Genomic DNA, 42,671 nt, shown 5'->3' on the forward strand with positions numbered 1-42,671 from the left:
ATGTACAGAGGGTGCTTGTTTTTTGCAAAGCTGAATAATTAGCATCTACAGGAATGCTATGCATGCACGATCTCGTGGAAAGTAGGATAGAGTTGTATTACAATAGTTGCATGTGCAATTATTCATATCTTCGTTAACGGAATGGAAGGGTGATCTTGGCTTGAGGTATTCGAGATTCGGTAAATCCGGTTATAACGTATCGTCACTGGGCTTTGGGGCAATGAATCTTCCCAATGTACCCTTGGAACAGGCTAGAGAGGCGCTGAACTATGCCCTGGATCACGGCATTAATTATATCGACACCGCAGCCGCCTATCGCAACAGCGAAGAGATCATCGGCGAATGCATTTCGCATCGCAGGGACGAGTATTTTTTGGCGACGAAGACAGGAGCGCGTGATTACGAAACGGCGAAGGCGGAGATCGAGCGAAGCCTGGTGCGTATGAAAACGGACCATGTCGATTTGCTGCAAATTCACTATGTGAACTACGTAACTGAATTTAAAAAGGCTATGGATATCGAAGGCGCTTACAAAGCCGCGCTGGAAGCTCAGCGAGCAGGCAAAGTCCGCTTCATCGGAATTTCCGGACATCGGCCGGATTTGCTGACGAAATGGATTGCAAAAGGGCAATTCGATCAAATTTTGTTTCATTTGAATTTAGCGCAGCCTTTTGCCTTAGAGGAGCTTATTCCCAAAGCAACAGAGATGGATTTGATGAAGGTTGCGATGAAGCCGCTATCCGGCGGATTCATTCAACCCGTTGACCGGGCCATCCGGTACCCGTACAGCCAGAACGTTCATGTAACTATTTCGGGGATGGTCAGTGTGAAGGAAGTGCAGGAAAACCTGGATGCACAAGAGCAAGAGGTTGGCACGGAAGAGCGTCAAGAGCTCGAACAATTGGCAATTGAACTCGGTCAGCACGATTGCAGACGGTGCAACTACTGTTCCTGCCCACTTGAAATCGCTATTCCGGATGTGATGATTTCGAGCAAGTTTAGAGAAAAATTTGGTTTGCTGCCGAAGGGCGAGGGATTTTTCCAAAGACAAAAGGATAGAATAGTAGGCTGTGCTGACCATGATCCATGCAAAGAGAAGCCGATTTGCGAAGAGAAATGCCCGTATCACCTGCCTATGCAGTCCGTTATTCAGAAGGCAGCATCTTTTTATTAAGCTAACAGGGAGAATGACACGATGTTTGCAAAAACAACAGCAATTACGACGGGCGTGTTCACGTCATTCACGCATAACGAGCAAGGGGCAGACGCCATCGTCGTCTGCCTAAGTGAAGCCGAGCTGCGCGAGGACGTGGTCCTCGGCGAGCCGCAGCTCGATCAAGCCCTTCAGCGCCTTCGCGCGAAGGGCATCTTCACGGGCGCCTCAGGCGAGCTCGAGGCGCTGCCCACCTACGGGCTGCTGCCGTACGCGTACGTGCTCGTTGCGGGGCTCGGCCCCGCAACCTCGCGCGATACGCTGCGAGCAGCCGCTGTGCATGCAGCGCGCGAGGCACTCGCGCTGAAGCTCGAAAGCTTGGCGCTGAAGCTGCCAAGCGGCTTCGACAGCCGGTCCGCCGTCACGGCGCTGACCGAAGGGCTGCTTCTCGGTACATACCGCATCGCGGTGTACCGCAAAAACGAGCCGGCGCGCGCAGAGCTGCGCCGGGCGGTACTGCTTACAGAAGCGGCTGCGGATGCAGCGCTTCTGGCGTCCGCGATCGCAGCCGCTGAGGCGGTTGCGGAGGGCACGAACTATGCCCGGGATCTCACGAACCTCCCGGCCAATAAGCTCCTTCCGGCTACCCTCGCAGAGGAAGCCATGAAGCTTGCCCAGCACTACGGCTTCGGCTGCGAAGTGCTGGATGAGCACGAGATCGCCGCCCGCGGAATGGGCGGCCTGATCGCGGTTGGCGCAGGCAGCGCCAACCCGCCACGGATGATCACCCTGCAATACAAGGGTGATCCGGGCTCAGCCGACGTGCTGGGCCTCGTCGGCAAAGGCGTGACCTTCGATACCGGCGGCATCTCGATGAAAAGCCCCGACGGCATGGAAGAGATGATCAGCGATATGGGCGGAGCCGCCACGCTGCTTGGAGCTCTTCACATCGTCGGGCAGCTGAAACCGAAGATGAACTTGGTCGTCGTCATTCCATCAGCGGAAAACATGACGTCCGGCTCGGCTTATCGTCCAGGCGATATCGTGAAGATGCTGAGCGGACACTCCGTGGAAGTGCTGAATACGGACGCAGAGGGCCGTATCATCTTGGCGGAGGGGATCACCTACGCGAAGAAGCTCGGAGCAAATCGCCTGATCGATGTCGCTACTTTGACGGGCGCTATCTTGATCTCCTTCGCCGATGTTGCGACGGGAGCTGTGACGAACGATGATGAGTTCCTCAAGCCGTTGCTTCAAGCGGCTGGCGAAGCGGGCGAGAAGCTCTGGCAGCTGCCTAATTATCCGGAGTATCGTGAGATGCTGAAAAGCGATGTGGCGGATATTAAAAACCAAGCCTCCTCAGATCGCTGGGCGGGGGCCATTACTGGAGGGCTTTTCATCGGATACTTCGCCGAAGAAACGCCTTGGATTCATCTCGATACCGGCGGCACAGCATGGTTATGGTCAGCCAAAGGCATTGAGCCCAAGGGAGCAACAGGTGTTATGGTGCGGACATTAGCTGCTTATTTATGCGGCGATCAATTAAGATAAATGCTTTTCTAATAAAATGAGGCTGTCCCAAAAGTCATCGATTGACCGAGGGAGAGCCTTTTTTTCGATTTTTTTGGTATGAAAAAAGTGGGAACTTTTACCTTTTATGTGCGTAAATAAAGCTTGATAAATAAAGAGGGAGGGGATTGTAATGTTAGGCATTATCGTGATTTTACTGTTGTCGTGGCTTTTGCTTCGCTTCACGATTAGGCAGCAATTGTCCGTACTAGGGTACAATCCCATTGGTCTGCGCCTACGGCAGTTTGGAATTGCTTTACTGATTGGACTGTTTGTTTGTGTGGTTGTCAAATGGACAGAGTCTATGGTTACGTCAGCGGGCTGGGAAATACATTCAGGCTATCAATGGTCAGAATTTTTCTCCGCCAGTTGGTGGAGTTTGAAGTCTGTTTGGTTTGAAGAGCTGCTATTTCGAGGTGCATTGCTTGTCATACTGATCCGCTGGCTGGGTGTTCGATTGGGAATTGTTCTTTCGGCAGCCGCGTTTGGGGCTTATCACTGGTTCTCGTATGGTTTGTTCGGCAATATTCCTGTCATGATCTTGATGTTTGCAGCTACTTTTGTGATGGGACTTGTATGGGCGTATGCGTACTCAAAATCAGGTTCCATGGCCATCGCAGTAGGCAGCCATCTTGGTTGGAATGCAGCATCGGCAATTATTTTCTCTGACGGTCCTATTGGTGATCAATTGTTAATTCCGCTTAAAGGTGCTGAGTATGTGCCGCTCACGGGCCTGCCGTCGTTATTATTTTTTATCGCTTCGAATTCAGCGTTACCATTCATACTTTTTTTCTGGATCAAGTACAAGAAATCGGCTTAAAAATTCTGCTCCATAAAAAAGAGGCTGCCCCAAGTCATCCAATGACCGTAGGACAGCCTCGTTTGTCGCTTAAGCACCGACACTTCTTCCGGCTGCGGCAGGCTGCGAAACTGTTTTTTGCAGCAGCTCATTCACATCGGATAATTGAATAACGATTCTGTTGATTTCATTCGTCGTATAAGAGAGCTGGCTCATACGCTGCTGAAGCTGCGGCAAGGAGATGCCGACCCAGCCCTTCTTGCTGCGATGCAGGGATAAGTCATATTTGAGCACCGTCATAGTGGCGGCAAATGGATCTGGTTTGACATAGACATCTCTCATGACATCATCCAGATTGAAATAGAGCTGCCCACGGTCCCATTTAACAAAACCTTGCTCGAACAAGATCACTAGGAAATCGGAACCTGACTTGTCTTTGTTCTCCATCGTAATAAGTCGGACAGCGCCTTTGGCCTGATTCGGCTTGATGTACTGGCCTGAACGAATATCAGGAAGGAAAGGAACAATGAGAAGCGGGCCTACACTGGCGATATACAAATAAGTTGTTGACTGAAACACAAGAGAGAGTACAATAAAGGTCAAAAAGAGAATTGAGCTTGCGATAAGACCAAAATAGTTTGGTTTCATAATATGTCGATGATCCCGCCTGACATGATAGATTAGGTAGTCAGTCCCATTTTACCATAAGCGCCCTATATCTTGTAAACTATTAGATCAGTCAATAGGTTTTACCCTTACAAAATGGAGGCGAGCATGCTTATGAAAATGCTGGACACCTTGTGGAATCCCCGAAAAAAACGCTCCTACTACCGAAAAAGTCTCCTCATCGCTACGCTGGAAGGATTCCCGGCTGTTGTGATTTTTCAGCTATTGGGCGGTCCTTTCTTAACCGGTTATTTATTGTACCTTGGTGCGACATCGACGGAGATCGGGTTTGTACTAGCCATCACGACCGTGGTGAATATCATCCAAATCGGTATGGCTGTAGCGATGCAGAAATTCAGGAACCGCAAGCGGATGCTCCTCATTTTCGGCTCCTCTCACAGGTTGTTATGGGCTTCCGTGGGTTTGATCCCGTTTCTGTTCCCGCAAGATTGGTGGGTCGTGATGTATATCATTCTGTATACAGTGGCTCATTTGGGCAATGCCGCAGGCGGTGTCGTGTGGACCTCACTCATTAGCGATGCGGTTCCGGGTCCGGTTCGCGGGCGATATTTTGGAATTCGTAATACAATTCTAGGCGGAGTAAGTTCCCTTGCCCTTTTTATAGGCGGGCAGATTCTGGATAAATATCCTGGCGGACAGGGTTTTACCTATTTATTTATGATTGTCGGTGTTTGCGCGCTCCTCAATATACTGGCGTATTGCTTATATCCGAATCCGCCTTTTGAGCCGTCCAAGGAATCGAATCCGATTGGAATGATTGGGAAGCCATTGAAGGACAGCGCTTTTATAAAAGCAATTATTTTCTTAGCTGTGTTTTTATTTGTGCAAAGTTTGACCGTGCCGCTATTTTCCTATGTGATGCTAAAGCTCATGGATATTAACTATGAAACAGTCTCCTACATCACCGTCGTCCATACGTTGGTCATGATGGCGAGTTACTATGTTTGGGGTAACCTGAACGCACGTTATTCAGCGCAGACCTTGTTGTTATGGTCTTTACCGATCATTGCCCTCGCTTGTCTGTTGTGGGGGGCGATTGCCTTCATTCCGGCGATTGTCGTGCTTTATGCGGTTCATATCGTGCTAGGTGTAGGACTCGGCGGGTTTAACCAGATGGTCTTCACATTTACAATTGGCGATACACCGAAAAGTGAACGGCCCATGTACATTGCAACGTACTCGGCGATTACGGGTTTTGCCGCCTTTTTAGGACCGATTGTTGGGGGAAAAGTATATGAACTCATTGCGGAGGCCCCGATGTGGATGCAGATTTATGGCGTTTCGACACTTGTGGGCTTTGTGCTTATGATACTTGGATTCGTGGTAGGACGCCTAGTACTCGGGAAACAAATAAGGAGCTGACTTTTCAAAATGACAAGAAAAAGAATCGGAATCATCGGGCTTGGGGATATCGCGCAAAAAGTATATCTTCCATTGCTATCCGTTAATGAACAAGTAGACATCGCTGGCATTATGAGCTCCACACTGGCAACCGTTGAACGAATGAAGACAAAGTATCGAATTCCGTTCGGGACAACGAGGCTCGAAGAGCTGCTTGCGCTTGATTTGGATGCTGTCTTCGTGCACAGCCCGACTCCGACCCATTATGAAATTGCTATGAAAAGCATGGAGCAGGGTGTGGCGGTTTATGTAGATAAGCCATTGTCCTACGATTGGGAGCAGTCGGTAGAGATGGCTTCTTATGCGGAACGAAAAGGCGTGCTCCTCGCAGCGGGCTTTAACCGCAGGTTTGCTCCGCTCTATCTCGAAGCGCGTGACTGGCTGAAGGAAGCAGGCGGCTTCGATTGGTGTTCAGCGATTAAGCATCGGATTAAGCAGCAGGGTCATGGCGCCAAAGAAACGTTGTATGATGATTTGATCCATATGCTGGATCTTTTGCTCTGGCTGGGGGAGAGCCCCTATGAAGTGGTTTCGTCTCATCAACAAGTGGATGAAGTTGGAAAGCTGCTTCACGCGTCAGGTACATTGTCTTTCGGCTCCTCGCAGGGCACTTATAGCATGGTGAGGCTAGCTGGCGTGGATCTGGAAAAAGTCGAGCTGCACGGCAGCGGCCGTTCGGTCGAGGTGACGAATCTGGAGTCAGCGGTCTTCTATGAAAAAGGCGCCGCGCCGCGCGTACGTTCCTTCGGAAGTTGGGACACCGTGCTGGAGAGAAGGGGATTTGCCAGCGTCGTCCAACATTTTCTGGACAGCCTGGCTGACCCGAATGCTTGCACGATCCGCGGCGACCTTGTGCTTGCGTCTCATCAGCTGGTTGAGCGGCTGTCTGTTTAGAAATGTTGCTAGGGGCTGTCTTTGAGTAGAGTGTAGTGTTCTACTTGAGGGTGGCCTTTTTTTGTTATGCTGGGTTGGGGGGCTACGTATCAAGGGTGCTTGTATGTGCCTGCGAGTGCTTGCTGCTGTACGGGAGCGGGGAGCGGAACTACAGGGTGCTATTTGAGCGGAATGAGCTGATTATGGGTCTCTGGGGGAACTACAGGGTCTTAATTGACAGGAAAACTGCTATTTGAGCTGAAAATGGCGGAATAGAGGACCACAGTTCCCTTGGCAGACTAAAGTAGCTCTTTATTGCAAAATAGGGGATTGTAGTTCCCTAATTATGAGGATTCGTGTGGGATAGCGGCTAATTTTACTCAGCAGGCACTTATGAGGCACTTTGGTTTGATGGAAGATTGATATGTAGATCTGGTTATAACGTTTAGTTGGAGTAAATCCAACGAGCAGGTTCGTCTGGGCAGACTATTTGTGTAGTTCATTGGATCATTTCCAACGAAATAGCTAGAAGTGACTTGATTATGGCTCATTTCAGAGGCTTTATTGGAAATCATCCAATTGAAAGCTGATTTACGAGCCTAAAATAACCTTCTCAATGGAATTCTTCCAATGTAACTTGAAAATGAACCGTATGGCCAGCCACTTAGGACTTAGGCAAATGCGCTTGCTAATCGAATCTTGAAGAGTTACCTCAGTTCCAAGCAGAATAAGAGACCGGAACATGCTATGATAAAACCACATGGAAACTATCCCCTAGGAGGACTAGCCCCGAATGTCAAAAGCGGATCAAATGCTAGCCATTCTATGGCTCATCAAATCACATAAACAAATAACGGCAAAGCAATTAGCCGAAAAGCTGGAGATTCACATCCGCACGGTGTACCGGTACATCGATGCGCTGTGTGCGAGCGGTGTTCCGATCATATCGGATTCCGGGCATCATGGCGGTTACCGCTTGCTCGGGCAGTTTAACGAGGCGCCGCTCGTTTTTGATCTGGATGAGCAGAAGGCGCTCATCCACGCGGCCTCCTTTGCCTTGGAGACAGGATATCCCTATGGAGAAAAGCTGAATCAGGCTGTTGCCAAGCTTAAGTTATACACCAATCGGGAGCAATTGGAGCAGATCCATCTTCATGAGCAGGGGCTGGACGTCATTTCGCCGCAGGCGGATGCTGCCGAGTCTTACTTGCTGCAAGAAGTGGAGATGGCTGTTGCCAAACGAGTCACGCTGCGCATGCATTATCAAAAAGGCTACGGTACGGCAGCAGAAACCCGCAATCTGGATCCATATGGACTCGTTTGCTGGAAAAACAAATGGTATGTCGTTGGGCACTGTCATCTGCGGAACGAAATTCGCAGCTTTCGGGTGGACCGCATCCGGGAGTTGTCCAAGATGGACACGACATTTGAGAGGCCGATCGATTTCTCGGCTGGCCAATTCCTCCTTACAGGCGTCCTGCCTGACGCAGATAAACCGGAAGAACTGATTTCCGTTAAAATTACAGGTAGCGAGCAAGCGCTGGACGACCTGTGCGGCCATTGGTTCCTGGCCCATGCGCTAGTTGAGCGCTCGCGGTATGAAGCCCATTTTCAAGTCCAGGAGAAAGTCATCCACACTCATCTTCCCTATCAAATCCTCAGTTATGGAGACATGATTCAAGTTAAGGAACCTCAAATGCTTATCCAGATGCTGCGGGAAATTACGCTGAATTTACATCAATATTATTCGTCCCTGCCGATTGACTGACCGTTTTTGTCAGTGAAGCCGAGGTACAATGAGCTCATGTTTAACACAGCGTTGCATTCTGGGGAGGATGATGAAGCATGAGAGAACAAACAATCAAAACCTATGATTATCACGTTTGGGCCAATAATAAAGTATTTGAACGGCTGGCGGAATTGCCGAATGAAGTACTGCATCAAGAGCTTGGCAACGTGTTTCCGACGATTTACAACGGGTTGGTGCACATTTATCTGGTGGATGCTGTTTGGTTGTCAGGCATGAAGGGGAACAGCTATGAGCAGATTATAGAGCTGTTAGGCACGATTGAAGCTAAAACAGCGGGTAAAAGTTTGGAGGAGCTGCAAGCTGTGTATTGGGAAAAAGCCGAGGATTATCGCGTTTTCCTGAATAGTGTAGACGATTTGCAAGCGAAAAAGCAGTTTCCGCATCCAACCTTTGGTGTGCTGAATGCCAACATTCAAGAATTAATTCAGCATATCGTGAATCACGGCACCTACCACCGAGGCAATATTTCCTCGATGCTCCGTCAGCTGGGACATGCGGGGGCTTCAAGCGACTGGGTCTTCTATTTATATGAGGTCAATAAGTAAGAAAAAGGGCTGCCCTAAAAGTCTATGGATCATAAGACTTCTAGGGTAGCCCCATCTTTTTATCCGCAGCTGCAGTTCAGGACAGGCTTGCGGGCGGCAAGCGCTTCGTCCATGCGGCTGACCACGGTGGTGTATGGTGCATTTTTAACGATATCGGGATTTTCTTCCGCCTCTTTGGCGATGGCGATCATCGTGTCGATAAATTCGTCCAGCGTTTGCTTGCTTTCCGTCTCGGTCGGCTCGATCATGATGCATTCTTCGACGCTAAGCGGGAAATAGATTGTCGGCGGATGATAGCCGAAGTCAAGCAATCGTTTGGCAATATCGAGAGTGCGCACGCCAAGCTTCTTCTGACGGTTGCCCGATAGCACGAACTCGTGCTTACAGAAGCGCGGATGCGGTACGTCGAAGTAAGGCGTCAGCCTAGCCAGCATGTAGTTGGCGTTGAGCACGGCAAACTCGGATACTTTGCGCAGGCCTTCCGGACCGAGCGTCCGGATATAGGTATAGGCGCGAACGAGGATGCCGAAGTTGCCGTAGTAGCCTTTCACGCGGCCGATCGATTGCGGGTAGTTGTAGTCAAAATAAAAGCTGCCGTCCTCCTTCTGAGCCACAAGCGGCGTAGGCAGGAACGGAATGAGCTTTTCTTTGACGCCGACAGGGCCGGCGCCTGGACCGCCGCCGCCATGCGGGGTGCTCATCGTTTTGTGCAGGTTGAGATGGACGACGTCGAAGCCCATGTCGCCGGGGCGGGTAATGCCCATAATGGCATTCGCATTAGCGCCGTCGTAATAGAGCAATCCGCCCGCAGCATGAACGATCTCGGCGATCTCGACGATCTGCTCCTCGAACAGGCCGAGTGTGTTTGGATTGGTGAGCATCAGAGCGGCCGTGTCCGGCCCAACGGCTTTGCGAAGCTCATCGAGATTCACGAGACCACGTTCGTTGGACTTGATCGTGATGGTCTCAAAGCCTGCGACTGTAGCGCTGGCTGGATTCGTGCCGTGTGCGGAGTCCGGGCAAATGACTTTGGTCCGCTTCTCGCCGCGGCTTTCATGGTAGGAGCGAATCATCATGAGTCCGGTCCACTCGCCATGTGCGCCAGCTGCGGGCTGAAGAGTGACGCGATCCATGCCGGTGATGGCTTCAAGGTCCTTTTGGAGGTTATAGAGCAGCTCCAGGGCGCCTTGCAGCGATTCTTCCGGCTGGTACGGATGTATTTTGGCGAAGCCTGGGAAGCGGGCGACGTCTTCGTTGATTTTGGGATTGTATTTCATGGTACACGAGCCAAGCGGGTAAAAGCCGTTGTCCACGCCAAAATTGCGGCGAGAGAGGGCTGTATAGTGGCGGATGACATCTACCTCATATACTTCCGGCAGCTCTGCGGCGCTTTTGCGTTGGAACTTGGAAGGCAAGACTTCATTCAGATCCAGCTCCGGCACATCAGATTCCGGCAAGGAATAAGCGACACGGCCTGGATGGCTCATTTCGAAAATGAGGGCTTTGCCGTCATTTTTTACGGTAATGTTGCTTTCATTCGTACTTGTTGTCATACGAGTTCCTCCAGTGCATCAGCGAAGGCATCGATTTCTTCGCGCGTTCTTTGCTCGGTGACGGCGATTAGCATATGACCGGCGAGCTCGGGATAATCGCGGCCAAGGTCGTAGCCGCCGATGATGTTACGCTGCAGGAGCTTGCTGCTCAGCTCCTGCACATTCGCGCCGTCTGGAAGCTTGACGGCGAATTCATTGAAGAAGCTGCCAGCGAATGGCAGCGAGAGCTTGCCGGACGCGGTGAGGCGTTTCGCCGCGTAGTGTGCTTTTTGGACGTTGAGCTTGCCAACGTCCTGAATGCCCTGCTTGCCCATCGTGGACAAGTACACGGATGCGCAAAGCGCGAGAAGCGCTTGGTTGGAGCAGATGTTCGACGTGGCTTTCTCACGGCGAATGTGCTGCTCCCGCGCTTGGAGCGTCAAGACGAAGCCGCGCTTGCCGGCGCGGTCGACGGTTTGGCCCACGATGCGCCCCGGCATGCGGCGCATCCAGCTTTCGGCGACGGCGAAGTAGCCGCACGTCGGCCCGCCAAGCGCAGCTGGGATGCCGAGCGGCTGGCAGTCGCCGACCACGATGTCAGCGCCGAGCTTGCCCGGCGCTTCGAGCAGCCCGAGCGTGAGCGGATTGGCGCTCACGACAAGCAGGGCGCCCGCGCCGTGCGCGATCGGCTCCGCCGCGCCGATATCCTCCATGCAGCCGAAGAAATTCGGCGATTGGAGGATGACGGCGGCGGCGCCTTCGGCCTTGGAAGCGAGGTCGTGGAGGTCCGTCACACCCTCGGGTGTGAGGCCGATCTCGACCACTTCCAAGTTCAGCCCGCGGGCGGTGGTGCGCAAGATGGCGCGCGCTTCCGGGTGCACCGCGCGGGAGACGAGCAGACGGCTGCGCTTCGTCGCTCCGCTGGCAAGGGCGCCGGCTTCGGCCAGCGCCGTGGCGCCGTCGTACATCGAGGCGTTCGCTACGGCCATGCCGGTGAGCTCGCAAATGTACGACTGAAATTCAAAAATCGCCTGCAGCTCCCCTTGGGAGATCTCCGGCTGATAAGGCGTATACGCGGTGTAGAACTCCGAACGCGAGATGACATGATTGATCACCACGGGAAGGTGATGATCGTAGATGCCAGCACCGAGGAAGCTGGCGTAGCGGTCGAAGTCGGCGTTGCGGCTGGATAGGCCGCGCATGTAGCGCAGCAATCCCTGCTCATCCAGCGCCTTCGATACGTTCAGTTCGCCTTGAAAGCGAACCTTTTGCGGAATATCTTGAAACATCTCTTCCATCGAGGAGATGCCGATTGTCGCCAGCATATCTTTCTGATCTTGCTCGGTAATAGGCAAATAACGATGCTTCATGGTGGGCGTGCTCCTCTCCGGGTTACGGCTTTCTTTTATAAAAAGGGGTGGCCACGACTTTCGCTTTAACCTGTGCCCCGCGGATTTCCACATTCACTTCCGTGCCCAGCGCGCTGTAGGCGGAATCAATTAAAGCGAGGCCTACATTCGTTTTGAACGTAGGAGACTGCGTGCCGGTTGTGACTTCCCCGATAGGCGCACCCTCCGTCGTGAAAACCTTATAATGCGGCCGCGGAATGCCACGATCAATCATCTCAATGCCAACGAGCTTGCGCGGTGTGCCGTTCGCTTTATGCCCAGCGATCACATCACGCCCGATGAAATCTCCTTTATCCAATTTCACAAAATAGTTCAGTCCGGCTTCCAGCGGCGAAATATCCTGAGAGAGCTCTTGCCCGTAAAGGGGAAGCCGCGCTTCAAAACGCAGCGTATCGCGAGCGCCTAAGCCAGCTGGTACGAGCCCTTGTTCTTGACCTGCCTCTAGCAGCAGCTTCCACAGTTGAACGGCATCGTGCCTATCGACGTACAGCTCGAAGCCGTCTTCTCCGGTATAACCTGTACGGGATAGTAGGGCGTTAATACCGGCTACCTTCACATCAGGTAGGAAACGAAACGTTTTCAAAGTCTGAATAGGAGCGTCTGTCAATTTGGCTAAAATCCGTTCGGCGTGGGGACCTTGCAAAGCGAGCATAGCGGTTTCATCGGATATGTTGGTGATTTCCGTGCGGCCAACAAGATGCTGCTGCATCCATGCCATATCTTTGTCGATATTGGAGGCGTTAATGACCAGCATGTAGTTGTTGTCGCTTTGTTTATAAACGAGCAGATCGTCAACGACACCGCCTTCCGGGTAGCACATGAGGCTGTATTGGCATTGCCCGTTTTCGAGCTTTGCCACATCGTTCGTGGTGATCTTTTGCAGAAAAGAGAGGGCGTCTTCCCCGGTAACCCGGACTTCTCCCATATGCGACACATCAAAAAGCCCGGCTTGCTGTCTGACGGCATCGTGCTCTTTTTGAATACCTGTGAACTGCACCGGCAGCTCCCAGCCTCCAAAGTCAATAACTCGCGCTCCATGCTCCGCATATACAGGGAAGAGCGGTGTTCGTTTCAGCATGCGTTTACCTCACCTTCGATTTTGTACATCCCATATCTTGCCCAAAATACAAAAAAGAGCAAAAGATATGCAACACAAACATACCTTTTGCCCTGTCCTTTTTACCTGAGAGTTACCTCGATTAGACCCATGTTATCCGGCCGTCAAGTTTCCCCTTTGGTGTCCGAGTTTCCGCATGCGCGGTCATTCGAAGCTCTCCAGAGTTGCGTCCGGTACAAGTCCTTTTGCCTGAGAGATTCACCGTTACTCGGCTTACTCCTTCGGCGCCGCGATCGTTCTCTGCGGTCTCTCCCTGCACCATCATTCGCCAATATTCAATTTGTAGTATTGTATTAATTTTTGCCTATGAAGGTGTGAATTGTCAATTGTTACTTTTCATAAAATTTACCTTCGTCCGCCTTGACTTTGATGTTCCCATTAGATTAAGCTAAAAGCAAAATTTGCTGGTAAGCGAGGCGTAAAACGATGAGTAACGTACAAGCCAATTTGTTATACACCAAAGAACATGAGTGGGTAGAAAAGCTGTCGGACACAGTAGTTCGTGTAGGTATTACTGATTTTGCCCAAGATCAATTGGGAGATATTGTGTTTGTTGAACTGCCTAAGGCTGGAGCATCCATTACCGCAAATGAAAGCATCGGCAGCGTGGAATCCGTCAAAACGGTTTCCGACATTTTCTCGCCTGTATCCGGCAAGGTAACAGCTGTGAACAGCTCTTTGGAAGGATCACCGGAACTGGTAAACAGTGCGCCGTTTGGCGAAGGCTGGATGGTTGAGGTTGAGGTTTCCGGCGCGGATGCGCTTGAAGGTTTGCTGACGGCTGATGAGTATGCTTCGTATATCGGCAACGAGTAAGACGCGGCGCTTTTGCTAAAAAAAACGAGTTCCTAGCTATCGATTTTTCGATAGTAGGGCTCGTTTTTTTGTTTTCGGGGATGTGGTAAACAAGCATCCGACCTATGTTGTACTTAGTGCAACTAAAACACATATTTTCTGCCCATAACAGCCGCTTCGTTGTACAAAATACAACCATTTGGGGGGAGGAGGGGTCAAAATAGCCCACTAGAGGTCAAATGGTTGTAGAAAGTGCAATGAAGGTAAGGGGTGGAGCTTGTAAAGCGCTCTCAAATTGCACAAAGTGCAATATAGCGCTTGAGCCAGCGCTGCTCTTGAACACTCGCCCGAACCCCCGCTTGAACGCAACTGTGAGCATAATGTACGCAAACTCCACTTGAACACAGACTGGACTCGAACACTCGCCCGAACTCGAGCCCGAACACGCACTTGAAAGCGGACGGAAGTGATAAACCCAATGTAAACGTGCATTCATCCGACTGTTGTAGTTAGGGTAGACAAGCATCCAACCTATGTTGTACTTAGTACAACCAAAACACATATTTTCTGCCCATAACAGCCGCTTCGTTGTACAAAATACAACCATTTTAGGGGAGAAGGGTTCAAAACAGCCCACTAGAGGTCAAATGGTTGTAAAAAGTGCAATGAAGGTAAGGGTCGGAGCTTGTAAAGCGCTCTCAAATTGCACAAAGTGCAATGAAGCAAAGGAGTGTGGCCTGTAAAGCGCTGCTCTTGAACACTCGCCCGAACCCCGCTTGAACGCAACTGCGAGCATAATGTACGCACACTCCGCTTGAACACAGACTGGACTCGAACACTCGCCCGAACTCGAGCCTGAACACGCTCTTGAACGGCAGAAGTAGATAAGCCCCATGTAAACGTGCATTCATCCGACTGTTGAAGTTAGGGTAAACAAGCATCCAACCTATGTTGTACTTAGTACAACCAAAACATATATTTTCCCTTCATATTGTCTGCTCCGTTGTACAAAATACAACCATTTGGGGGGAGAAGTGGTCAAAACAGCCCTCTAGAGGTCAAATGGTTGTAAAAAGTACAATCAAGGTAAGGGTTGGAGCTTGTAAAGCGCTCTCAAATTGCACAAAGTGCAATCTAGCGCTTGAGCGCGTGCTTAGGCGTGTTTAGGCGTGCTTAGGATACGCAATACGCTGGAAAACCTGCATAAACACGCCTTGAACGGCAGAAGTAGATAAACCAAATACCACCTCCGAGGAAAAAGTCGATTTTTGTCGGTAAAACTGAGTTTGGACTTGACAGCTTTTAAAGAGGAGGCATATAATAAGAAACATGAAATAGGTAACCGGTTACACATCGTTTATCGCGGTAACATAAATAATAAATATGCAATGTGTAAATAATAGTATTTATCGAGATAAAGGAAAATTTCGGGAGCATGTAACCGGTACCCTACGCAAGGATTTCTTTGCTAAGAGTACGGGTTTGCTTTTTAGTAGGAGTGAGTCGTAACCAGTGGCAACAATCAGAGATGTAGCAAAGTTGGCAGGCGTTTCCGTAGCGACCATTTCCCGATATTTGAACAAAAACGGATATGTCAACGAAGAAACAAAATTGCGAGTAGAGCAAGCGATCAAAACGCTTCAGTACGAACCGAACGCGATGGCTAGAGGGCTTGCAGGAAGAAAGACAGGAACGATCGCCTTAATATTCCCGGATATCACGAACCCATTCTTTGCGGAGTTGGCTAGAGCTGTTGAGGATGTTGCACGCATGTATGGGTATACGGTGATCCTATGCAATTCGGATAATCAAGCAGATAAGGAGCAAACCTACATCAGGGTGCTGAAGCAGCGGTATGTAGATGGCATTTTGTTTGCTTCCTACAGCCTTCGTTCTGACGATGTTGATGCTTTGAATAATGAGAAAATTCCTTTCATTATGCTGGATAGAGCGCCGCGCGAGACTTCTTGCACGGTCGTAAGTTCCAAGCATTTGGAAGGGGCGCAGCAAGCTGTACAGCATCTGCTCGATGAGGGCTGCACGAAAATTGCTCATATCTACGGCCCGCAGGATACGGTAACCGGAAGAGAGCGATTCATGGGATATGAGCAATCTGTGAAACATTTTCCTTGGTATTCGCCAAGCCTCGTCGAACCTGGTTATTTCCGCGTCGACGGTGGAATGGAAGCGGTTGAAAACCTGATGAAGCGCCATCCTGATATTGATGGGATTTTTGCCGGCAACGATACGATGGCGGTTGGAGCACTTAAGAAATTGCAGCGAATGGGCGTGCGCGTCCCTGATCAAGTTGCGTTGTGCGGTTTTGACGGAATCGACCTTACGGTCATCGTAGAGCCGGAAATTACGACGGTCGCACAATCGATTTATGATATGGGGATGCTGTCAACACGGCTTCTTATTAAGAAAATCGAGGGTGACAACAGCGAAGATCAAACGCATCTATTCGATGTCAAACTCATTCCTCGCGAGTCAACGAGAAGAAAAAGATAAGAATGAACTATCGAATCGGATGATGGACAGTGGAGGTTGTAAAGCAATGGAACAATTCAAAATTTTGGCGCCCTGCGGGATGTTGGGTTACGGATTTCCGAAGTCATCGTTTATAAGAGGGATGGAACATAAACCGGATGCGATCGTCGTGGATGCCGGATCAACGGATGCCGGTCCTCACAAATTAGGAGCGGGTACGGCGATTGTCAGCAAACAAGCCTGCAAAAAAGATCTGGAACTGATGATTGTAGCGGGCGCTGAAGCCAAGATTCCGGTCATTATCGGATCTGCCGGAGGAAGCGGCGCAAAGGTCCATGTTGAATGGACACGGGCGATTATTATGGAAATCCTTGAGGAAAACAACATTACCGGGCTGAAAGTTGCGACAATCTGGGCGGATATTCCGAAAGAGGTTGTGGAAGCTAAGTTAGCAGCAGGCGAGTGCGAACCTCTTGGCGTTGCAGTGAAGACGCTTACCAAGGAAAGATTGGAAGCTACGAACGGTGTTGTCGCCCAAATGGGACATGAACCCATTATCGCAGCGCTTCAAGAAGGCGCTAACATTATCATCTGTGGTCGCGCTTACGACCCTTCGCCGTTTGCCGCGGTAGCCATGCATCATGGTTTTGATACAGCGCTTGCTTATCATTTGGGTAAAATTCTTGAATGCTCAGCGCTTTGTGCAGAACCGGGGACAACGAAAGATTGCATGCTGGGCATTCTGACCAAAGATTCTTTTATCGTCAAACCGCTGAACGACAAACGTAAATGCACGGCAGTTTCCGTAGCTGCGCACACGTTTTATGAGAAGGATCATCCTTATCTGCTTCATGGTCCTGGACTTGTTCTGGATCTTGAACATTGTGAGTTTAAGGAATTGGGAGACGATAGCGTTGAGGTTCGCGGCAGCCGGATCATGCCAACCCCTGAATATAAAATCAAGCTCGAAGGCGCAATGAAGGTCGCTTACCGTACGCTCGTCGTCGCAGGCATCCGCGATCCACTTTTGATCGAACGGATTGAAGAAGTTGAGGACCTGGTCAAACAGCAGGTTTGGGAGTATTACAGCGAAATACCGCAAGAGGATTATGAAATCAATTTCATCAATTACGGCCTTAACGGTGTGTTAGGTGAATTGGAGCCGCAAAAAACAGCCGGTCATGAATTAGGCGTCGTCTTCGAAGTTATTGCAAAAACACAAGAGCTGGCGAACACGATTTGCAGCTCCGTCAGATCTACCTTCTTGCATTACGGCTATGAGGGCAGGAAATCGACAGCGGGTAATCTAGCATTCCCTTTTGCCCCAAGTGATATCCCTTTCGGCGCTGTGTATGAATTCTCTGTTTATCATTTGATGCAAGTTGCGGATGGCGTGGAGATGTTCCGCAACGAGTATATCGAGGTGTAATTATGAAGCTAGTAGATGCAGCGAAAGTACTGAGAAGCAAAAACAGCGGACCGTTTGAAATTACGGTGGATGCCCTTTTTACAGATCCGGAGAAGTATTACAAAATCAAGAGTTCCGGCATCATTAACAAAGATTTGGTATCGAAGCTTTACAACATTGAGCAAGATAAGATCATGCATATCGTCTTTTTCGATCAAGCACTCGGCTTCAAAATTACGTTCGCGCGGAAAGTTTCTTCAGGCACGTTTTTGGATCGTGACGTATACGGAGCTCAACAGCATGCCCCACTGATGGAATTGGAAGTCGACGTATGATAGGAAAGGAGTCGATTCAAATCAGAACGCATTCTAAAGTTAAACAAATGTGGAGCGACAAAGTGCTCTACTTGATGCTTTTGCCAGGAATCGCTTATTTTATCATTTTTCACATCTGGCCGATTATCGGCATGAAGCTAGCTTTCTATGATTATCAGATTCTTGGAGATAACGTTTTTGTTGGATTGAAATATTTTCGAGAGCTCTTCAGCACGCCGATCTTTGAACAAGTATTAAAAAATACGCTCATCATCAGTGCGATGAAAATGTTTCTTATTTTCCCAATTCCGATCATCTTCGCGCTCATCCTTAACGAATTCATTAACGGAAAGTTTCGGAAATCGATTCAAGTCATTTCGTATCTGCCGCACTTTCTGTCCTGGGTCGTTATTGCCGGGGTATGGTTCGACTTTTTATCCAAATCAAACGGTGTAGTGAACGAGATCATTCAAGTTTTCGGGTTTCAACCGCACGACTTTTTGACTGATAAATCAGCGATCAGATGGGTGCTTGTGGCCAGTGAAGCATGGCGGAATATCGGATGGGATTCGATCATTTTCCTTGCAGCCATCATGGGTGTGAATCAAAGTTTGTATGAAGCGGCGCATGTGGATGGAGCCAACCGCTGGCACATTGTGACGCGAATTGTACTGCCTCATCTGTATATTCCGATGGTGACCATCTTCATTCTGAATGTCGGATTTATTATGAATGCAGGACTGGATCAAGTGTTGAACTTCACAAATGATTCCGTCAATAGCCGGATTGATATTATTGATACTTATGTGTACCGCGTTGGTTTGATCAACGGTCAATATTCATTCGCCACAGCGGCTAATTTGTTCAAAAGTATGATTGGGGTCGTGCTGGTGCTTTCCACGCATTTCATTTCCAAGAAACTGACCTCGAAAGGCGCATGGTAAGGAGGAGCTAGCATGAGTGTCCAAAAATTTTCGTTCACCAAATTAGTGCTCGGTGCCATACTCATCCTCATATCGCTGACGATGTTTGTACCGATCATGAACTTGATCGCCAAAGCTTTCTCGAACCCTAACAAAGTTCATATGCTGCACGGCTATGACATTTTGCCAAAAGGTTTCTCGTTCATCAATTTCCAGGTTGTGCTCAGCAATCCGATCGTCGGGAAAGCGTTAATGAACTCTTTATTTATTACGATTGTCGGAACGGCTTTCAGCATTTTCTTCACTACCATTACAGCTTACGTATTAACGCGTAAAAATCTGGTCGGTAAAACGCCGATCATGATTTTCCTCATCATTATCATGATTTTTGAACCGGGGATTGTCCAAGAATATATGGTCATCAAAGACCTGCACTTGCTGGATAATCTTTGGGCGATGGTTCTCTACCGCACGATTAACGTCTTTTATTTGATCATTATGATGCGGTTTATTGAAGAAATACCGGATTCCCTGGTTGAGGCTGCGAAAATCGATGGCGCTGGGCACATGACCGTGTTCATGCGGATTATCTTACCGCTGTCCCGCATTCCGCTTTTGACAATCGGTATGTTCTATGCGGTGGCTAGATGGAATGAGTTTTTCAAATCGAGCATTTTCTTATCGAGTCGAAGCAACACCGTGCTGCAAGTATTGCTCAGGCAGTTCGTTGTTGAAGGAGACACGACAACCTTGGTCGGTGCGGCTGATTTGATGAAAAATAACCATATCGCACAATTGGACTTCTCGTCCTTGAAAGCGGCTACGATTGTCATTGCTATGGTTCCGATTCTAATGCTATATCCCATTATTCTGAAGCATTATACCAAAGGAGTAATGGAAGGCGGCGTAAAAGAATAGTATTCAAACATTATCTTGGGAGGCAATCCAAATGAAAAAAGCGCTTTTTGCAATGGCAGCAGTCGTCCTGGTCACAACAGCATGCAGTTCCGGGGGGAACAATTCAACGAACACTTCTGCACCATCCGCAACGCAAAATGGCCAGGCGGTTACAACAGTTTCCATTTTAGCTAAAGATTTTGCACCAGACGATCCTAACGTTCAGAAATTGATTAAAGGCATCGAAGATGGCATGAAAGCAGAAGGTAAAAATGTCAAGCTGCAAATTACGCCAGTTCAAAGTGGTACGTATTCCGAGAAAATGGGCTTGCTCTTACAAAGCGGCAATATCCCTGATCTGATCTACTTCCAAGGCGGAGATTATCAATTCGCAACGACTCAGAAAATTTTGGAGGATTTGACTCCATATATCGATAAATCCAAATATGTTAAGGCTTCTATGAATCCTTATAACATCGAAAGAATGAAGAACTACCCTTACTTGCTATGGTTATCACCGGTTAATAGTGCTATTCCTGTCGTGCGTCAAGACTTGATGGACAAAACAGCTTCCGGTAAAGCAGCTTTGGAAAACCCAACAATCGATAACTACTACACATTCTTCAAAGAGTTGAAGGAAAAAAGCGGCGCGAAATATGCCTACACAACGGCAGGCAATCTTGATGAGCTAGACGCTATGTTCGGGCAAGCCTTCGGATTGACAACTACTTGGATCAAGGGTACAGACGGTAAATTCGAATTCGGCAAAACAACGCAGTCTGAAAAAGAAAAATTAGAGTTCTACGCTAAAATGTACAAAGAAGGCTTGCTTGATCCTGAGTTCCTGACGAAGAAATGGGATACGAAGGAAAAAGCATTCTATGATGGCCAAGCGGCGATCATGGCAGGTACACAAGGGAAAGTAATTGACTTGTATAACTCCAAATCTACGGCACAAAATGGTGCAGGTGCGAAAGTCGTTCCTCTGCCGCCGGCAAAAGGGAAGGCACAAGGCTACACACCAGTAGACACAAGCAAAGAAAGCCGCGGTTTCGCGATTTCCAAAACGTCCAAAAACAAAGATATGGCTTTTGCCGTATTGGAATACATGGCTAGTCCAAAAGGTCAAATGATGGATAAGCTTGGTTTTGAAGGCTCCGAGTACCAAATCGTAGATAACAAAATCAAATTGACAGATAAGTTTGCCGCTTGGTACCCGCACTTTGTTGAGTCTGTGATTAGCTTCACACCAGACAAAGAGTTTGATCCAACGACACCTTACTTCTCGGAACCGGCAGCGAAATCGCTCAAAATGTTCGAGAGCAATTCCACCAAAGACAATATCTTCATTATGCCTGCTGATTTGACAGCGAAATGGGATGCAGCTACAGCCGTTTACAAAGAATTTGCTGCTGACATCGTAACGGGTAAGAAAACCGGCGCTGATTTCGATAAATTCGTTCAAGCTTGGAACGCTGCAGGCGGTAAAGATGTAACGGATTACGCGAATAAAACAATTAAGTAAATCTGGCTTTGATGCCAATAAATGAACTGCAAAGTGTGGGGCGTAACAGCCCTGCACTCCCTGTAGAAGGGAGTAAGTCAAATGGTTACTTTTGCTGATAGAGTGAAAGGCGTTGTTTTTGGTACGGCGTATGGCGATGCAATGGGCGCTGTCGTTGAGAAAATGACGTTTAATGAAATTTATGAAAAGTATGGTCGGGTTGAAACGACGATGACCAAATGGTGGAAAGCGGATTGGTCGGAAGACAAGAGACTCGGCAGGATGAGAGGCGAAGGCATCGTTACCGATGATACGCTTATGACGCTAGCGCTTATGAATGTATACGGCATTGAACGCCGCCATCTAGACGCTTACGATCTGGCAAATGAGTTTGTCAAAGAAATCTCGTTCCGTCCCAAATACATTCCCGAGTTGGGGAAAGTCGCGATGGTGATGGACCGTTTGTTTTATCCGGAGAAGCATATTTTCAACCGTCATGTGCTTGCCAATTGCGAGCCTCGTGAAGGCGGCTATGGCAATATGGTTAACTGCGGAGCTGCCATGTATATCTCACCGATCGGCATGGTGAATGCTTGCAATCCGAAGGCAGCGTATGATGAAGCGATTCTTTTTGCATCCGGTCATCAGGTCAGTTATGGCTTGGAAGCGGCGGGCGTATTGGCTGCCTGTGTTGCGAAAGCTTTTGAACCTGGTGTGACGGTCGAAGATATCATTCAAACAGCCTTAACGTATGCCAAAGATGGTACGAAACAAGCGATTCAAGACCTATGCGATACCGCTCGATCCCTGAAGCCAATCAAGAATAATCGGGCTGAAGTTGTGGGGCAGCTGCATGCAGCAATGGCCAAATACTCGCCAATGGGCGATGATGTCAATCGAAGCATTCATAAAGTAGGCATTCCTTCTAACCACTATACCCCAAGTCGATTGTTCTCGATTGAGGAACTTCCTTTGGCATTAGCTTACATTATTTTGCATGATGGGGATTTATTGGAGGTAGTTAAAGACGGAGTGAGCTCTGGACGCGACACGGATTCTATTGGTGTTATGGCTGGTGCCATTCTTGGAGCTATGCATGGCGTTGCGGCTATTCCGCAAGATGAAATTGCTATTATTGAACAGATTAATAAGCAAGAAATCGAGAAACACTGCAATGAATTTATTGAAGCAGCCTCATTTATTATTGAGCAAGATCTTGCACTCAGCAACCGTAGACAACAACAGATTCGTTCTATTATTTAAAGGTGGTGTAATCGTTGATTCCTTCTAATTATTTGGAAAAACTTTATTCAGGTTACTTAGGTATGAACATTGGCATAAGACTGGGCGCTCCGGTAGAACCGACGATTTGGACTTATGAAAGAATACAAAGCACATATGGTGACATTACCGATTACGTCAAAGAATTTAAAAACTTTGCAGCGGACGACGATGCGAATGGTCCTTTCTACTTCTTGCGTGCGTTGTATGACGATGCGAAAGACCGCGATATTACGCCTAACGATGTCGCTCGCGCTTGGTTAAACTATGCCCGTGAGGGAATCGGGATGTTCTGGTGGGGCGGTTATGGCGTAAGCACAGAGCATACAGCCTACATCAATTTGAAAAAAGGGATTGAAGCTCCACAGTCCGGCTCCATTGAGCAAAATGGACTTATTATCGCCGAACAAATCGGCGGTCAAATTTTCATCGACACATGGGGTCTCGTTAATCCTTGCAATCCGAAAAAAGCGGCTGACTTCGGTGAAGCGGCAGCTCGCGTTTCTCATGATGGCGAAGGCGTGCTAGGCGCAAGATTTTTCTGCGCAGCTATTTCCAAAGCGTTCGAAACAAGCGATATCAATGAAATTATTGAAGCCGGTTTGGCTCAAATTCCAGCTGACTCGATTTATGCGAAAGTGTCCAGAGCGGTTCTTGCGTTCCACGCGCAGCATCCGAATGATTTCAGAGCATGCCGAGATATGCTGGAAAGAGACTGGGGCTACGACAAATATACGGGCGTGTGCCACATCATTCCTAATGCTGGTGTTTGCGTGCTGTCCATGATTTACGGCCAAGGCGACTTCAACAGAACGGTTGAAATTGCTACGATGTGCGGTTGGGACACGGATTGCAACGCTGGTAACGTTGGTACTGTGCTTGGTGTAGCTTGTGGCTTGGAAGGTATTGCGGATAAGTATCGCAAACCGATCAACGACTCCATCGTTATGTCAGGGATTTCAGGTTTCATGAACATTCTTGATATTCCAACCTACGCAAAAGAATTGGCAATTCTCGGACATCGCTTGGCGAATGTTCCTTGTCCGGAAGGCCTTGTGGAAAGCTTCACGGAGCACGATATTTATTTCGACTTCGAACTGCCGGGCTCCACACATAACATCCGTATCTCGGATCCGTTCTTCTGTCAGGCGAAGCATTCCACTGAGAAATCCTTCAAAGGAACAGGTTCTCTGGAAGTCGTCTTTGACCGTATGGTTCGCGGGGAAAAATCAAAAGTATTCTACAAACCATTTTATACACGCGATGATTTCAGTGATGAAAGATACTCACCGACATTTGCACCTAAAGCATCCTCCGGCCAAAAAGTATCCATGCAAATTTTCCTGGATCAGTGGGGCGGCAACGAAACAATGGGGATCGCACCTTATGTGCGCCTGTCCAAAAGCAAAAAAGAGCTTGTACAAGGTTATGTGAAGCTCGTTGATCAAGAGTGGGTGCATATTGAATTTGTGCTCCCGGATTCCGAAGGCGAACTGATTGATGAGGTCGGTATCGTGTTGGAAGCTTATTCGACTCGCAAGCCGAAAAGCTTGGGACGCATTTTCATCGATGAATTCCGGATTTATGGCAACGCAGATTACACAATTGATTTCAACAAGCAATTGAGCAACTTCGGCTGCATCACGCCATTTGCGCATAACAACGGGGCTTGGAGCCTGGAGAATGGTGCTATGTATCTCATGACGGCGGAGCCAAGCGAAGCCTATACAGGTAATTATTTTGCCAAAGATTACTCCGTATCTGTTCAGCTCAACCCTCAAAGCGGACATTCACACTTGGTGGCTGTTCGTGCGCAAGGCGCAATGAGAGGTTATCACGTAGGATTTGACGGAGCGAATCAAGTGTCTCTGTATATCAACAACTTCGGGTTCACGAAGCTGGCGAGTGCGGAGTTCCCTTGGCAGCTGGGCAAAGATTATGATTTCAAAGTGACGGTGCAGGGAAATACCCTAACATTTGCTATTGACGGGCAAGAAGTTTTGAAGCACACTGACGATACATTCGATTACGGTATGTTTGGTGTAAGCACAAGAACTGCAGCGAGAACTTATTTTAAACATATTAGATTTACGGAAATTTGAATTTGTGGGTGGATCGGGGAACGTTATGAAAATAATCGTAATTGGCAGTGCAAATATGGATATGGTCATGCAGACTAGCCGTATTCCAGAAATGGGCGAAACAATGCGGGGCGATGGATTTATGCTATCCGCCGGAGGCAAAGGGGCCAATCAGGCAGTTGCTTGCGCAAAAATGGGCGCTGATACCTGGTTTATGGCGAAAGTTGGCGATGATATTTTTGGGCAATCGTTGATCGGCAGCCTCAAAGGGTTCGGTGTGAAAACTGATTATGTAGGAATAGAACCTGAAGTTACAACTGGTGTAGCCGCGATTACGGTTTGCGATGGGAATAATGCGATCATTCTTGACGGCGGCGCCAATAACCTGGTTAAACCTGACTATATTGAAAGCTACAAAGATCAGTTACTCGCAGCTTCAGCGGTCATGCTGCAGCTGGAAATTCCACTGGAAACTGTCTATGAAGCCATTCGACTTGTGAAAGGCAAGGTGCCGATTTTCTTAAATCCGGCGCCTGCCGTTCCACTTGATGATGAGATTTTGAATGGTGTGGATTATTTCACACCGAATGAGATCGAGTGCCGGTTGTACACGAATGTGGAAGTAAGAACCACGGAAGATGCTTTTGCGGCGCTGGATATTTTACGCGGCAAGGGCATTCGCTTCCCGTTGATTACACTTGGCGAGAAAGGCATTGTGTACTATAACGGCACCAAGAATGTGTACATGGAAGGCCGTAAAGTGAAGGCGATTGATACAACAGCTGCTGGAGATACGTTCTCAGGGACGCTTGCAGCTATGATTACTTCTGGTAAATCCCTCGATGAAGCGGTAAACATCGCTGTGCATGCGTCTTCCATTTCGGTTACCCGGAGGGGCGCGCAGCATTCGATCCCGTATTTATCGGAGCTTGCAGGACTATGATGAGATCAGGGGAGATCCGTTTTCGTGAGTTGTTGAAAACTGCCGAGCACTTGGGTGAACACCGTATTCGTACGGTGGAGCGGAGGTCAGATGGGCATGGCGAGTATGCTGCTATGTATTTGGAGACTGAGCTCATCCCTGGTGAGTGGGTGAAAACGTATTTCTGGATAGGCGTTCCTTATGGGGAAACGCCTTTTCCTGCTATGCTGCACATCCACGGGGGAGGTTCGCAGACGGCGAATTTGGAGCATGTCCGACATTGGACGGGTAAAGGGTATGTCGCGCTTAGTTACGATTGGAAAGAGGAACTCTCGAGGCAGGAGTATTACTCCGATTTGGCAGACATGCCCACGAAAGACATGGAAGAGGAGTTTGATCCGCTGCAATCTGTCATGTTCACGCGGCTCATTCATGCAAAGAAAATGGTCACGTGGTTGGCTCAGCTGCCGGAAGTGGACGCGAACCGGATGGGGGCTTTCGGTATTTCGCGCGGAGGCACGGTAACGAGACTGCTTAACGCCTGGGATAACCGTTTGCAGGCGGCGGCTCCTATTTATGGCTGTGGCAAGCATATGTCTCCGGGCCGGCTGAACCGTAACGTTCGAAGGCCGCACACGTTGGATGACACCTATGAATGGGAGCAACTGCTTAGCGGTTTGAGGTTAGCCGAGCGGGAGCAGTCGCCGATGCTGATCATGTCAGCTACGAATGACTATTGGGGCTGGATGGACGCGATCTGCGAAGGAGCTGTCCACCTTCCGGAGGCGAAGCGCGGGCTGTTTTTCGCAGCCAATCAGAACCATCATCTGGATGGCTGGGCAGGCGCTACCTTGGATTGCTGGATGGATGCCCTGGTCAAAGGTGACAGGCATTGGCCGCAAGCCCCGGCGGCTGTGGTTTCGGTTCACGAGGGAGCCTTGCGGGTGAGCGCCGAATTTGGCGCTGACGAGCTATCCGTGCTACCTCAGAAGCTCCGCTTTTGCTGGTCTTGGTATGACTGGAGCGAGGTGCTTCCGCCGGGCAGATATTGGCATGTGAAGGAAATCGACTGTTCGCCAGACAGCGGCTTTAGCGTGGAAATACCGGTCATTGATCCTGGAATAAGCGGTTTCGTCTATGTGGATGCCATTTATGCGGATGGCGTAAAAACGAGCAGCTTCCCCCTACGATTCTCGCCCATTTATCTGGGAGCTGCTGCATCTGGTTTGCCTTTAACGCTGAAGTTGGCTGATTTCACTCACGGGCTCGACGGATGGCATTGTCCGGAGCAGCGGACGGAGCCTTACGACACCGATTTCCGCTATGTGTTTGTGGATGATCCGTCTGGAGGCAAGGCGCTTGCTTTGGACGAACCGGGCATGAGGTTCGCCCTGGTCACGCATAAGTCGGTCGATCCGATGATGCAAGAGGACAAGGACCATTTGCAGCTGCAGCTTAGGCTGTTTGTGGACGTTCCTGGCGTGTGGGAGATTTCGGTTTTCTATCGCCCGGATCAAGCGGGACAGATTGTTTGGGTGAGTGAGGTAGAGGGAGTGCTCGGCTGGACAGACGTACGACTGGCAAGGCAGTCATTTGGCAGTGCAGGCGGCAAGGCGCTCTCATCTTGGGACAAAATGCACAAGATCTCCGTGTCCTTTGTCCCTGAGCAGATGGACGCAAGCAGCGGTTGTAGGCCGGTACTTGGGCCGGTTCGTTTTGTTTAAGATGGCGGGTTATCATTAACGCCGATTGCTCCTGCTATTTTCTGTGAATTAGATTCTACCGTTATTTCGTTCCATGCCACAGTGCAGCTCGAAATAGCGGTAGTTTTTGCTTCTACGTTAACTGAGCTGGGTTATAGGATCGCTAGAAGTGCTTAACAGGACTACGGAGAAAATCCGTAGTCTCCTTATATGAGGACGGGCACTCCGAGGCGCATGGCTGCGCCCAAAAGGGTCAAAATAACTGTTGACACAATCTGAGCTACTTACTACTATAAAAGTGTGGGTAATTGGATGATCCAATTCTCAGCATATTGCCAGACGGAAGGTACTCATCATGACAATAAAGAAAATCAAGTACCACAGAGTGTATGAGGATGTCATTGAGCAGATCGAAAAACTGATTCTTGAAGGCAATCTTGCGCCTGGAGACGTTTTGCCGACGGAAAGAGAGCTTGCCCAAGCGTTCGGGATCAGCCGCGGAACTTTGCGTGAAGCGTTCCGAATTCTGGAGCGAGAAGGGCTGATTGAAACTCGTCCTGGCGGCGGCCGTTTTCTTAACAAGAACCTCAGCAAGGCGGAAGATAAAACGAGAATTCTCGATAATATTGAGAGAGCTACGATTATTGAATTGCTGGAGGCCAGAGAAATTTTTGAAACCGGTATTGTGGAATTGGCAGCCTTGCGAGCATCCCAACAGGATATTCTGGAAATTGAAAGCGCTCTCGAAAAGTGGGGCACGATCGACACGGAATCGGATGATCCCGTCTCTCCAGATCAAGCTTTCCATCTGTCCATAGCTAAGGCTACACATAACGTGGTGCTGGTAAATCTCATCGATCTTAACATGGATTTGTTGAAACGAACGGCCACGAAGACGGTTGAGATACCTGGTCGCAGAAACGAAGTGTACAAGGAGCATTTTAACATTTTCCAGGCGATAAAAGAGAAAGATCCGCTTAAAGCCAAAGAAACGCTGCTGTACCACTTGAAGCAGGTCAAACAAAATATTCAAATGAAATAGCCAAAAAACGGATGAAGTTATCCGTCTCATTAAATTGGATCATCCAATTACCCAAATTATTCGTGCAATCGCTTTAGCTGAATTGTAAGCGGCTACAAGCTAAAGGAACATCAGTGACGATTCTCGTTCCGTATCCCATTCTTCTACAGGCAAGCACGACTACGATACGAATGAAGTATGGAAGACGGCTTCAAAGAATAATAGAAAGACAAAAAAGGGAGGAAATAGAATGAAAAAGGCACTTCTCATGGTGATCTCGGCTTTAATGGTTGTAACAACCGCATGTTCCAGCGGCGGCGGCAAATCTTCCAGCAACACAGCAGCTCCAACGTCCGCTCCGGCAGCAACAAGCGCAGGAGATGCGAGTAAAGAACCGGTCACACTTTCCATCGTAGCGAAAGATTTAATGGGAGATGACCCCGGCGTTCAGAAGCTGGTGAAAGGCATCGAAGAAGGAATGAAAGCGGAAGGCAAAAATATTAAGCTGAAAATTGTTCCTGTTCAAAGCGGGACCTACTCGGAGAAGCTGGGCCTGCTGCTGCAAAGCGGTAATATTCCTGACCTTATTTACTTCCAAGGCGGCGACTACCAGTTTGCTGTAACGCAAAAAATTCTGGAAGATTTGACGCCTTTTATCGATAAGTCGACGAATGTGAAGGCATCGATGAACGTTTATAACCAAGAAAGAATGAAGAACTATCCATATCTGCTATGGCTGTCGCCTCCGAATAGCGCTGTACCTGTGGTTCGCCAAGATTGGTTTGATAAAACCTCCTCGGGCAAAGACCTGCTTGCCAATCCGACAAGCGATAACTACTATACCTTTTTCAAAGACTTGAAGGAGAAAAGCGGCGCGAAATACGCCTATACGGTGGCCGGGACACTTGATGAGCTTGACGTTATGTTCGGTCAATCCTTTGGCCTGACATCCACATGGATCAAAGGGGACGACGGTAAATTTACTTACGGTAAAACAGCACAGTTTGAAAAAGATAAGCTCCTATTTTACGCAAAATTGTACAAAGACGGCTTGCTGGATCCTGAGTTCCTGACCAAGAAGTGGGACACGAAAGAGAAAGCCTTCTATGATGGTCAAGCCGCTATCATGGCAGGTACGCAAGGCAAGGTAATCGACATCTACAATAACAAATCGATTAGTCAAAATGGAGCAGCCGCCAAGGTCATGACATTGCCGCCGGCGAAAGGGAAAGCGCAAGGATATACGCCGGTTGATATCAGTAAAGAAAGCCGCGGTTTTGCTATCGCCAAGACATCCAAGAACAAAGAAATGGCCTTTGCGGTACTAGAATATATGGCCGGCCAAAAAGGTCAGATGCTGGATAAGCTAGGCGTTGAAGGTGACGAATACCAAATCGTCAATAACAAAATCAAATTAACGGACAAATTTGCCGCTTGGTTCCCGCACTTTGTAGAGTCAACAGTGAACTTCAAACCGGATAAAGAGTTCGATCCCGCAACACCATATTTCTCTGAACCGGCAAGTAAATCTCTACAAATGTTCGCTTCCATGTCGACCAAAGACAACAGCTTTGTGATTCCTGCTGAACTCGCTGCCAAGTGGGATGCTGCCTCTGCCAAGTACAAAGAGTTTGCAGCAGATCTCGTAACCGGCAAGAAAAGCGCGGCAGATTTCGATAAGTTTGTTCAAGAGTGGAACGCAGCAGGCGGTAAAGAAATGACAGAATACGCAAACAAAACGATCAAATAAACAACAGACGGCAAGTGGGGCGTAAGCCCCACTTTTTACCCATGAATAGAGAGGTGAAAGTAATGGAATTTCATACTGAAGATGATAATCGGGTGTTCATTCCGGAAACATCGTACATTTATCGTGTTCAACATCGCATAATGGAAGGGGATTGCCAGTGTAATCACGGCCCTTTTCTGGCTACGGTAGAGGCTTTCTATATAGACAAATACCCTGTTACGAATGATCAGTACAAACATTTTCTTGATGAAAGCGGCTATTATCCTGAGGACAGTCACAATTTCATCAAGCATTGGCAAGAAAACGGCATCCCTCAGGGTAAAGAGAATCATCCGGTCATCTGGGTCAGCCAAGAGGATGCAAGAGCTTATGCCAAATGGAAAGGCGGAAGGCTTCCGAAGGAGACGGAATGGCAGCTCGCGGCAGGAGGCAGCCAGAAATTAAAGTGGCCGTGGGGCGATCACTTTCATGCTGACAAGTGCCATTCTTCCGGTTCGGATACGATGCCGGTCGATGCTTTTGCCTCCAACATTAGTCCTTATGGTTGTGTCGATCTGACCGGTAATACCTGGGAATGGATGGAGGATACCGTAAACGATGAGCAGCACAAATTCACCTTTTTACGGGGAGGATCCTACTATAAAGCGCCACATACATGGCATGCGGAGGGCGGTCCACATCCGACAGATTATCATCTGAAATTCCAGCTGCTGAATGAAGGGTTAAACCGCTGTGAAACCGTTGGTTTCCGCTGCGTTTACGAGGTGACACGATGATTTTGAGCGATAAAGCCACTCACATCACGACAATTAAAAATGAGAAGATGGGGTTTGCCATCAAGCATGACGGTCATCTCTCTTTGCATCATGTGTTTCATAGTGCCATCCCGCAGCGGGCTGAACTGACGGCTGAAGAGGCTGAGTTGTTCACGATGGAGCTTGAAGGCGGGCACCTGCTTCCTTGCAGCCAGTGGCTTATTACGGGAATGGAATCGGGCGGTGATCAAACGGAAGAACTGGTATCCGTGTCACTATCGATTTCATGCGGGCAGGATGAGCTGCTGGCCAAAGTCATTTTCCTTCATCATTTGGAAGATCAATCGATTCGATACCTGATTCAGCTTGGCGCTAATTGGGATGAAACGGGGCCGAAGGAAGTTTACTTACACATGCCATTCCTGGCGAACCTTAGATGGGACGAAGAGCAGCCAAATCATTACTATTTTCCGTCTAACCCGCAAGCGAAGCGAGATGGCAGCAGCATTATGCAGATGCACGTTGAGTTTACGATGCCACTCGGCATTTTCCATCCCAACCAGCAGCATGGTTTCAGTTTGGAATTCCCCAATTTGAACGAATATTGGTTTATTTGGGTGCAGAACCGCAACATGGAATTAAAACAAATCACGTCTCTCGCAGAGCTTAAACATCATCGCTTGCTGCTTCGTCCTGATCCGGTGCCAGCGGATGTGATGGAAATCAAGTTCTCGGCGATCGAGCGCGGGTGGGTGGAGTTCTTCACTAGTTGGAGGCAGAATGCTCGTAAACCGATATCTTTTAAAGAGTATGAGCGGCCCGAATTAAAATGGTATAAAGATATGTTCCTGCAGCATTTTACGTATATGTTCAGCAAAGAAGTGTATGATTTTGAGAAGAATCAGATCGATGTGGAACGTTTACTTCAGCAAGGAGAAGCATTCGGAGGCTACGATTCCGTGCTGTTATGGCATCAATATCCGCGGCTTGGGGTAGACAGTAGAAATCAGTGGGAGTTTTTCGGGGAGTTTCCTGGCGGCATGCCGGGACTGAAAAACACGGTTGAACAATTCCACCAGCGCGGCGTAAAAGTATTTTTACCTTTTAAACCTTGGGATATTGGCTTTGACGAGTCGGTGAAACAGTCCACCCTGAGTATTGTGGAGATCGTAAGAGAAACAAATATTGACGGTGTATTTCTAGACACCATGGACAGTGTTCCCGACAGTTTCCGTGATGCCGTTCATGAAATCAAACCTGACTTCGTGTTTTGTTCCGAGGGGCGTCCGAAAAAGAAACATCAAATCGAAATCATTACGGGTTCGTGGAACCAGTTCAAGAATAAAGAATCGATGCCGGAAACCGATATCTTCCGATATGTGATGACTGAGCATTTTTCGCCGATTATCTCGCGTTGGCACGTAGGCGTTCGCAAGGATTTGCTTATCAAACGGGCTATCTTCAACGGTACCGGCATACTGGTCTGGCAGGATGTTTTTGGCAGTTGGCTGCCCTATAACAAACTGCAGCAGGCAGCCATTAAGAAGTGGAAGCTCATCTGGCGTGAGCATAAGGCGAACTACCAAAGCTCAAATCCTGTTCCGTTGTATCCGACACTACAGAGCGGATTGTTCTGCAATGCTTTCCCATCCGATGATGGTACGAGCATTATTTATACGATTTATAATGATACCAATGAAGAGATTCGTGGAGATTTGTTGAAAAGCGCAAGCTTGGGAATTACGAGTGTAACAGAGCTGTGGGATGATCTTCCGGTGCAGATGGAGCTGCTGGAGGGGTATGACCTTATTCGGGGGACTGTAAAGTCGAAAGAGTTGTCTATTATTAGAGTGGGTTTGTGATCGCAAAAAAGGACGCAATAAAAGAGCTAAGCGAATTCAAGTCGCCTAGCTCTTTTTTGCATCAATCCACCAACCGCAAAAGCTCCGCCTTCACACTATCGTACGCGTTCCGATCGCCTTTTTTAGCATAAAAACGTAAGCCATCTACGCCTTTAAAAAGCAGTGCACACTTCAACCGCTCCTCGAAATGCGGTATGTCTCGCCCCTCGCTGGCCCAAGCGCTGCGCACCATTTCTGGAATTTGCAGCTGTGGCGTCCAGAGATGCTGCGTCGCCAAGTCGAACACGAAGTCGCCATAGAAGGCCATCTCCCAATCGACGATCCCCGTAACGCGATGCCCATCCGTCAGCATATTACCCAGATGGAAATCCCCGTGCACAAGATATCGCTGCTGCGGTGAATAGGTCGACAACTCCATCATGATGCCATATAAGCGCTGAAAAACATCCTTTTCCAAGAATGTGTCCGTAAATAGCGTATACCAGTTATGCCAAAAGCCTGTCTGCTCCTCCCGAAAGAAGGATGCCAGGAAATCAGGCCAACTCTCGTGAGTGCCGTCTCCCGAAGGTTGAATCCAGCCATACCCTTTGGTTTCACCAAGACGAACTTCATTCATATTTTTAAAATGGTTGAGGAGATCGGGAAGAATCCGCCTAATCTCGGCTTCCGGATAGGAGATGATGGTACGTCCCGGTACCTTTTCGGCAATGGAAAAGCATAGATCTTCGTTCGCACGGCCAATCTCCAGCACACGAGGAACTGGCAGACCCTGGGGTGAAAATGTGTCATGCACATAACGCTCTCTGACAAACCCTTCACGGCCACTGTTAAAATGAATGATAAATTCCTCATCGTGTTGAGAGTAGCTGAACACCTTGCTCACTTCGCCTTGCTCAATCGGCCGCACATCGGTCACGGGTTTGTTCAAAAACTGCTGCAAGAAAGCTTCTGCTGATCGGGTATCCATGTTGGGTTTAATCCCGGACATTTGCCATCACCGTCCCTTATTCATCCTATGTTTTTTATTCGCAGCCTGGCTATATGAAACATGAAGCAGGATACTTTCTAGTCTATCACGAAAATTTAAAACAGGAAAAATAAAACAATTTTTCAGAAATAATAACTGACAGTATGCTGTCAGGGATCCTCCTGTATGATTATGGTAACAATGAGAAATGGCCTTGAGCCAAAGGAGAGATACTTATGACGCAGCAAATACGGAACATGTACGATTTCCATGTATGGGCGAATCAAACGATGTTGACCCACTTGAAAAAGTTAGGAAAAGATGTGTACACACGCGAGATTCAAAGTGTTTTTCCTACGGTGTCGAAGGTGATCGCACACATCTATGTTGTGGATGCCGGTTGGTTGGACATGATGCAAGGTAAAAGCATGAACGAAGCCATGACGGATTCGGTCCAGTTGACGGCTGATGCGGAGTCCAAGAGTATGGAGGAGCTTGAAATGATGTATGTTCAATTATCGGAGAGGTTCAAAGCCTACCTGGATGAGCAAGCATCTTTGGAGGAAACGATTGTGCTGGATAATCCTTATGCAGGGGTGCGGGAAACCAGCCGTGCGGAAATGCTTCTTCAAGTGGTCAATCACGGCACCTATCACCGGGGGAATATTACAGCGATGCTGCGCCAAATGGGGCACGCCTCTGTAATGACGGAGTACGGTCTGTACTGGTATGCCGGATAGCTTTAGTTCATGTTCTCCATAGCTTGAATCGCATAGTTCAGCTCAACATCTTGTCCTTGTACGTATTTTTGCTCGAAAGTCTGTTCATTCAAGGGAATGTCAATATCGGGAATGGCGCCGCCTTGCCCCTTGTCGTCACTATCTCCTTGAATCATTTTCTCTTGATTCAGCGATCTGCCATCCGGCAGCTGCAAGAGATAGCCTTCCGGCATTTCAACTTGTATTGGGCTTGAAACAACCCCAAATGATCCATTTGTAGATGTAAATCCAACAATTCGAGCATGGGGCAAGCCCTTCACCACAAGAGGCAAACCTTCTCCAGAACTTCCCGTTCGTTGGTTGATCAGAATTGCTAACTTCCCGCCATAGTAAAGCTCTGCAGGATTGATTATACGAGTTTCATTGGCATTGATTTCAAATTTGCCAGCCAGACGATTGAAATAGCTTACATACTCATAAAGTTTCGGCTTATTTACAAAATAGCCTGCCATTGCAGTAACCAGATCATCACTTCCGCCCGGATTGTCACGAACATCAATAATGAGACCTTTTATTTGCTTTTCCTGAAACTCTTTCAGTTTGGCTCCCAATACTTTATCCGGATGAGGCATTGTCGTGCTTGGAAGAAAATATCTGATCTTCACATAGCCATATCCGTTACTTAGAATTTCGCCTTCCACCGGCGCATCCGTTTTATTTAGTTTGACTCTTGTTTTCTTTAGCGTCTCGTAATTGTCGTCATAAGCCGTTAAAGTTACTTTTTTTATTTCAGTCTCCCCTTTGTTTTTAAAAGCCACCTGGACGTCTTTCCCAACAGATGTTCTTACCATAAACCTTCCTTGATTATCGTTCCGGTCTCCTTCCGTAGCCATCGGATTTTCGCTCCAGTAGGTGGCATGGTAAGCTTCTTGCGCCACTTTTCCATCCCAAGAAATGATCTCAGCCCCAAGCTGGATGCCGCTTTTTTCAGCGGGACTGCCCACTAAGAGCAAATTGACTACTACCTTGCCCTGATCTAATTGGATCGTACTTAGACCAACACCACCGCCGACTTCTTGTTTAAAAATGTGATTATCATCGAACAATTTCTCATTTACAATTTTGACATGCCCATCTCGAAGGGAATAAAGATACGATCTTAACGTTGTATAGTATAAATCTTTGTTCTTCTGCTGTTCTGCTTGTTGAAATAGAGGTTCGTACTTATCTTTCATTGCTGCCCAGTCTACCTTTTTCCAATCACCAAACGGGTACTCCCGGGATAGCCGCTCATTCAACTGTACAAATGCTTGCGAATAGCTCATATGACTGAAATCGCTCACTGGATTATAACGTGACTCACCGGCAAGTATTAACGAAAAGACAAGAGGGAGCATACCGAGTAGAGAGAGGGTGACTCTTAAAATTCTGTACTTGGGCACGGGGATGTACCGAACAGGTTTAAATGCCTTCTTAATCGTACATAAGAAAAGAATCGCGGCAACTGCGTAGAATATTAGCGCCAGCAGGGTCGTATCACCACTTAGCACACTTACAATCGCAATAAGGAGACCAGCACTTGGCAAAAAATCAAACCATCTGACATATTTTTGAATAGGCACGGCATACCAGACTAACACAGTTAAAATGATAGCAAATAACAGCAGCTCATAAATAGTGAACCACTTCAATGAACCCAATAAATCTCCAATCATGCTCATGTTTCAGCTCCTTCATCTGAGGCTTGCGTTGCTTCTCAAGATTAGAAAAGAAATATGAACGGAGCGTGAACGCCACAAATACCGGCACCATCAGGTACCGGCTTTCGTTGAAAGCGTATTTGGCGGAGTACTCGGAATATGCAGAGTGAACTTCGTCCCTTGTCCGACTGTGCTTTCTACTTCAATGTTTCCATGATGATGTAGGACAATTTGCTTCACAATAGCCAGACCTAGACCACTTCCCGTACTGTTGCGCGATCTATCCGTTTTGTAAAACCGCACGAAGATTTGATTTAATTCCTCAGGCGTCATACCAATCCCTGAATCTTTCATGATAACGGTATACGAATGGTTGTTTGCGAGGAGTTCGATGCGAATCGTCCCATTGTCAGGCGTGAATTTGATGCTGTTTCCAAGCAGGTTAATCCATACTTGATTGAGTTGATCGGCATCTGCCGTAATTTTCGCTCCTATGGGCAGCTTCAGGTCGATCCGGATATGTTTGACAGACCAGAGCGGCTCGCAGGAAACAACGACCTGTCGGATTTGCTCATCAAGGTTAAACGTTTTTGCTACAAAAGGATGATGCTTGGATTCAAGAGAAGCAAGCTTGAGTAGATTATCGCTAAGCCGTGACAGCCTATCGCTTTCCTTCAGAATGATGTCCAAATACCGTCCGCGTTTCTCAGGTGTTACCAGATGGTCGAGCTTTAGCGCCTTCGCAAAACCCGAGATGGACGTTAGCGGCGATTGTATCTCATGGGAAACATTTGAGACAAAGTCCTGTCGCATCGTCTCCAACTGTTTTAGCTCACGGGCCGTCTCGTTGAAACTTCGGGCAAGAATCCCTAATTCGTCTTTTCGCTTCAGCTTCAATTCCACATCGAAATCGCCCTTAGCGAGTCTCTTGGTTGCTTTCGTCAATAGTTTAAGGGGCTTCACCAAAAATCGAGCGGCAATCAGAATACATAAGCTTCCTATAACAAGCACAAGAAACAGAATAGTGATCAACAACCGGATTACGGCCTTTTCATTTTTGGTGGAAGATTGCAAGAAGAGGGCATAGTTCTTACCTTCAAACGCAAACGGAAGCCCGACATACAAGTCCCCCTCTGATTTAACCTTTGATCGATATCGTGCACCTTCCAGCACCTGTTGGACGGGTTCCTTGTCAATCGCAATGAACTGCTCTTTATTGTCTGCTCCATATAGTTTCTTTTCGCCTGAAGCAGTAAAGAGTTGAATCGGATACACCGTTAACTGGGATGCTTTAACCATGAACGCTTCCAGATCTTGAGGCTGAGTTTGTTTATAAAGTTCAACGATGTTGTCGCTTACTTTGATCATGTCGTTTTGTCCCAACTCGTTTAACTCTTTTTGAAATATGGCGATTCCGATAATAAAAGAGGAGATTAGGCCGATTACAATTGCTGCTAAAAAAGTGAGCACTATTCGTACATATAAGCTCTTCATCCTGCAACAACCACAAGTCTGTATCCGAGACCGCGCGCCGTTTCAATGTAAAAGTGTTTGATATCGCTGGCGAATCTCTGCCGCAACCTCTTGATGTGGACATCGACGGTCCTGTCATCGCCTTCGTAGTCCATCCCCCAAATTTGAGTGATCAACTGCTCTCGTGTGAAAATCTGGCCAGGGTAGCTGGCCAGCTTGAACAGCAGCTCGAACTCTTTTAGAGGAAGGGCTTGTTCCTCATTCCCACGAACGACCTTGTAGGTACCCAGATTTAGATGAACCTCACCCAATTGTATGACCTTGGAGGAGGATATCCGAGATCGCTTCAACAACGCTTTGATGCGCAGCACGAGCTCTACCGGATCGAACGGCTTCGCCAAATAATCGTCTGTCCCTAGCTGGAAGCCCTTTACTTTATGTGCCGATTCCCCTTTGGCCGTCACCATTAGAAGGAGGATATGAGGATCTCGCTTTCGAATCTCTTTGCATAAATCCCAGCCATCCACCAGCGGCATCATAATATCAAGAATGACAAGCTCAACGACCGTATTTTCCAGTATAGTGATTGCTTGCTCTCCGTTCTCCGCTTCTATAACATCGAAGCCTTCATTCTGTAGAAAGAGGCTCATCAGCTCGCGAATGTGCGCGTCATCATCAACAATAAGTATTTTGCTCATTTGCTACCAACTCCTTTTTATGCGATAAGCTACTTAAACCAGCCTTTTTTCCAGAACCAGGCGAACATGCCGAGACCGATGCCGAACATGATGAAGAGGATGGCATAATACCCCCAGTGCCATTCTAATTCGGGCATGTGCGCAAAATTCATCCCATATATGCCGGCAATGAACGTCAAGGGCATGAAAATCGTGGTTATCACCGTCAATGTTTTCATAATCGTATTCATGCGATTGGAATTCAAGGAGATGTAGCTGTCACGCATATCGGCTGTCATATCTCGATTGGATTCAATCATTTCGGAAAGCTTGAGCAAATGATCATGAATGTCCGTAAAAAATACGATGTGATCGCGAAATTGTTCAATCCGATCGGTATTGATGACCCTGTATAGAAGATCGCGCATAGGCACGATGGTCCGGCGTATTTTTAACAATTTGGAGCGAATTTCAAAAATATCGTTCATGAGCACCTCAATGGACTCGGAATGCACATTGTTTTCGATTTCATCCAGCTGATCCTCTAATTGATAAACACTTGGAAAATACTGATCAACCAAGTTGTCGAGCACTAAGTAGGCGGCATAAATATGGCCTTCGCTTCGCAGGTTTTCTTGCTCGGACAAACGGCACCAAGCATCCTCAATTTCTCTGGAGTCATGCTGATGGAAGGTGACGATAAAGTTGCTCCCCAGAAACATATCCACTTCTTCTGCATCCAGCGTCTTCGCATTCATCGCATGCATGACAAAGAAATGGACGTTTTCATAATGGTCCATTTTCGGTCTTTGCAGCAAATAGAAACAGTCTTCAATAGCCAATGGGTGAAATTGAAAATGGTCTTTGAGCTCCAACGCTTCTTCTTCACTGGGATTGTGAAAATCAACCCAATACCATTTAAACTTGGGGTCGTCGAGCTGGCGAAGAGGGACATCGTGATGTACGGTAAAATCGGTCGTTACTGCTAATGAACGAATCATAATAAAACTCCTAGGTTGAAATACGTTATTAACTACATATTTTACCATACAAAGAGGCGAGATCAGAATTTCCTGGGCAATAATCGGGCGATTTTTGTGGGAAAAGCAAGAAAAAGTGCTCGTGCGAATTCACACGAGCACTTTATCGATGGTAAGCGGATGAAGCGCATGGCTTTCATCCACATGCACGAAGGCGTCGTACCGCCGCGCCATCACCGAGGGAACATAGTTCCCGCGTTCATAGGCTTGGCGGTACACGACCCCGATGGCACGGTGCCCCAGCACCTCGTGCCCAAGAAGCGGATCCTCCCTGCGCAGCAGGAGGATCTGATCGTGCGCGCCGGCGCGGTGCATGAGCTCCTCCCAGCTGCCCGGTTGGGCAGCGGGTACGTGCATCGCCGCCACCGGCGCGCCCCAATCTTTCGCGGCTAGGAACGTGCCGCGGTAAGTGCCGAAGCCGATGGCGAACACATCGGCTTCGCCGTGCGCTTCGCGCACGAGCTGGCCGACGTTGACCATGCCGTCGGCCAGCATATCCGTTGCACGCGCATCGCCGATGTGCGTGTTATGCTCCCAGACGATGACCTTGGCGTCTGGGCCATGGTACTGTACGAGGCGGCGCAGCGCCTCGGTCATGTGTCGATCGCGGATGTTCCACGATTCCGCGTCGTGGCGGACCATGGTGCGGTAGTAGTCCTCCGCGTTCACGGCAACAAGCGCGTTCAGTTCCGCGCTAAGGGCCGCTTCGCTGTCTTCATCGTACCGCACGCGCTTCGCGTGAAGCTCTTGCAGCAGCTTCACGACCTCGTCTTTGCAGCTTTCTCCGTAGAAAGCTGCGGAAGCGCCATAGTTTTGCCCCTCTTTGTCATAGGAGTCAAAACAGGCGAATGCCGAGCGAGCGATTTCTAGCTGCTCTGGTGTGCCTTTCTCTATCAGGTAGCGCTCGATTTCTTCGAATGACTCCCATAAGCTATAGACGTCAAGGCCGTAGAAGCCTACACGTTGATTCATGGGTTTATCCGCATTGTGCCGCTGGAGCCAATCGACAAGTTCGCCTACTTCCTCATTCGCCCACATCCAAGTCGGCCAACGGTTAAATCCTTCTAACACTTCACGTGTGTTTGGTTTTGCATCTTTATACTGCTTCACGTAACGGTTGACCTCGTAGCAGGATGGCCAGTCGCCTTCAACGGCAATAAAAGAGAAGCCTTTCGTTTGTATGAGCTTGCGAGTTAACTCCGTGCGCAGCTTATAAAACTCGGATGTACCATGCGTTGCCTCGCCTAACAGCACATATTTCCTATCTCCGATCGCCTCAATAAGATCATCTAAATCATTTGGCGTGTTAAGAGGAACGGCCTGCTGTTTGATTTGTTCCACGATGGCTTCTTGGACGTTCCCATTCATCTTCATGGTTATCGGACAAACTCCTCTCCTCTGGATTTTCTTCTGTAGTATGTACAAATTTGGCATGATCAAAAGGACATTCGTCATAAAACAAATTTTTTGTAACACAATTGGAATATTTCTGTTACAGTCCTCTAATATATGTGGGGTATTATAATAAACAAGACCCCCTTTTTTAATATAAACTTTGGACCTGGCCCCGTTGGCTAGGTCCCTTTTTTTAGGCTATGGAGGTGCAGCTCATGCTCATGTCAAAACCTTTTGTCATCATCATTAACGGACTTCCCGGCACAGGAAAAACAACCTTAGCGAAGCGGCTTGAACAAGACCTACGTATGCCATTATTCTCGAGGGATGGTATATATGAAACCCTTTACGATGCGTTAGACTGCCAGAATAACGGTTGTCCTCCTTTGATGGCACCAGCCTCATTTACCATGCTTTACGCCATTGCAGGCACCTTGTTATCAGCAGGCCAATCCATGATCATTGAAGGATTTTTTGGCCGACCTGAGTTAAGAAGCGCCGAATTTTTGAAATTACAGCGTACTTCCGGATTCGAGCCCGTTCAAATCCTGTGTAGAACGGATGGGAAAGTACTTCTGGAGCGGTTCCTGACGCGTATGGGGGCAAAAGATCGCCATGCTGCTCACGCTGATTTGGAATGGATTGAACAGGAGGAAAACAAAGCAAGAATCTTACGGGGCGACCTTACACCGCTAACTCTTGGTGGTACAATGATAGAAGTGGACACAACGACTCCTGACAGTTTTGATTATGCTCTTTTGATTAAATCGATAAAGATGGCTTTGTTGAATTCTCAAGACAACTAACTCATAGGCGGAGTGGGGGGATCTCAGTATGCAAAGTATAGCGCTTCCAGAGGACTTGTCGAAATTGACAAACGGTTACAATTGGCAAAAAATCACCTTTGGTTTATCTCAGTCTCAAACGTACTTATTGTCAGGTGCCTCGTTCAACTTATACATAAAAATCCAATCCCGCACGGCGGCTGAAAGTCTTCATCTCGAGAAGGAAAGGTTAGTTTGGCTGCAAGGCAAGCTGCCTGTTCCAGAGCTCGTATATTTTGGACAAGACGATGCCAATGAATACTTGCTGATGACTGAGATTGAAGGAGTCAACGCCTCGGACAAATCCTATGAAAGCATGCTGCCGCAATTAATGCAGCAATTAGCCATTGGACTTAGAAGCGTTCATGAAGTCCCCGTTGATGGCTGCCCTTTTGATCAAACGCTGGAATCGAAGATCGTTGAAGCTACAAGACGTGTGGAGCAGCAGCTCATTGATGAAGAAGATTTTGATTCGCAGAGACAAGGACGAAAAGCAGAGGATTTAGCGCAGGAGCTTATACGCCTAAGGCCTGAGACCGAGGATTTGGTTTTTACGCACGGTGACTACTGCTTACCTAATATCATCCTCAAGGATGGCAAGGTGCACGGTTTTATTGACTGGGGCAGGGCAGGGATGGCAGATCGGTATCAGGATATAGCCCTGGCGATCCGTAGTATCCGATATAACTTTGGCCATGAATATGTGCAAACTTTCCTGGATGCTTATGGCATGAGAACGGTAGATGAGGCTAAAGTTCATTATTATCAACTTTTGGATGAGTTTTTTTGAATGAAGAGGAACTACAGTCCGCTATTTGTCCGAAGATGGCGAGATCCCAGCTCAGAGGGAACTACGGTCCTCTATTTTGCCGATTTCTGCCAAGATACAGCCATCTGGAAGCAAATAAGATCCTGTAGTTCCACTCCCATACGGATAACGGCTGATTTCGCTCAAATAGAGCCCTGTAGTTCCCCAACACTCTCAATCGGGGCGACAGTTGACGTTGTGCGCGCGATTTCGAGGTTGTGCTTGAGCTACTGAGGGTTACACTTGATCTATTGTGGGTGACTTGAGCTACTGAGGATGCACATAAGCTACTGAGTCCGTATACAACATCTCGAAGCAGCACTTAGGTTCTACATTTTCACTCAAAATCCCGCCCGCCAAACCCGCAACAAAAAAAGGGACCCAGCCACCAAGGCAGGGTCCCTTCCTATGTACGCCCAGCATGGGCGTCATCTCTAGGGTGAAAGTCCCGAACGGGGGCTGGCGAA

Annotated in this window: 36 protein-coding genes and 1 riboswitch; of the genes, 25 read left to right on the forward strand and 11 right to left on the reverse strand. The window is 48.2% G+C overall.

The genetic code is table 11. The annotated features are described in order from the left end of the window. Positions 1–112: 112 nt before the first annotated feature. From GON05_RS14485 to GON05_RS14495, 3 genes are all read left to right on the forward strand, one after another. Positions 113–1,174, forward strand: coding sequence for an aldo/keto reductase (locus tag GON05_RS14485; protein ID WP_338114071.1), 1,062 nt, complete (start codon positions 113–115; stop codon positions 1,172–1,174). A gap of 21 nt (positions 1,175–1,195) precedes the next feature. Continuing rightward, positions 1,196–2,704, forward strand: coding sequence for a leucyl aminopeptidase (locus tag GON05_RS14490; RefSeq protein WP_157319771.1), 1,509 nt, complete (start codon positions 1,196–1,198; stop codon positions 2,702–2,704). A gap of 151 nt (positions 2,705–2,855) precedes the next feature. Then, positions 2,856–3,542 (forward strand): CPBP family intramembrane glutamic endopeptidase, encoded by a 687-nt coding sequence (locus GON05_RS14495; protein ID WP_157319772.1) that lies wholly within the window; start codon positions 2,856–2,858, stop codon positions 3,540–3,542. 69 nt (positions 3,543–3,611) lie between these two features. Here the strand turns inward: GON05_RS14495 and GON05_RS14500 are convergent, their stop codons facing one another. Continuing rightward, entirely contained in the window at positions 3,612–4,169 is a 558-nt protein-coding gene (locus tag GON05_RS14500; protein ID WP_157319773.1) for a hypothetical protein, read from the reverse strand. Between the two features lie 126 nt (positions 4,170–4,295). On the opposite strand from GON05_RS14500, the gene GON05_RS14505 reads away from it, so the two are divergent. The 4 genes from GON05_RS14505 to GON05_RS14520 all read left to right on the forward strand — a co-directional run bounded on the left by GON05_RS14505 (position 4,296) and on the right by GON05_RS14520 (position 8,837). Continuing rightward, complete coding sequence (locus GON05_RS14505; RefSeq protein ID WP_246239144.1) at positions 4,296–5,570, forward strand: MFS transporter; 1,275 nt, start codon at positions 4,296–4,298, stop codon at positions 5,568–5,570. Positions 5,571–5,579: 9 nt separating this feature from the next. Beyond that, positions 5,580–6,503 (forward strand): Gfo/Idh/MocA family protein, encoded by a 924-nt coding sequence (locus tag GON05_RS14510; RefSeq protein ID WP_157319775.1) that lies wholly within the window; start codon positions 5,580–5,582, stop codon positions 6,501–6,503. Between the two features lie 772 nt (positions 6,504–7,275). Further along, on the forward strand, positions 7,276–8,250 hold the full coding sequence (locus GON05_RS14515; protein ID WP_157319776.1) for a helix-turn-helix transcriptional regulator: 975 nt from the start codon (positions 7,276–7,278) through the stop codon (positions 8,248–8,250). A 77-nt stretch (positions 8,251–8,327) separates the two neighbouring features. Next, positions 8,328–8,837: a DinB family protein gene (locus GON05_RS14520; protein ID WP_157319777.1), complete on the forward strand. Its 510-nt coding sequence runs from the start codon at positions 8,328–8,330 to the stop codon at positions 8,835–8,837. A 59-nt stretch (positions 8,838–8,896) separates the two neighbouring features. Here the strand turns inward: GON05_RS14520 and gcvPB are convergent, their stop codons facing one another. The 3 genes from gcvPB to gcvT are packed head-to-tail and all read right to left on the reverse strand — an operon-like array spanning position 8,897 to position 12,856. Then, positions 8,897–10,390, reverse strand: a complete 1,494-nt coding sequence (gcvPB, locus tag GON05_RS14525) for an aminomethyl-transferring glycine dehydrogenase subunit GcvPB (protein ID WP_157319778.1) — start codon at positions 10,388–10,390, stop codon at positions 8,897–8,899. Further along, positions 10,387–11,739 carry an aminomethyl-transferring glycine dehydrogenase subunit GcvPA gene (gcvPA, locus tag GON05_RS14530; RefSeq protein WP_157319779.1) on the reverse strand — a complete coding sequence of 451 codons (1,353 nt, stop codon included), beginning with the start codon at positions 11,737–11,739 and terminating at the stop codon, positions 10,387–10,389. The genes gcvPB and gcvPA overlap by 4 nt, the downstream gene beginning before the upstream one ends. A 22-nt stretch (positions 11,740–11,761) precedes the next feature. Continuing rightward, on the reverse strand, positions 11,762–12,856 hold the full coding sequence (gcvT, locus tag GON05_RS14535; protein ID WP_157319780.1) for a glycine cleavage system aminomethyltransferase GcvT: 1,095 nt from the start codon (positions 12,854–12,856) through the stop codon (positions 11,762–11,764). A 206-nt stretch (positions 12,857–13,062) separates the two neighbouring features. After that, positions 13,063–13,160: riboswitch (glycine riboswitch) on the reverse strand. Between the two features lie 161 nt (positions 13,161–13,321). On the opposite strand from gcvT, the gene gcvH reads away from it, so the two are divergent. The 15 genes from gcvH to GON05_RS14610 all read left to right on the forward strand — a co-directional run bounded on the left by gcvH (position 13,322) and on the right by GON05_RS14610 (position 32,601). Continuing rightward, positions 13,322–13,711, forward strand: coding sequence for a glycine cleavage system protein GcvH (gene gcvH, locus GON05_RS14540; RefSeq protein WP_157319781.1), 390 nt, complete (start codon positions 13,322–13,324; stop codon positions 13,709–13,711). 1,491 nt (positions 13,712–15,202) lie between these two features. Beyond that, positions 15,203–16,201: a LacI family DNA-binding transcriptional regulator gene (locus GON05_RS14545; RefSeq protein WP_181646533.1), complete on the forward strand. Its 999-nt coding sequence runs from the start codon at positions 15,203–15,205 to the stop codon at positions 16,199–16,201. A 46-nt stretch (positions 16,202–16,247) separates the two neighbouring features. Beyond that, the gene (locus GON05_RS14550; RefSeq protein WP_157319782.1) at positions 16,248–17,609 is read left to right on the forward strand and encodes an acyclic terpene utilization AtuA family protein; all 1,362 of its coding nucleotides are present in this window, start codon (positions 16,248–16,250) and stop codon (positions 17,607–17,609) included. A gap of 2 nt (positions 17,610–17,611) precedes the next feature. After that, complete coding sequence (locus tag GON05_RS14555) at positions 17,612–17,923, forward strand: DUF4387 domain-containing protein (protein WP_157319783.1); 312 nt, start codon at positions 17,612–17,614, stop codon at positions 17,921–17,923. Beyond that, positions 17,920–18,846, forward strand: coding sequence for an ABC transporter permease (locus GON05_RS14560; protein ID WP_157319784.1), 927 nt, complete (start codon positions 17,920–17,922; stop codon positions 18,844–18,846). The genes GON05_RS14555 and GON05_RS14560 overlap by 4 nt, the downstream gene beginning before the upstream one ends. A 12-nt stretch (positions 18,847–18,858) precedes the next feature. Further along, positions 18,859–19,743 carry a carbohydrate ABC transporter permease gene (locus tag GON05_RS14565; protein ID WP_127458487.1) on the forward strand — a complete coding sequence of 295 codons (885 nt, stop codon included), beginning with the start codon at positions 18,859–18,861 and terminating at the stop codon, positions 19,741–19,743. A gap of 31 nt (positions 19,744–19,774) precedes the next feature. Beyond that, complete coding sequence (locus tag GON05_RS14570; RefSeq protein WP_157319785.1) at positions 19,775–21,247, forward strand: extracellular solute-binding protein; 1,473 nt, start codon at positions 19,775–19,777, stop codon at positions 21,245–21,247. A gap of 81 nt (positions 21,248–21,328) precedes the next feature. Beyond that, positions 21,329–22,489, forward strand: a complete 1,161-nt coding sequence (locus tag GON05_RS14575) for an ADP-ribosylglycohydrolase family protein (protein WP_157319786.1) — start codon at positions 21,329–21,331, stop codon at positions 22,487–22,489. A gap of 62 nt (positions 22,490–22,551) precedes the next feature. After that, the gene (locus GON05_RS14580; protein WP_157319802.1) at positions 22,552–24,609 is read left to right on the forward strand and encodes an ADP-ribosylglycohydrolase family protein; all 2,058 of its coding nucleotides are present in this window, start codon (positions 22,552–22,554) and stop codon (positions 24,607–24,609) included. 25 nt (positions 24,610–24,634) lie between these two features. After that, positions 24,635–25,531, forward strand: a complete 897-nt coding sequence (gene rbsK, locus GON05_RS14585; protein WP_157319787.1) for a ribokinase — start codon at positions 24,635–24,637, stop codon at positions 25,529–25,531. Continuing rightward, entirely contained in the window at positions 25,528–27,234 is a 1,707-nt protein-coding gene (locus GON05_RS14590; RefSeq protein ID WP_157319788.1) for a dienelactone hydrolase family protein, read from the forward strand. The genes rbsK and GON05_RS14590 overlap by 4 nt, the downstream gene beginning before the upstream one ends. Positions 27,235–27,568: 334 nt before the next feature. Next, a complete protein-coding gene (locus tag GON05_RS14595) occupies positions 27,569–28,255 on the forward strand; it encodes a FadR/GntR family transcriptional regulator (RefSeq protein ID WP_157319789.1) in 687 nt (228 codons plus the stop codon). A gap of 229 nt (positions 28,256–28,484) precedes the next feature. Beyond that, positions 28,485–29,984 carry an extracellular solute-binding protein gene (locus GON05_RS14600; RefSeq protein WP_157319790.1) on the forward strand — a complete coding sequence of 500 codons (1,500 nt, stop codon included), beginning with the start codon at positions 28,485–28,487 and terminating at the stop codon, positions 29,982–29,984. 62 nt (positions 29,985–30,046) lie between these two features. Next, on the forward strand, positions 30,047–30,760 hold the full coding sequence (locus GON05_RS14605; RefSeq protein WP_157319791.1) for a formylglycine-generating enzyme family protein: 714 nt from the start codon (positions 30,047–30,049) through the stop codon (positions 30,758–30,760). Further along, positions 30,757–32,601 carry a hypothetical protein gene (locus GON05_RS14610; protein WP_157319792.1) on the forward strand — a complete coding sequence of 615 codons (1,845 nt, stop codon included), beginning with the start codon at positions 30,757–30,759 and terminating at the stop codon, positions 32,599–32,601. The genes GON05_RS14605 and GON05_RS14610 overlap by 4 nt, the downstream gene beginning before the upstream one ends. 61 nt (positions 32,602–32,662) lie before the next feature. Here the strand turns inward: GON05_RS14610 and GON05_RS14615 are convergent, their stop codons facing one another. Beyond that, positions 32,663–33,568, reverse strand: a complete 906-nt coding sequence (locus GON05_RS14615; protein WP_246239150.1) for a phosphotransferase family protein — start codon at positions 33,566–33,568, stop codon at positions 32,663–32,665. 236 nt (positions 33,569–33,804) lie between these two features. Between GON05_RS14615 and GON05_RS14620 the strand changes: the two genes are divergently transcribed. Further along, the gene (locus GON05_RS14620; RefSeq protein WP_157319794.1) at positions 33,805–34,308 is read left to right on the forward strand and encodes a DinB family protein; all 504 of its coding nucleotides are present in this window, start codon (positions 33,805–33,807) and stop codon (positions 34,306–34,308) included. 2 nt (positions 34,309–34,310) lie between these two features. Here GON05_RS14620 and GON05_RS14625 read toward each other — a convergent pair whose 3' ends face one another. From GON05_RS14625 to GON05_RS14645, 5 genes are all read right to left on the reverse strand, one after another. Continuing rightward, positions 34,311–36,008 carry a S41 family peptidase gene (locus tag GON05_RS14625; protein ID WP_157319795.1) on the reverse strand — a complete coding sequence of 566 codons (1,698 nt, stop codon included), beginning with the start codon at positions 36,006–36,008 and terminating at the stop codon, positions 34,311–34,313. A gap of 90 nt (positions 36,009–36,098) precedes the next feature. After that, positions 36,099–37,457, reverse strand: a complete 1,359-nt coding sequence (locus tag GON05_RS14630) for a sensor histidine kinase (protein ID WP_338114075.1) — start codon at positions 37,455–37,457, stop codon at positions 36,099–36,101. Positions 37,458–37,477: 20 nt separating this feature from the next. Continuing rightward, complete coding sequence (locus tag GON05_RS14635; protein WP_157319797.1) at positions 37,478–38,158, reverse strand: response regulator transcription factor; 681 nt, start codon at positions 38,156–38,158, stop codon at positions 37,478–37,480. A gap of 29 nt (positions 38,159–38,187) precedes the next feature. Then, positions 38,188–39,138, reverse strand: a complete 951-nt coding sequence (corA, locus tag GON05_RS14640; RefSeq protein ID WP_157319798.1) for a magnesium/cobalt transporter CorA — start codon at positions 39,136–39,138, stop codon at positions 38,188–38,190. Positions 39,139–39,267: 129 nt separating this feature from the next. After that, on the reverse strand, positions 39,268–40,551 hold the full coding sequence (locus GON05_RS14645; RefSeq protein ID WP_309492220.1) for an erythromycin esterase family protein: 1,284 nt from the start codon (positions 40,549–40,551) through the stop codon (positions 39,268–39,270). 236 nt (positions 40,552–40,787) lie between these two features. Here GON05_RS14645 and GON05_RS14650 point away from each other — a divergent pair, with 236 nt between their 5' ends. Next, entirely contained in the window at positions 40,788–41,378 is a 591-nt protein-coding gene (locus GON05_RS14650; RefSeq protein WP_246239152.1) for a P-loop nucleotide/nucleoside kinase family protein, read from the forward strand. A gap of 28 nt (positions 41,379–41,406) precedes the next feature. Further along, on the forward strand, positions 41,407–42,186 hold the full coding sequence (locus GON05_RS14655; RefSeq protein ID WP_157319799.1) for an APH(3') family aminoglycoside O-phosphotransferase: 780 nt from the start codon (positions 41,407–41,409) through the stop codon (positions 42,184–42,186). A gap of 285 nt (positions 42,187–42,471) precedes the next feature. Here GON05_RS14655 and GON05_RS39050 read toward each other — a convergent pair. Then, on the reverse strand, positions 42,472–42,671 hold a 200-nt coding region (locus GON05_RS39050; RefSeq protein ID WP_220138876.1), incomplete at its 5' end, for a hypothetical protein.

This window comes from Paenibacillus anseongensis (assembly GCF_009757995.1).
GTDB classification, from domain to species: domain Bacteria; phylum Bacillota; class Bacilli; order Paenibacillales; family NBRC-103111; genus Paenibacillus_E; species Paenibacillus_E chondroitinus.

Excerpts from the sequence above, each read along its gene's own strand:
- GON05_RS14555 (WP_157319783.1), top strand. The coding sequence starts at position 17,612 with ATGAAGCTAGTAGATGCAGCGAAAGTACTGAGAAGCAAAAACAGCGGA.
- GON05_RS14575 (WP_157319786.1), top strand. The coding sequence starts at position 21,329 with ATGGTTACTTTTGCTGATAGAGTGAAAGGCGTTGTTTTTGGTACGGCG.
- GON05_RS14620 (WP_157319794.1), top strand. The coding sequence starts at position 33,805 with ATGACGCAGCAAATACGGAACATGTACGATTTCCATGTATGGGCGAAT.
- gcvPB (WP_157319778.1), bottom strand. The coding sequence starts at position 10,390 with ATGACAACAAGTACGAATGAAAGCAACATTACCGTAAAAAATGACGGC.
- GON05_RS14645 (WP_309492220.1), bottom strand. The coding sequence starts at position 40,551 with ATGAAGATGAATGGGAACGTCCAAGAAGCCATCGTGGAACAAATCAAA.
- GON05_RS14625 (WP_157319795.1), bottom strand. The coding sequence starts at position 36,008 with ATGAGCATGATTGGAGATTTATTGGGTTCATTGAAGTGGTTCACTATT.
- GON05_RS14655 (WP_157319799.1), top strand. The coding sequence starts at position 41,407 with ATGCAAAGTATAGCGCTTCCAGAGGACTTGTCGAAATTGACAAACGGT.
- GON05_RS14490 (WP_157319771.1), top strand. The coding sequence starts at position 1,196 with ATGTTTGCAAAAACAACAGCAATTACGACGGGCGTGTTCACGTCATTC.
- GON05_RS14570 (WP_157319785.1), top strand. The coding sequence starts at position 19,775 with ATGAAAAAAGCGCTTTTTGCAATGGCAGCAGTCGTCCTGGTCACAACA.
- GON05_RS14505 (WP_246239144.1), top strand. The coding sequence starts at position 4,296 with ATGCTTATGAAAATGCTGGACACCTTGTGGAATCCCCGAAAAAAACGC.
- GON05_RS14635 (WP_157319797.1), bottom strand. The coding sequence starts at position 38,158 with ATGAGCAAAATACTTATTGTTGATGATGACGCGCACATTCGCGAGCTG.
- GON05_RS14565 (WP_127458487.1), top strand. The coding sequence starts at position 18,859 with ATGAGTGTCCAAAAATTTTCGTTCACCAAATTAGTGCTCGGTGCCATA.
- GON05_RS14610 (WP_157319792.1), top strand. The coding sequence starts at position 30,757 with ATGATTTTGAGCGATAAAGCCACTCACATCACGACAATTAAAAATGAG.
- GON05_RS14580 (WP_157319802.1), top strand. The coding sequence starts at position 22,552 with ATGAACATTGGCATAAGACTGGGCGCTCCGGTAGAACCGACGATTTGG.
- GON05_RS14500 (WP_157319773.1), bottom strand. The coding sequence starts at position 4,169 with ATGAAACCAAACTATTTTGGTCTTATCGCAAGCTCAATTCTCTTTTTG.
- GON05_RS14560 (WP_157319784.1), top strand. The coding sequence starts at position 17,920 with ATGATAGGAAAGGAGTCGATTCAAATCAGAACGCATTCTAAAGTTAAA.
- GON05_RS14650 (WP_246239152.1), top strand. The coding sequence starts at position 40,788 with ATGCTCATGTCAAAACCTTTTGTCATCATCATTAACGGACTTCCCGGC.
- GON05_RS14495 (WP_157319772.1), top strand. The coding sequence starts at position 2,856 with ATGTTAGGCATTATCGTGATTTTACTGTTGTCGTGGCTTTTGCTTCGC.
- gcvH (WP_157319781.1), top strand. The coding sequence starts at position 13,322 with ATGAGTAACGTACAAGCCAATTTGTTATACACCAAAGAACATGAGTGG.
- GON05_RS14605 (WP_157319791.1), top strand. The coding sequence starts at position 30,047 with ATGGAATTTCATACTGAAGATGATAATCGGGTGTTCATTCCGGAAACA.
- GON05_RS14600 (WP_157319790.1), top strand. The coding sequence starts at position 28,485 with ATGAAAAAGGCACTTCTCATGGTGATCTCGGCTTTAATGGTTGTAACA.
- GON05_RS14515 (WP_157319776.1), top strand. The coding sequence starts at position 7,276 with ATGTCAAAAGCGGATCAAATGCTAGCCATTCTATGGCTCATCAAATCA.
- GON05_RS14595 (WP_157319789.1), top strand. The coding sequence starts at position 27,569 with ATGACAATAAAGAAAATCAAGTACCACAGAGTGTATGAGGATGTCATT.
- GON05_RS14550 (WP_157319782.1), top strand. The coding sequence starts at position 16,248 with ATGGAACAATTCAAAATTTTGGCGCCCTGCGGGATGTTGGGTTACGGA.
- rbsK (WP_157319787.1), top strand. The coding sequence starts at position 24,635 with ATGAAAATAATCGTAATTGGCAGTGCAAATATGGATATGGTCATGCAG.
- corA (WP_157319798.1), bottom strand. The coding sequence starts at position 39,138 with ATGATTCGTTCATTAGCAGTAACGACCGATTTTACCGTACATCACGAT.
- GON05_RS14520 (WP_157319777.1), top strand. The coding sequence starts at position 8,328 with ATGAGAGAACAAACAATCAAAACCTATGATTATCACGTTTGGGCCAAT.
- gcvPA (WP_157319779.1), bottom strand. The coding sequence starts at position 11,739 with ATGAAGCATCGTTATTTGCCTATTACCGAGCAAGATCAGAAAGATATG.
- GON05_RS14615 (WP_246239150.1), bottom strand. The coding sequence starts at position 33,568 with ATGGATACCCGATCAGCAGAAGCTTTCTTGCAGCAGTTTTTGAACAAA.
- GON05_RS14590 (WP_157319788.1), top strand. The coding sequence starts at position 25,528 with ATGATGAGATCAGGGGAGATCCGTTTTCGTGAGTTGTTGAAAACTGCC.
- gcvT (WP_157319780.1), bottom strand. The coding sequence starts at position 12,856 with ATGCTGAAACGAACACCGCTCTTCCCTGTATATGCGGAGCATGGAGCG.
- GON05_RS14510 (WP_157319775.1), top strand. The coding sequence starts at position 5,580 with ATGACAAGAAAAAGAATCGGAATCATCGGGCTTGGGGATATCGCGCAA.